General features: G+C 66.1%; 48 protein-coding genes, 1 tRNA gene, 2 pseudogenes and 1 riboswitch. Of the genes and pseudogenes, 28 read left to right on the top strand and 23 right to left on the bottom strand.

Going from position 1 to position 48760, the window contains the following annotated elements; all coding sequences use genetic code 11:
• From AAG816_RS21965 to AAG816_RS21950, 4 genes are all read right to left on the bottom strand, one after another.
• The coding region (locus tag AAG816_RS21965) for an ABC transporter substrate-binding protein (RefSeq protein ID WP_341991819.1) at positions 1-391 on the bottom strand (391 nt) is incomplete at its 3' end.
• 830 nt (positions 392-1221) lie between these two features.
• Complete coding sequence (locus AAG816_RS21960) at positions 1222-2310, bottom strand: YeeE/YedE family protein (protein ID WP_341991818.1); 1089 nt, start codon at positions 2308-2310, stop codon at positions 1222-1224.
• A 67-nt stretch (positions 2311-2377) separates the two neighbouring features.
• Positions 2378-2752 carry a metalloregulator ArsR/SmtB family transcription factor gene (locus AAG816_RS21955; protein ID WP_341991817.1) on the bottom strand — a complete coding sequence of 125 codons (375 nt, stop codon included), beginning with the start codon at positions 2750-2752 and terminating at the stop codon, positions 2378-2380.
• 58 nt (positions 2753-2810) lie between these two features.
• Entirely contained in the window at positions 2811-3164 is a 354-nt protein-coding gene (locus AAG816_RS21950; protein ID WP_341991824.1) for a thioredoxin family protein, read from the bottom strand.
• A 115-nt stretch (positions 3165-3279) separates the two neighbouring features.
• Here AAG816_RS21950 and AAG816_RS21945 point away from each other — a divergent pair, with 115 nt between their 5' ends.
• Entirely contained in the window at positions 3280-4014 is a 735-nt protein-coding gene (locus tag AAG816_RS21945; RefSeq protein ID WP_341991816.1) for a cytochrome c biogenesis protein CcdA, read from the top strand.
• A 45-nt stretch (positions 4015-4059) separates the two neighbouring features.
• Entirely contained in the window at positions 4060-4635 is a 576-nt protein-coding gene (locus tag AAG816_RS21940) for a thioredoxin family protein (protein ID WP_341991823.1), read from the top strand.
• A gap of 82 nt (positions 4636-4717) precedes the next feature.
• Here the strand turns inward: AAG816_RS21940 and soxX are convergent, their stop codons facing one another.
• Both soxX and soxA read right to left on the bottom strand, forming a co-directional pair.
• Positions 4718-5344 carry a sulfur oxidation c-type cytochrome SoxX gene (gene soxX, locus AAG816_RS21935; protein WP_341991815.1) on the bottom strand — a complete coding sequence of 209 codons (627 nt, stop codon included), beginning with the start codon at positions 5342-5344 and terminating at the stop codon, positions 4718-4720.
• A gap of 14 nt (positions 5345-5358) precedes the next feature.
• Entirely contained in the window at positions 5359-6117 is a 759-nt protein-coding gene (soxA, locus tag AAG816_RS21930; RefSeq protein ID WP_341991822.1) for a sulfur oxidation c-type cytochrome SoxA, read from the bottom strand.
• A gap of 324 nt (positions 6118-6441) precedes the next feature.
• On the opposite strand from soxA, the gene soxY reads away from it, so the two are divergent.
• The 8 genes from soxY (at position 6442) to AAG816_RS21890 (ending at position 13762) form a co-directional block, all read left to right on the top strand.
• A complete protein-coding gene (soxY, locus tag AAG816_RS21925) occupies positions 6442-6915 on the top strand; it encodes a thiosulfate oxidation carrier protein SoxY (RefSeq protein WP_341991814.1) in 474 nt (157 codons plus the stop codon).
• 67 nt (positions 6916-6982) lie between these two features.
• The gene (gene soxZ, locus AAG816_RS21920) at positions 6983-7312 is read left to right on the top strand and encodes a thiosulfate oxidation carrier complex protein SoxZ (RefSeq protein WP_341991813.1); all 330 of its coding nucleotides are present in this window, start codon (positions 6983-6985) and stop codon (positions 7310-7312) included.
• A gap of 109 nt (positions 7313-7421) precedes the next feature.
• A complete protein-coding gene (gene soxB / locus AAG816_RS21915; RefSeq protein ID WP_341991812.1) occupies positions 7422-9113 on the top strand; it encodes a thiosulfohydrolase SoxB in 1692 nt (563 codons plus the stop codon).
• A 93-nt stretch (positions 9114-9206) separates the two neighbouring features.
• Positions 9207-10529 (top strand): sulfite dehydrogenase, encoded by a 1323-nt coding sequence (gene soxC / locus AAG816_RS21910; RefSeq protein WP_341991811.1) that lies wholly within the window; start codon positions 9207-9209, stop codon positions 10527-10529.
• On the top strand, positions 10513-11313 hold the full coding sequence (locus AAG816_RS21905) for a cytochrome c (protein ID WP_341991810.1): 801 nt from the start codon (positions 10513-10515) through the stop codon (positions 11311-11313). The genes soxC and AAG816_RS21905 overlap by 17 nt, the downstream gene beginning before the upstream one ends.
• A 116-nt stretch (positions 11314-11429) precedes the next feature.
• The gene (locus AAG816_RS21900; RefSeq protein ID WP_341991821.1) at positions 11430-11771 is read left to right on the top strand and encodes a cytochrome c family protein; all 342 of its coding nucleotides are present in this window, start codon (positions 11430-11432) and stop codon (positions 11769-11771) included.
• A gap of 169 nt (positions 11772-11940) precedes the next feature.
• A complete protein-coding gene (locus AAG816_RS21895) occupies positions 11941-12447 on the top strand; it encodes a DsrE family protein (RefSeq protein WP_341991809.1) in 507 nt (168 codons plus the stop codon).
• Positions 12448-12466: 19 nt separating this feature from the next.
• Positions 12467-13762, top strand: coding sequence for an FCSD flavin-binding domain-containing protein (locus AAG816_RS21890; RefSeq protein ID WP_341991808.1), 1296 nt, complete (start codon positions 12467-12469; stop codon positions 13760-13762).
• A gap of 178 nt (positions 13763-13940) precedes the next feature.
• Here the strand turns inward: AAG816_RS21890 and AAG816_RS21885 are convergent, their stop codons facing one another.
• Complete coding sequence (locus tag AAG816_RS21885) at positions 13941-14312, bottom strand: metalloregulator ArsR/SmtB family transcription factor (RefSeq protein WP_341991807.1); 372 nt, start codon at positions 14310-14312, stop codon at positions 13941-13943.
• A gap of 50 nt (positions 14313-14362) precedes the next feature.
• On the opposite strand from AAG816_RS21885, the gene AAG816_RS21880 reads away from it, so the two are divergent.
• The 7 genes and pseudogenes from AAG816_RS21880 (at position 14363) to AAG816_RS21850 (ending at position 19762) form a co-directional block, all read left to right on the top strand.
• Entirely contained in the window at positions 14363-14581 is a 219-nt protein-coding gene (locus AAG816_RS21880; protein ID WP_341991806.1) for a DUF2892 domain-containing protein, read from the top strand.
• A 15-nt stretch (positions 14582-14596) separates the two neighbouring features.
• Positions 14597-15025 carry a YeeE/YedE family protein gene (locus tag AAG816_RS21875; protein WP_341991805.1) on the top strand — a complete coding sequence of 143 codons (429 nt, stop codon included), beginning with the start codon at positions 14597-14599 and terminating at the stop codon, positions 15023-15025.
• A gap of 1 nt (position 15026) precedes the next feature.
• The gene (locus AAG816_RS21870; RefSeq protein ID WP_341991804.1) at positions 15027-15512 is read left to right on the top strand and encodes a YeeE/YedE family protein; all 486 of its coding nucleotides are present in this window, start codon (positions 15027-15029) and stop codon (positions 15510-15512) included.
• Between the two features lie 12 nt (positions 15513-15524).
• On the top strand, positions 15525-16418 hold the full coding sequence (locus AAG816_RS21865) for an MBL fold metallo-hydrolase (RefSeq protein ID WP_341991803.1): 894 nt from the start codon (positions 15525-15527) through the stop codon (positions 16416-16418).
• A gap of 5 nt (positions 16419-16423) precedes the next feature.
• A pseudogene (locus AAG816_RS21860) lies at positions 16424-16612 on the top strand (NAD(FAD)-dependent dehydrogenase); the annotation flags it as partial.
• Positions 16582-17403 carry a sulfite exporter TauE/SafE family protein gene (locus AAG816_RS21855; protein ID WP_341991802.1) on the top strand — a complete coding sequence of 274 codons (822 nt, stop codon included), beginning with the start codon at positions 16582-16584 and terminating at the stop codon, positions 17401-17403. The pseudogene AAG816_RS21860 and the gene AAG816_RS21855, both read left to right, overlap by 31 nt.
• Before the next feature lie 268 nt (positions 17404-17671).
• On the top strand, positions 17672-19762 hold the full coding sequence (locus AAG816_RS21850) for a c-type cytochrome (protein WP_341991801.1): 2091 nt from the start codon (positions 17672-17674) through the stop codon (positions 19760-19762).
• A gap of 98 nt (positions 19763-19860) precedes the next feature.
• On the opposite strand, the gene AAG816_RS21845 is transcribed toward AAG816_RS21850, so the two are convergent.
• Genes AAG816_RS21845 through dsbD form a run of 3 tightly spaced genes read right to left on the bottom strand, consistent with a single transcriptional unit; the run spans position 19861 to position 23073 of the window.
• Positions 19861-20547, bottom strand: a complete 687-nt coding sequence (locus AAG816_RS21845) for a L,D-transpeptidase (RefSeq protein WP_341991800.1) — start codon at positions 20545-20547, stop codon at positions 19861-19863.
• Positions 20548-20560: 13 nt separating this feature from the next.
• Positions 20561-21199 carry a DsbA family protein gene (locus AAG816_RS21840; protein WP_341991799.1) on the bottom strand — a complete coding sequence of 213 codons (639 nt, stop codon included), beginning with the start codon at positions 21197-21199 and terminating at the stop codon, positions 20561-20563.
• Between the two features lie 29 nt (positions 21200-21228).
• Positions 21229-23073: a protein-disulfide reductase DsbD gene (gene dsbD / locus AAG816_RS21835; protein WP_341991798.1), complete on the bottom strand. Its 1845-nt coding sequence runs from the start codon at positions 23071-23073 to the stop codon at positions 21229-21231.
• 76 nt (positions 23074-23149) lie between these two features.
• Here dsbD and AAG816_RS21830 point away from each other — a divergent pair, with 76 nt between their 5' ends.
• Together AAG816_RS21830 and AAG816_RS21825 are read left to right on the top strand one after the other, a co-directional pair.
• Complete coding sequence (locus tag AAG816_RS21830; RefSeq protein WP_341991797.1) at positions 23150-23812, top strand: response regulator transcription factor; 663 nt, start codon at positions 23150-23152, stop codon at positions 23810-23812.
• The gene (locus AAG816_RS21825) at positions 23809-25134 is read left to right on the top strand and encodes a sensor histidine kinase N-terminal domain-containing protein (RefSeq protein ID WP_341991796.1); all 1326 of its coding nucleotides are present in this window, start codon (positions 23809-23811) and stop codon (positions 25132-25134) included. The genes AAG816_RS21830 and AAG816_RS21825 overlap by 4 nt, the downstream gene beginning before the upstream one ends.
• Positions 25135-25239: 105 nt before the next feature.
• Here AAG816_RS21825 and AAG816_RS21820 read toward each other — a convergent pair.
• A pseudogene (locus AAG816_RS21820) lies at positions 25240-25439 on the bottom strand (DJ-1/PfpI family protein); the annotation flags it as partial.
• A gap of 94 nt (positions 25440-25533) precedes the next feature.
• Between AAG816_RS21820 and AAG816_RS21815 the strand changes: the two are divergent.
• Positions 25534-26472, top strand: coding sequence for a GlxA family transcriptional regulator (locus tag AAG816_RS21815; RefSeq protein ID WP_341991795.1), 939 nt, complete (start codon positions 25534-25536; stop codon positions 26470-26472).
• Positions 26473-26689: 217 nt separating this feature from the next.
• On the opposite strand, the gene AAG816_RS21810 is transcribed toward AAG816_RS21815, so the two are convergent.
• A tRNA-His gene (locus tag AAG816_RS21810) sits at positions 26690-26766 on the bottom strand.
• Positions 26767-27018: 252 nt separating this feature from the next.
• Positions 27019-28857: a phosphomethylpyrimidine synthase ThiC gene (thiC, locus tag AAG816_RS21805; RefSeq protein WP_341991794.1), complete on the bottom strand. Its 1839-nt coding sequence runs from the start codon at positions 28855-28857 to the stop codon at positions 27019-27021.
• A gap of 90 nt (positions 28858-28947) precedes the next feature.
• Positions 28948-29083: riboswitch (TPP riboswitch) on the bottom strand.
• Positions 29084-29256: 173 nt separating this feature from the next.
• On the opposite strand from thiC, the gene AAG816_RS21800 reads away from it, so the two are divergent.
• The 5 genes from AAG816_RS21800 to AAG816_RS21780 are packed head-to-tail and all read left to right on the top strand — an operon-like array spanning position 29257 to position 34841.
• Complete coding sequence (locus AAG816_RS21800; RefSeq protein ID WP_341991793.1) at positions 29257-31569, top strand: bifunctional salicylyl-CoA 5-hydroxylase/oxidoreductase; 2313 nt, start codon at positions 29257-29259, stop codon at positions 31567-31569.
• Between the two features lie 5 nt (positions 31570-31574).
• On the top strand, positions 31575-32381 hold the full coding sequence (locus AAG816_RS21795; RefSeq protein WP_341991792.1) for an SDR family NAD(P)-dependent oxidoreductase: 807 nt from the start codon (positions 31575-31577) through the stop codon (positions 32379-32381).
• The gene (locus AAG816_RS21790) at positions 32378-33229 is read left to right on the top strand and encodes an enoyl-CoA hydratase family protein (protein WP_341991791.1); all 852 of its coding nucleotides are present in this window, start codon (positions 32378-32380) and stop codon (positions 33227-33229) included. Before AAG816_RS21795 ends, AAG816_RS21790 begins: the two co-directional genes overlap by 4 nt.
• A gap of 1 nt (position 33230) precedes the next feature.
• Complete coding sequence (locus tag AAG816_RS21785) at positions 33231-34415, top strand: acyl-CoA dehydrogenase family protein (protein WP_341991790.1); 1185 nt, start codon at positions 33231-33233, stop codon at positions 34413-34415.
• Between the two features lie 9 nt (positions 34416-34424).
• Positions 34425-34841, top strand: coding sequence for a thioesterase family protein (locus AAG816_RS21780; RefSeq protein ID WP_341991789.1), 417 nt, complete (start codon positions 34425-34427; stop codon positions 34839-34841).
• On the opposite strand, the gene AAG816_RS21775 is transcribed toward AAG816_RS21780, so the two are convergent.
• A complete protein-coding gene (locus tag AAG816_RS21775; protein WP_341991788.1) occupies positions 34838-35818 on the bottom strand; it encodes an AraC family transcriptional regulator in 981 nt (326 codons plus the stop codon). The two genes, AAG816_RS21780 and AAG816_RS21775, sit on opposite strands and share 4 nt — an antisense overlap.
• 209 nt (positions 35819-36027) lie before the next feature.
• On the opposite strand from AAG816_RS21775, the gene AAG816_RS21770 reads away from it, so the two are divergent.
• Positions 36028-37269, top strand: a complete 1242-nt coding sequence (locus AAG816_RS21770; RefSeq protein WP_341991787.1) for a flavin-dependent oxidoreductase — start codon at positions 36028-36030, stop codon at positions 37267-37269.
• 48 nt (positions 37270-37317) lie between these two features.
• A complete protein-coding gene (locus AAG816_RS21765; protein WP_341991786.1) occupies positions 37318-37764 on the top strand; it encodes a cupin domain-containing protein in 447 nt (148 codons plus the stop codon).
• Positions 37765-38033: 269 nt separating this feature from the next.
• On the opposite strand, the gene AAG816_RS21760 is transcribed toward AAG816_RS21765, so the two are convergent.
• The 7 genes from AAG816_RS21760 to AAG816_RS21730 all read right to left on the bottom strand — a co-directional run bounded on the left by AAG816_RS21760 (position 38034) and on the right by AAG816_RS21730 (position 45243).
• Positions 38034-39671 carry an AMP-binding protein gene (locus AAG816_RS21760; protein WP_341991785.1) on the bottom strand — a complete coding sequence of 546 codons (1638 nt, stop codon included), beginning with the start codon at positions 39669-39671 and terminating at the stop codon, positions 38034-38036.
• An 89-nt stretch (positions 39672-39760) separates the two neighbouring features.
• Positions 39761-40300 (bottom strand): MarR family transcriptional regulator, encoded by a 540-nt coding sequence (locus AAG816_RS21755; protein WP_341991784.1) that lies wholly within the window; start codon positions 40298-40300, stop codon positions 39761-39763.
• A gap of 114 nt (positions 40301-40414) precedes the next feature.
• A complete protein-coding gene (locus tag AAG816_RS21750; protein WP_341991783.1) occupies positions 40415-41113 on the bottom strand; it encodes an ABC transporter ATP-binding protein in 699 nt (232 codons plus the stop codon).
• A complete protein-coding gene (locus AAG816_RS21745; RefSeq protein WP_341991782.1) occupies positions 41113-41895 on the bottom strand; it encodes an ABC transporter ATP-binding protein in 783 nt (260 codons plus the stop codon). The genes AAG816_RS21750 and AAG816_RS21745 overlap by 1 nt, the downstream gene beginning before the upstream one ends.
• The gene (locus AAG816_RS21740) at positions 41892-42806 is read right to left on the bottom strand and encodes a branched-chain amino acid ABC transporter permease (RefSeq protein ID WP_341991820.1); all 915 of its coding nucleotides are present in this window, start codon (positions 42804-42806) and stop codon (positions 41892-41894) included. Before AAG816_RS21740 ends, AAG816_RS21745 begins: the two co-directional genes overlap by 4 nt.
• A 95-nt stretch (positions 42807-42901) precedes the next feature.
• The gene (locus tag AAG816_RS21735; RefSeq protein ID WP_341991781.1) at positions 42902-43828 is read right to left on the bottom strand and encodes a branched-chain amino acid ABC transporter permease; all 927 of its coding nucleotides are present in this window, start codon (positions 43826-43828) and stop codon (positions 42902-42904) included.
• A gap of 242 nt (positions 43829-44070) precedes the next feature.
• The gene (locus AAG816_RS21730; protein WP_341991780.1) at positions 44071-45243 is read right to left on the bottom strand and encodes an ABC transporter substrate-binding protein; all 1173 of its coding nucleotides are present in this window, start codon (positions 45241-45243) and stop codon (positions 44071-44073) included.
• A gap of 338 nt (positions 45244-45581) precedes the next feature.
• Between AAG816_RS21730 and AAG816_RS21725 the strand changes: the two genes are divergently transcribed.
• On the top strand, positions 45582-46031 hold the full coding sequence (locus tag AAG816_RS21725; protein ID WP_341991779.1) for a RidA family protein: 450 nt from the start codon (positions 45582-45584) through the stop codon (positions 46029-46031).
• Positions 46032-46067: 36 nt separating this feature from the next.
• Here AAG816_RS21725 and AAG816_RS21720 read toward each other — a convergent pair whose 3' ends face one another.
• Complete coding sequence (locus AAG816_RS21720; RefSeq protein WP_341991778.1) at positions 46068-47315, bottom strand: glycosyltransferase; 1248 nt, start codon at positions 47313-47315, stop codon at positions 46068-46070.
• A gap of 370 nt (positions 47316-47685) precedes the next feature.
• On the bottom strand, positions 47686-48760 hold a 1075-nt coding region (locus tag AAG816_RS21715), incomplete at its 5' end, for a hypothetical protein (RefSeq protein WP_341991777.1).

The raw sequence follows: 48760 nt of genomic DNA, 5'->3' as shown, positions 1-48760 counted from the left end.
TCTGGGTCCGCGCCGGATCGAGGATACGTTGGAAATGGTTCACCACATCGTGCGCGGTATAGGGCGCCCCGTTGGAGAATTTGAGGCCGGGCCGCAGCTTCAGCCGCCAGGTCAGTCCGTCGGGCGAGCTGTCGAGCGCGGTCGCGAGGTCCGGAACGCGTTCGCCCTTGTCGTTCCGGGTGAAGAAGTTGGAGAACACCAGCCCGCCGGCCATCGTGGTCTCGCGATTGGCGGAGCGCGTCGTCAACCCATCGAAGCCCTGGACCTGGGCGGCCGTCGCCATGACGATCGTGCCGCCGTCTCTCGGCTCAGGCTCAGCCGCGCCGCACGGCTGCAGCCCGATGAGTGCAAATGCAAATGCTCCAATGATCGGACCCGCCAGACTCTTCATGTGGCGTATCCCCCTCTATCTTATCGTTGATTGCGTCATTAACGGCAGGTTGCGAAGTATTGATGGCTCGCAATGGTGTGCCGGATTCCGTTCCAGCCACGCATGACCCTAAAGGCCTAGGACTACCGACCTGACTTCGCTCTTCATTCCTGGGCACTGGCGATTTGTAAAGTGTTCCTCGCGAGACGGCGCGATGCCACCGCATTCATTCTTATCATTTGCCGTTCACTATAGTGACCGGTCCAATGTTTGACAACTCGTCGCACTCCAAATCGGCCTCCAGAACAGCGCGATGGTCGTCAGCATTTAGTAGGGTGGGCTTTCGGTGTTCGTCGAGGGGAGCGGTTCGGCCCTCCGTCTCAGGGCGACCGCATTGCGGCTTACGAGGACAGGTGTTGATGGAGATGAGGAGGCAGGTCCATTGCCGTCGTCTCCTGCATGCGCGAGTATTCGGTTGCTGGCGCGGCATTCTCATCGTGAGCTGAGGCCACACCAGCCTCGCGACCGACCGCGCGTGCAGTCAGCGCGCCGGCAATGGGCAACGATTGGTGGGTGGCTGGCTGGGAGCGCTGCGTCGGCTTGGTGTGGCGTGATGACTCGCACTCCCCCGCGTCTCGGCGCCGGCTGACGTTGCCCCCCGGAACGATGTCCCCAGCCGCCGTACGCCTCGCTCGACAGGGTGAGGCTGAACCTTGGCTCACCAGCAGACGGCATATGCCGACGACAGACGTCCGACCCCTGCCATTTTCGAACGCATCCGACCTGGAATTGGATCTCAAAAAGGGAGGTGTCTGGTCGACGTTTGAGAGGGGGAGTGGCCGGATGCCCGACTATTTTGCTCGAAGCCGTAGAGTGCCTCGGACCAAATCCGTCAGCGATCCCTCCATGAGCAGAGCGATGCCGATGCGCGCGCCGATCACCATCCCGGCCATCGCAAGCGGCCAAGACAGGGCCAGCAGTGAACCTGCGGTCAGCCCTTGCCCGATGGTGCAGCCGCCACACAGAATGCCGCCGGCGCCCATCAAAATCGCCCCGAGCAGATGGCGCTTCATTTCGCGGGGGTCGTCGAATGCTTCCCATCGAAAACCGTCCGCAAGCCGGGCCGCGACGAACGCGCCAAGGGGCACGCCAAAGACGCTTCCTGCGCCGAATTCGGCAAGGCTCGCCTGATCGAACAGCACACCGAACATCGCCCGCGCCACAGGGGAGACGAAGGTAAGGCTTTGGGGCGCGATCGGATGGGCGAACTCGTCCACCAGCAGCGTCGTGGCAAGCCATCCCGCGACGATGCCAAAGCCGAGAAGTACTCCCGCCGTCATCAGCCGCGGCGCGCGGCGGAGGCGGCGATCCGCGCAGGCCAGTGCGACGAGGCAGAGGCCTGCGACACCGAACATGCCGCGCAGATCGCGCCCCAAGAGCCGCCCGAGAACCGAAGGTAAATCTGCCTGTAGGCCGGCGGGAAGCACCACCGCCACCCGTTCCAGCCCATCAACCCGAACTCCCGCGAAGATGCCGCGCAGGGTCGCATAGGCCACGGCCCCGAACACGATCAGCACCACCAGGCTGCGCAGATCGCCGGAACCACACCGGACCAGGGAACCGAATGCGCAGGTACCCACCAGGGCCATGCCGAGGCCGAACAACAGGCCGCCCAGGAGGATGCCGAACCACGGTACCGCCGCTGCGACATAATTGGTACGCTCGGGTGCGAGAATACCCAGCAGCGAGAGCAACTGCGCCCCCGCTATGGCGATGCCCAGCGCGAGGCCGAATACCTTCATGCGGCGCCAGTCCTGCCCGATCAGAGCATCTTCCAGCGCCCCGAAGGTGCACAGCCGTGCGCGAAACACGGCAAAGCCCACGCAAATTCCCACAAGCAGACCCGCGAGCGCGGTCCACCAGGGACTTGAAACGTCCATGCGCCCCTCCCTGAGACGGCCGACGCGAGACTTATATGTGTCTCGTCACCGACCCGGCGCCAACCGGCTACTTCTCGCCCGCTGCCGAGCCACCACAATAAATACCGTAGATCACCGAGATGACGCTGCGCACGTTGTCGTCGGCCAGACTGTAAAAGATGGCTTTTCCGTCCCGGCGGGTCGTCACCAAGCCATCCAGGCGCAGGCGCGCCAACTGCTGCGAGACGGTCGGCTGGCGGAGCGAGAGAATGTTCTCCAGTTCCGTCACCGAACGTTCGCGTTCGGCCAGAAGGCAAAGGAGCAGCAGGCGGTTCTCATGGGAGAGGGCCTTGAGGAAATCGCTCGCCTTGCGCGCATTGCGCATCAGCTGGTCGAGTTCGGCCGAAATCTCCGGGCCTTCCCGGAGTTCGTCCTCGATCCGCGTGGAGACGATGGGTGGCATAATCTCAAAACCTTTTCACGCTCGCAAACCTTCCCCGCTTGACGCGAGGTGGCCTGGCTCAGGGTCGCTCGCGCGCGAGTTTGTCCGTCAACGCACCCAGCAAGCCCCAGAAAGCTTCGTCGGAAGCATAACCGGTAATGCGTCCGATTTCGCGTCCACGATCCACGAGCACGAAGGTGGGAGTAAAGCGCACGGGCGCCGCGAGGTGAATGTCACCGGACGCCTCGCCTGACAAGGGCACCCGCCTGAGCGGTGCGAGCCGTCCTTCGTCGGTCTTCTCATATATGGGCGCGATATCCCGGTCGAACTTGGCGCAATAAACGCAGCCTGCCCGTTCAAACATCACGAGTTCGGTGGCCTGAGCCCCCGCCGTACCGGCGATGAAAGCGATGGAAAGCAGAAGGCGGCGCATGAATTGACGACCCAGATCCACATTTTCACTTCATATCATCGCATTCGCATATATCTTCAGCAAGATCATAATACGTGCGGAAAACCGCATGGGGCAAGGGGGACGGAATATGGCCATGTCGCTGGATGTCAGCCTTCCCGGCGCGTTCGTCGCCGGTCTCCTGTCGTTCGCCTCGCCATGCGTCCTCCCGATGGTCCCCGCTTATCTGGGCTTTCTCGCCGGCGGGGTTGGCATCCCGAAGATCGGCGCCAAGGCTTCGCTCGGGCGCGGGCGGGTGGTGGGCGCCGCCTTATTGTTCGTGCTTGGCTTTGCGACCGTCTTCATCCTGCTTGGTGCTACGGCCTCGAGCTTGGGGCAGGTTCTGATTCAGTATGTGGAGGCGCTGACCCTCGTTTCAGGGGCGTTCCTCATCCTCTTCGGCCTGCATCTTACCGGGCTGGTACGCATTCCTCTGCTGTACCGGCAAGCCAAGCTGGAGCCGGGCATGCACCCCTCGGGCTTGCTGGGGCCATACCTTGTCGGGCTTGCGTTCGGGTTCGGATGGTCGCCCTGCGTCGGGCCGGTGCTCGCCGGCATTCTCATTGTGGCGGGCGCCGAAGCATCGGTGGGGAAGGGCATGTTGCTGCTGGCGGTCTATGCCGCCGGAATTGGAATCCCGTTCCTCGTCGCCGCCGTCTTCACCGGTCCATTCCTCGCTTGGGTGGGATCGGTTCGGGGGCGGCTTTGGCTCGTGGAACAGATTGCGGGGGTGCTGCTGATCCTCACCGGTGTCGCCTTCGCCACCGGCTTTATGCCGCAACTGGCCCAATGGCTGCTCGAAGCGGTGCCGGCCCTTGGCACCATCGGCTGACCGGACATGGGGAGGACACGGATGACAGGCGCCACAACGAGCGCGATGACAGGCCCATCGTCACCCAGCCGCAGGCGGCTCCTTCGCAGCACAGCGGGACTTGTGATAGGGGCGCTGGCGCCAACCGGATCGAAGGCTGCAGCCCATTTGGGCGAGGACGGCCTTTATACCCAGGACTGGTATGTGGACAGTTTCCTCGATCTGCCCGAGGATCTCGCCGCCACCACGGCGCAAGGCCGGCATTTCGCCGTGCAATGGAGCCAGCGGGGCTGCGTCTATTGCAAGACGCTGCACACCAGCTATTTCGCCGACGCAGCTATTGAAGCCCCGATTAAGGCCGCGTTCGACATCGTGCACCTCGATCTGTTCGGTGCGCGCGAGGTGACTGCCCTCGACGGAACAAAGCAAACAGAAAAGGCCCTCGGCCAGCGCGAACGGGTGCGGGCAACACCCACCTTCCAATTCTTCGCGCTGAGGGAGGGCAAGGCTCGGGAAGTGGCGCGCATGCCGGGGCTGCTGCCGCGGCCGGAGTTTTCGGCCATGTTCAACTATGTGGCGGCAGGGGCCTATGACGGCGAAACCTTCGAGGCCTGGCTTGCCCGCGAAGGCCGAAAGAGCTGATACCGCACGCGCGGAAACGGCCCCGGCGAACCGGGGCCGAAGGGGTCGAAGGCATCGCGGGCGCGAATGCTTCCGGAGGCGGCTACTTGGCCGGCTTGTTCACCGGCGATTCCGGATCGAACAAATAGGCCACCACGTCCTTGATCTGCTGCTCGCTGAGTACGCCATTGTGCCCGAAGCGTGGCATTGCGGAACACGCAAGCACGGCCTGGGCATTGTAGACCTTGGCATAGGCCGTCTTGGCATCCTCGGCCGCGAACTTGCGGTCGGCGCCATAATTGGCGAGGCTCGGGCCAAGCGTGCCGTAGCTGACCTCGCGGGGATCCATCTGGTGGCAGGCATAGCAATTGCCCCCGCTCACGGTTCCGGGAGGGTCGGAGAACTGACCGCCACGCCCATTCTGCGCGACCTTCTCCCCCTCCTTCCAGCGGCCCAATAAGGCCCCGTCGGGATACTTCACCGTTACCGACTCCCGGGCCGTAATGGCTTCGGCCTGCGCGGCAGAGGGCTGATTTCGCGTAACCGAACAGATCTGCATGGTCTCGTCGGGCACGAGGCGGGGCGCCCAGCCCTCTGGAAGCTTGGTGAAGCTCCGCTTCACCACTTGCTCCACCACAGCCGGCGCGGCCGGCGGAATCTGCTGAGCAAAGGCGGAGGCGATCGAGGCTGCGGCGGCGATACCGGCTGCAGCGATAAGGAATTTTCGCATGTCGATTCTCCCCGTCAGCGCTTGATGGAGGGCACGTTGAGCTCGCCCCCCGCGGCCTGCGCGTCCAGGAAGACGGTCAGTGCGGTGACAACCTCGGAGGCGTAGTCCGGCGCCGGCATGCGCATCTGCCGATAGCAGTCCCAGATTCGATGTTGAAAGGTGCGCAGCGCGCTTTGGGAGACCCGGTAGGTGGGCCAGGAAGCCATGGTCGCCTGCGCATCCTTGCCGGGGATGTCGAGTTGCGGCAGGCCCTGCAGGCGGATGCGTCGGCCCGGTTCTCCGTGGCAGGTGGAGCACGAGAAGTCGTTGATGGACGAGCGCCGATAGAACAGGGACTCGCCGATCGCGTAGGCCTCCTGCTCCTTGGGATGGACGAGTGGGACCGCGAGCTTCATGCCGTTGGACTTGTTGGCGATGAAGGCGACGAGATCCTCCATGTCCGAGCCGCGCCCTGGTCCTGAAAAGGGACGGGCCATGATCGGCTTGATATCGACGCCCTGGATCTTCTCCATGCACCACAAGAGCCGCTGCTCGAGGTCCATCACCTTGTCCGCATCGGCGAAATAGCGCGGAAGGGCCGCAAATGCCCCCTCCAGCTTGCCGGGACCTTGGCCCAGATCGCAGGTCTCCAGGGACACGTTCTTCGTGCCTCTCGGATCGGCCCAGATCGCCTCGCCGCGGTCTACGGCGAGATAGCCGGGATTGGCCATGGGATCGTTGATCATGGCACGGTAGCGCTCGACCTCCTTCTCGCTGGCATCCTCCTGCGCCATGAGCGGCAGGAGGGGAACGAGGGTCAGAACGAAGGCGCAAAGGCACCTGCTGAGTGTGGCGTTGGGTTTCATATGTCCTCCCGAACGTGACAGCCCGCGCGATGGGCTTTCTAGATGAAACCTTTGAAGGCGCGCGGGATCCGACCATCATGCCGCCGCTCAATAGGCGGAGCCGATCACCGGATAGGCTACTTTACATTCAAAAAAATCTATATCACAATATGTGAAATTGACTGATGACGGCGCCCCGCGCTTCGTCTCCATCATCAAATAAAAATAATGACTTACGAGCCGACGTTGCGCGTCGGCCGCAGGAGGAAACGGATGACTCTTCACGTTGACGCCACCCTTGCGCCCTCACGCCGTCGTGCGCTGCAGCTGGCCGGATTTGCCGCCTTCGCCGCGGTGCTTGCACCACGCATGAGCCTTGCCACAGAGGCGGATGTGGCGGACGAGATGAAGAAGCTGTTCTCGGGCAAGAAGATCGGCGAAGGAAAGATCAAGCTGGACCTGCCAGAGATCGCCGAGAATGGCCTCGTCGTCCCCATTAACATCGACGTGGATAGCCCCATGACCGAGGCGGACTTCGTGAAGTCAGTCCATGTGTTCGCCGATGGCAATCCTCTTCCGCAGGTCGTCACCTATCATTTCACGCCGCAGAGCGGGAAGGCCGCGGCCTCGACGCGGATGCGGCTGGCGCAGACCCAGAATGTGATTGCGGTGGCGGAGATGTCCTCCGGCGCGCTCTTTTCCGCCAAGGCGCAGGTGAAGGTGACCATCGGCGGCTGCGGCGGCTGAGTGCAGCCAGAAGCAGACCAAAATAATTGTGGGCAAGAATAGCCCCTTGAACGTGTTGGAGGACACCATGGCCATTAAATCCGCGCCCCGCGTGCGCGTTCCCGCACAAGCAAAAGCCGGCGAGCTTATCGAGATCAAGACTCTGATCTCCCACGAAATGGAAAGCGGTCAGCGCAAGGATGCTGCGGGCAAGACGGTGCCGCGCGATATCATCAATACGTTCGAGGCCTCCTTCAATGGCCGCCCCTTCTTCAAGGCGGAATGGTTTCCCTCGATCTCCGCCAATCCTTACCAGTCGTTCTTTTACAAAGCCACTGAGAGTGGTGAATTCACCTTCTCCTGGAAGGACGATGCCGGGGCAGAGCAAAAGTCCACCGCAAAGCTGACCGTGGCCTGACGTCGAGATAAATCGCCGCCACCTATCTGCCTTTCGGGCCTGTTGTGCTGCCGGATCACGCCCTGATCCGGAGAGCGCGCCCCCATGACTTTTGGAAAGTGCGATCACCATGATATCAAGGCGCGATTTTCTCTCGGCCGGAACGGCGCTTGCCGGCCTCCTCGCGACCTCGGGCACGGGGGTGGCGCAGGCGATCGGCGGGCAACTGTCGCAAGACGACCTTCTGAAGTTCGGCAAAAGCGGCACGTTCACGCTTCTGCACGTCACCGATATTCATGCGCAACTGCGTCCCCTCTACTTCCGCGAACCGTCCGTCAACCTGGGGGTTGGAGACGCGCGGGGCGTGCCACCGCATCTCACGGACATGGCGTTCCTCGACTATTTCAAAATGAAGCCCGGCACGCGCGATGCCTATGCAATGACCTCGGAGGACTTTACCGCGCTTGCCCGCAGCTATGGCCGTATGGGCGGCGCGGATCGCCTTGCGACCCTGATCAAGGCCATCCGCGCCGAGCGGGGCGCCGACAAGGTGCTGCTGCTGGACGGAGGCGACGGGCTGCAGGGCTCGTGGTCATCTCTGAAGACCCAGGGCGAAGATATGGTGCGGGTGTTCTCTGCCCTCGGGCTCGACGCCATGGTGGGCCATTGGGAGTTCACCTATGGCGCCGACCGGGTCACCCAGATCAAGGAGACGGCTCCCTTCGCCTTCCTGGCCCAGAATGTCCGCTCGGTCGAATGGCAGGAACCGGTCTTCGACGCGGTGAAGACCTTCGAGAAGGGGGGCGCCAGGATCGCGGTCATCGGCCAGGCCTTTCCCCGCACCCCCATCGCCAACCCCCGCTGGATGATCCCGGACTGGGAGTTCGGCATTCGCGAGGAGGAGATGCAGAAGCAGGTGGACGCCGCCCGTGCGGAGGGGGCGGACGTGGTGGTCCTGCTTTCCCACAACGGCTTCGACGTGGACCGCAAGATGGCCTCGCGGGTGAAGGGCATCGACGTGGTGCTCACCGCCCATACGCACGATGCCATGCCCGCGGCGACCCACGTGGGCAAGACGCTCCTGATCGCCACCGGCTCTCACGGCAAATTTCTCTCGCGCCTCGATCTGGATGTGCAGGACAAGAAAGTCACCGGATACAGGTTCCAGTTGATCCCGGTATTTTCGGATGTGATCGCGCCGGACCCGGACATGGCCAAGCTGGTGGCGGATATCCGCGCCCCTTATGCCAAGGACCTCGCCCGCGAGGTGGGGCGCGCCGACAGTCTGCTTTACCGGCGCGGCAACTTCAACGGCACCTTCGACGACATGATCTGCGATGCGCTCATGCAGGAACGTGACGCGGAGATCGCTCTCTCCCCTGGCTTTCGCTGGGGCGGAACACTGCTTCCGGGCGACCCGATCACCTTCGAGACCATCTCCAATGCCACCGCCATCACCTATCCCGCCTGCTACCGCAACACCATGACGGGAAAGCAACTGAAAGACGTATTGGAAGATGTTGCTGACAACATCTTCCATCCCGATCCCTATTTCCAGGGCGGCGGCGACATGGTGCGGGTGGGTGGGGTCGGCTATGCCATCGACGTCGGCAAGGGCGTGGGCCAACGCATTTCGGATCTCACCTTGCTGAAGACGGGCACGCCGCTCGAGGCTGACAAGGCCTATACGGTCGCCGGCTGGGCCTCGGTCGCCCAGAACGTGGAAGGTCCGCCGGTCTGGGAGATGGTGGAACGCTATGTGGCGGGCGCAAAGACGGTGAAGATCATGCCCAATGCCTCGGTAAAGGTGACCGGGGCCTGAGGCCGATGCCTCGGGGGCTTCCCGTCGCGTCTCGCGCGGGGCTTTAACAAACACATTCAAACAGTCGAATAATAGAATATCAAGGAGGGCGCCATGTCCGACACTGAAGGATCCTCCACTCGCCGTTCTGCCGAAGACGGTCCCGCGACGGCTCTGTCGCGACGCCGGTTCCTCTCCGTGGCGGGGGCGGGCGCGGGCGCTGCGGCGGCGGGCGCCGGCTCCCTTTTCGCCGGCTCAGCCGCTGCTGCCGAGCCTGATCCCAACATCGTGCCGGTGCCCGACTGGTCGAAAACACTGGGCGCCGGGGTCAATGTCAACCCGTACGGCAAGCCGTCCAAGTTTGAGAAGGACGTGGTGCGGCGTGAGGTGGACTGGCTCACCGCCAGCCATGAAAGCTCGGTGAGCTTCACCCCGCTCTATGCCCTTGATGGCGTCATCACGCCCAGCGGCCTGTGCTTTGTGCGCCATCACGGCGGCGAGGCGGAGATCGAGCCGGACAAGTATCGCCTGATGATCCACGGCATGGTGGACAAGCCGCTGGTGTTCACGCTGGAGGATATCAAGCGCATGCCTGGCCGGGTCAACCGCGCCTATTTTTTGGAGTGTGCAGCGAATTCCGGCATGGAATGGCGTGGCGCACAACTGAACGGCTGCCAGTTCACCCACGGCATGATCCACAATGTGTATTACACCGGCATCCCGCTGCGCAGCCTTCTGGACATGGCCGGCGTGAAGCCGAAGGGCAAATGGGTGCTGGCCGAGGGCGCTGATGCCGCGGTGATGACCCGCTCAATACCCATCGAAAAGGCCCTGGACGATTGCCTGGTCGCCTTCGCCATGAATGGCGAGGCGCTGCGGCCGGAGCAGGGCTACCCGGTGCGCCTGGTGGTGCCGGGCTGGGAAGGCAACATGTGGGTCAAGTGGCTGCGCCGGCTCAAGGTGGGCGACCAGCCGTGGCAGCAGCGCGAAGAAACCTCGAAATATACCGATCTCCTTGCCGATGGTCGCTCGCGCCGCTTCACCTTCATCATGGATGCCAAATCCGTCGTCACCACCCCCAGCCCGCAGGCGCCCCTGAGGATGAAGGGGCCGAATGTGCTGTCCGGTATCGCATGGTCCGGGCGTGGCGCCATCCGGCGGGTGGATGTCTCTCTGGACGGCGGGCGGAATTGGACCACCGCACGCATCGAGGGGCCGAACACCCCCATGTCCATGGTGCGCTTCTATCTCGACTTCGACTGGGGTGGGGAGGAACTGATGGTGCAGTCGCGCGCCATGGACGACACCGGCTATGTGCAGCCGACCAAGCAAGAGCTTCGCGCCATTCGCGGCACCAACTCCATCTATCACAACAACGGCATCCAGACATGGCTGGTGCGCTCCAATGGGGAGACGGAAAATGTGGAAGTCGGCTGAGGCCCTGATCATCGCCGTGGTCCTGGCCGGTAGCCTCGCCATCGCTTCCGTTTCTGTCGTCGCCGATCCCGCAACGCCCCAGGCCAAGGGCGAACCGGCAAAGAAGGGGACGCAGGCCAAAGGCGAGACAGTCCAGACCAAGGGCCAGCAGGCGGTTCATATGCCGGCCGGCGCTGGGGCGCCCGCGGCTCGCGCGAAAGACGTTCTTCTTGGCCGGCCCGCCTTGCCTGAGGAAATCGCGGCCTGGAACATCGACGTGCGCCCGGATGGCGAGGGGCTTCCCGAGGGCAAGGGCTCGGTCAAGCAAGGCGAGGAGATCTTCTTGCAGAGCTGCGCCGCCTGCCATGGCGAGTTCGGCGAGGGCGCCGGCCGCTGGCCGGTCCTCGCGGGTGGCAAAGGGACGTTGAAATCCGATCGGCCGGACAAGACGATCGGCTCTTTCTGGCCCTATGCGTCCACCGTATTCGACTATGTCCATCGGGCCATGCCGTTCGGTAATAGCCAGTCGCTCACTGCGGACGAGACCTACGCACTGGTCGCCTATCTCCTCAACCTCAACGAGGTGGTGCCGGACGATTTCGTGCTGTCCAAGGAGAATTTTCCCAAAGTGAACCTCCCCAATGAGGCGGCCTTCTATGATGACGACCGGGAGACGACGGAAAAGTCGTTCTGGAAGCCCGCTCCCTGCATGAAGGACTGCTCCGGCGAGATGCATGTGACCGCCCGCGCCCAGATCCTCAACGTGACGCCGGACAGCGATCCCCCGAAGGGCAATCTGGAGTGAGCGTGCCCCACACGCCGCTCGCCAACCCAGTCTGTCACCATCCCGGAAAGGAAACTCGGGTGCGAAACATCTTCCTGCTTGCGACCCTCATCGTGCTTGCCGCAGGCACCCGGGCCATGGCGGAACCGGATGCCGCTGTAGGCGAGGGGGTCTTCAAGAAGTGCATGGCATGCCACGCCGTCGGGCCGGACGCCAAGCCGAAGGTCGGCCCGCCCTTGAACGGCATCGTCGGGGCGAAATGGGCGCATTTCGAAGGCTATTCCTATTCCCAGGACCTCAAGGAGGGTGCCGCCGCGGGAAAAGTCTGGGACGCTGCAACGCTCAGCGCGTATCTTGAAAATCCGAAGGCGCTCGCCCCCAAGGGCAAGATGGGGTTTGCGGGCCTGAAGAAGGACACCGAGCGCGCGGACCTCATCGCATACCTCGCCCAGTTCGATGCCAATGGTGTGAAGAAATGAGCGCTGGTACTAGCGAGATTTGCACCGCACGAACTGTCGTCCTGCCAGGTGCGTGTCGATGGTTGGCATGCCTGCCCAAGTCCTGAATTTGGCGCGTGTGTCCCTCCGGTAGGCCGGCGCTCGAAACCACACCAAGGCGCGTCAAGCGCCGCATGACGGGAGGGAGACGATGCCCCATTTCGACCGCCGGGCTTTTCTCGGCACCATGGCGCTTGCGGGCACATTTCCGGTCGCGGCGCACGCCGCGCAGGATGTTCAACTGGCGGATATTTCAAAGGAGGCCGATAGCGCCTGCCTCTATCACTGCGACTATGGCGACCCCGAGCGCTTCGCGCAGACGTTGAACAACATCTCGAACCACTATGCAGCCTACGGCGCCGACCCCTTCGCTATCCAACTGGTGCTCGTGGTTCATGCGGGGGGCGTGAAGTTCTTTCTCGACAGCCTGTCCGGTACCATGTGGGCGAAGGAGACGCTCGATCCGCAACTGACGGAAAAGGCCAATTCTCTCGCCAAGAACGGCCTCAAGGTCTATTTGTGCTCCTTGACCTTCGAGCGGAACAACCTTGATAAGGAGAGGGCTCGCAAGGCGCCCTATATCAGCTTCGTGCCGTCCGGAGTCGCCACCGTCGGGGCGCTCCAGAGCAAGGGTTTTGCCTATCTCAAGGTCGGATGACCCGATGGCTACTGGTCCTGTGGCCAACAGCGCCCGGGCCGATCCGGGGGCGATCTCCCGCCGCGCCTTTCTGGGAGGGGCGGCATGGGCTGCCGGCGCCGTGGCGTCACCCAGCGTGCGGGCGCAGGCGAGGCCCCGTCTGGTCATCGTCGGCGGCGGCGCGGGCGGCGCATCTCTCGCCCGTGCCGTGGTCTCCGACAGCGCCGGCGCGATCGCCGTGACGCTCGTAGAACCCAATGCGCGCTACTTCGCCTGCTTCCAGTCCAATTACACGCTCGGCGGCCTGAGCGATTTCGACAGCCTGCTGTTCTCGTATGATGCACTGGCGAGGGTGGGCGTGGAGGTGGTGCCCGCCATGGCATCCGCCATCGACCGCGATCGCCGCGAAGTCCGGCTCGATGATGGTCGGCGCCTGCGCTATGATCGCCTGGCGCTGTCGCCGGGCATCGACTTGAAATACGACAGTGTCCCCGGCTGGAGCCGTGAGGGCGCGGACGCAATGCCCCACGCCTGGGCCGGCGAACGGCAATTCCAGATTCTCAAGGCGCAATTCGATGCGGTGCCGGACGGCGGGCTGATCGTCATAATCGCACCGCCCAATCCTGCTCGCTGTCCACCTGCTCCTTATGAGCGCGCGTCCATGATGGCGCATGCACTGAAGAGCTCCGGCCGGGGGCGGACGAAGATCATCATCCTGGATCCCAAGCCGAAGTTCCCCAAGCAGGGCCTTTTCCAGGAGGGCTGGGAAGTCCGTTACCCTGGCATGATCGAATGGATGGCGCCGGACATTTCGGACGGTATCCAGTCGGTAGATCCCAAGACCGGCACCGTGGTCACCGGGTTCGAGACCTACGCCCGTGCCGACCTCGTGAATGTCATTCCCGCCCAGTGGGCGGGCACGATCGCGCGGGCGGCCGGGCTCGCGGACGCCGTCGGATGGTGCCCGGTCGAGCCTCGCACGTTCGCGTCGCGCATGGACCGGAACCTCTTCGTCATCGGCGATGCCGCCTTCGCCGGCGACATGCCGAAATCCGCCTTCGCCGCCCATAACCAAGCCCAAGCCGTTGCCGCCGCGCTGCGCACCGAGTGGCTGGGTCGCGATGATCGCCCATCCGGCTATGCGAATGTGTGCTGGAGCGCTATCGCGGGTGATGACGTGGTGAAGGAAAGTAGCCGCTATGCCATTTCGGACGGCAAGATCCGCGAAACCGAAATCCAGCTCTCGCAGACCGGCGAGCCCGCGGATCTGCGCCGCCAGCAGCGCGCGGAGCAGGCCGCCTGGTATGCGGCAATGACGGGCGGCGTCTTTCGTTGACGGGGCCAGGCGCGACGGTGGACCGACGTCCGGTGGGGTGAGCAACCGTCATGATCGGCATACGGCGGCAAGGCGCGCGGTCCGGTTCGCAGGATGCCTTCGAACCCTGTTTCGTGGATTGAGAGCGCCAGCTCTTCGGCGCGAGCGCAACCGCAGCGATGGCGCCGCCGTCCTGTGTTCAGTCGGAGGCGGGGGCGCAGTAGAGCCCATAGAGGGTTTCCAGCACCGCGCGCACCTCGCGGCTGGCGAGGCTGTAATAGATGGTCTGGGCCTCGCGCCGCGTGGTGACGAGGCCTTGCAGGCGCATCTTGCCCAGATGCTGCGATAGAGCGGATTGGCTGAGCCCGGCCAAGGCGGCAAGGTCGCCCACCGAGCGCTCTCCCTCCACCAGATGACACAGCACCAGCAGCCGCTTGGCGTTGGCCATGGAGGTCAGAAGCGCCGCCGCTTCTTCCGCGCGGGCCTCCAGCACGGCAAAGGCGGGCTTGGAAGGTCCGGGCCGTGAAGAGGTGGCCTCAGGTTGCGCGATGGCTGATGGGATGCTTGACATATTAGAAACTTCGCATATACGTTATTTATAACCTACATGAGGAGGTCGCCATGGTCAATGTCGGAACCGCGGATCGCGCGGTGCGTGCAGTTTTGGGCCTTATTCTGCTTGCGGTCCCCTTTGTGCCGGCGGCGGCTGCGGCTCTCGCCGGCATGGGGGCCTGGATCTGGCTCTTGCCGGCTGTGGGCGTGGTGTTGCTGCTCACCGCGCTGTTCCGTTTCTGCCCGGCTTATACGCTGCTGGGCATTCGGACCTGCGCGCTGAAGTGAGGGAGCCGGAGCGTTATGACCACCTTCACACCTGTCGCCTCGCTGTTGGGGGGGCTGCTCATCGGCCTCTCCGCGGTGCTGCTGATGGCGGCGCAGGGCCGCATCGCCGGTATCAGCGGCATCGTCTCCCGTCTTCTGCCGCCCGCTGAGCGCGGCGGTTTCGCCGGCGGGCTGGCCTTCGTGGCCGGTCTGGTGGCGGCGCCGTTGATCGTGGTCGCGGTCACCGGCACGCCGGTGGTCCAGGCGGTGTCGGGCAATCTCGCGCTGATGGTCGCGGCGGGGCTGCTGGTGGGCTTCGGTTCGGTGTGGGGCAGCGGCTGCACCAGCGGTCACGGGGTGTGCGGCATCGCCCGGCTCTCGCCCCGCTCCCTGGTGGCCACCCTGGTCTTCATGGCCGTGGCGGGGATCACCGTGTTTGTGATGCGCCACGGAATGGGAGGTTGAGATGGGCATTGCCGTGCAAGCGCTCGCGGGACTGATCTTCGGCCTTGGCCTGGTCGTGTCCGGCATGGCCAATCCCGCGAAAGTGTTGAACTTTCTTGATGTCGCCGGAACTTGGGACCCGAGCCTTGCCTTCGTCATGGGCGGGGCCGTTGCGGTGGTTTGGGTCGGATATCGCTGGGTTCTGGCGTGGCCGAAGCCGCTGTTCGCGGCGCAGTTCCAGGTGCCCAGCCGGCGCGACATCGACCTGCGCCTGCTAGTGGGCCCGGCGATCTTCGGGCTCGGCTGGGGGCTATCCGGCTTGTGCCCCGGCCCGGCCCTGACGTCGATCGGGCTCGCAGCCCCCGGAGTCCTGGTGTTCGTGCCCGCCATGTTGGCGGGAATGGCCGCCGCCCGCTGGCTCGCCCGCTGGCTCGCCCGGCGGCAAGACGCGCGTCCGTCCGGGCGCCCGGCCGAATCCGTGCCGCAGAACCCCTCACCACAGACCTGAAGGGAAGTCTCCATGTCCCCCATTCCCCATGCCGTGGATCTGACCGTGACGCCCGAGGTCACGGCCTTCTTCGACGCCCCCACCAATACGGTCAGCTATGTGGTGAAAGATCCACATTCGGTCGCCTGCGCGGTGGTCGACAGCGTCATGGACATCGACTATGCCGCCGGCCGCATCTCCTATGGGTCCGCGGACGCCATCATCGCCTTCATCCAGGCCCATGGGCTCAAGCTGGAGTGGCTGATCGAAACCCATGTCCATGCCGATCACCTGTCGGCGGCGCCCTACATTCAGGGCAAGCTGGGCGGCAAGCTGGGCATCGGCGACCAGATCACCGTGGTGCAGGAGACGTTCGGCAAAGTCTTCAACGAAGGCACCGAGTTCCAGCGCGACGGCAGCCAGTTCGATCAGTTGTTCGCCGATGGCGACAGCTATCAGATCGGCACCATGACCGCCTTCGCCATGCACACCCCCGGCCACACCCCGGCCTGCATGACCCATGTGATCGGCAATGCCGCCTTCGTGGGCGATACCCTGTTCATGCCCGATGGCGGCACGGCGCGGGCCGACTTTCCCGGCGGCGATCCCGCCGTGCTCTATCGCTCCATCCGGCGCGTGCTGGCCCTGCCGCCGCAAACCCGCCTGTTCATGTGCCACGATTACGGTCCCAATGGCCGCCAGATCCAGTGGGAGACCAGCGTCGCGGAGGAGCGCGCCCACAATATCCATGTGCGCGACGGCGTGAGCGAGGCGGAGTTCGTCGCCCTGCGCACGGCCCGCGACGCGACGCTGGACATGCCCCGCCTCATCATCCCGTCGATCCAGGTGAACATGCGCGCCGGCGATCTTCCGCCGCCCGACGCGGCGGGAAAACGCTTCTTGAAGGTGCCGATCAACGGGCTCTAAGCGCCGGCAGGATTGTGCCCGCCGAATTTGGCGATGGCGGCAAGCCGCTGCCACGTTTCCCCGAGTGGTTCATTGACGGTACCACGCCCAGCCCCATCGCCTGGATGTTAAAGGCGCGCATGCTGCCTCCGGTGTCCTGGAAGGCGATGCTCAAGGGCCGGGAATGGATGGCCGAGCCGGAGTTTACCGCGTGATCACGCTCACCGACACATTGGCCAGCGGCTCGGGCATGCTGGTCGGCTTCGTACTCGGCCTGATCGGCGGCGGCGGCTCGGTGCTCGCGGTGCCGCTGCTGGTCTATCTCGTGGGCGTGCCCTCGCCGCATGTGGCCATCGGCACCAGTGCGGTGGCGGTGGCGATCAGTGCGCTCGCCAACCTTGCCGGGCATGCGCGGGCCGGTAATGTGAAGTGGCCTTGCGCGTTGGTCTTCGCCGCGGCGGGCGTGGTCGGGGCCGCCATCGGCTCGACCATCGGCAAGGCCATGGACGGGCAGAAACTGCTGCTGCTGTTCGGCCTGCTCATGGTGGTCATCGCCATCACCATGCTGCGGCGCAAGTCGGATGCGGACGATGCCGGCGTGCGGCTGACGTCCACCTCCGCGCCCACCTTGCTGCCGCGGCTCCTGGCCTACGGCTCCGGCGTGGGAGCGCTGTCGGGTTTCTTTGGCATTGGCGGCGGGTTCCTCGTGGTGCCGGGCCTGCTCGCCGCCACGCGCATGCCGCTGCTGTTTGCCATCGGCTCGTCCTTGGTGGCGGTGACCGCCTTCGGCGTGACCACGGCGGTCAATTACGCGCTTTCGGGCTTCATCGATTGGCGCCTTGTCGCCTTCTTCATTGGGGGCGGGATCGTCGGTGGCCTGTTCGGCGGCCGCCTCGCCGGGGTTCTGGCGCCCCGAAAGGCCGTGCTGTCCCAGGTGTTCGCGGTGATCGTCGCGGCGGTTGGCATCTATGTCATCGTCCGCGGGGCGATGGCGCTTCTGGCCTAGGACCGAGCCAGAGGCAGCGGCGTGCACCAGTGCGCGGCCTTGGGGCAGCTCTGCAGGTCATGCGGCATATCCACACCCTCCATGTATGACCAAAGGTCAGTTGCGGGACATCAACGCGGCGGGCGCATGGCTTCCTATGGTTCCGCTCACAGGACGAGTCGCGGCGGGGGCGTGGGACCGTCACCCCATGGTGCGTTGCGACCTGGAAGGCGTGTGGCGGTCGCTTTTGCCCGTCCCTCGGCTTCGTCCGTGAAGAGGAGTCCATTCGATGCACGACGGCGCTCCGGCTATTCGCAAATCGAGGTGGAGAGGTCTATTCGCGGCGGCAATGGTTGCTGCGGCGGCGGGCGGCGGCGTGTTCTGGTGGATCGTGACGCCGCCACCGGTGAAGGACCTGACTCCGCCCGCAATGGCGAGCGATGAGGCGGGCCTGATCGACCGGGGCCGGTATGTCGCGGAACTGGGTGATTGCATCGCCTGCCACACCGCCAGCGGGCAGGCCTCCATGGCCGGGGGGCGTCCGCTCGAAACGCCGTTCGGCGTCCTGTATTCGACGAACATCACGCCCGACCCCGCCACCGGCATCGGAGGCTACAGCTTCGGCGCCTTCGATCGGGCCATGCGCCAGGGCGTCAAGGCGGACGGCGCGCACATGTATCCGGCCATGCCGTATCCGTCCTACGCCAAGATCTCGCCGGAGGACATGTATGCGCTCTACACCTACATGATGAAGGGCGTCGCGCCGGTGGCGCATACGAATTTGCCGTCTGGCATGGGCTTCCCCTTCAACCAACGCTGGGCGCTGGCGTTCTGGAATTTCGTCTTCCACGCGGATCGCCCCTTCGTCGCGGATGCGAGCCAGGATGAGGCCTGGAACCGCGGAGCCTATCTTGTGGAAGGACTGGGACATTGCGGCGCGTGCCACACACCGCGCGGCATCGGCTTCCAGGAAGTTGCCCTGTCCGACAAGGGCAGCAATGGCGACCGCTTCCTTTCCGGCTCCAAGGTCGAGGAGTGGACTGCCATCAACCTGCGCAACCTGTGGACGGTCGCCGACACCGTCGAGTTGCTGAAGACCGGCCAGAACCGTCACGCCACGGTGTCCGGCTCGATGACGGAAGTGATCCACAACTCGACCCAGCACTTCACCGATGCCGACCTCGTCGCCATCGCCACCTACCTGAAGTCGCTGCCCTCGGACCATCCCTACGCGGGCAACCCGCCGCCGGAGCCGCAGGAGGTGCCCGCCGCCATGTTCTCCACCCGCGGGGGATTGGCCTATGCGCAGTTCTGCGCCGACTGCCACCGCCTGAACGGGGCGGGCGTGGCCGGCATTTTCCCGCCGCTCGCAGGCAATCCGACGGTGGCCGCCAAAGATCCGTCCACGCTCATGCACATCACCCTGACCGGGTGGGCCACGGCGGAGACCGCGACCCACACGCGTGTCTTCACAATGCCGGGCTTCGCCCGTCTCGGGGACGATGAGATTGCAGAAGTCCTGTCCTTCGTCCGGAGCAATTGGGGGGCCAACGCGCCTGCCGTGACGACCGCACAGGTGAAGACGGCTCGGGCGACCCTCGACCCCAAGGTGGACGTGCGGCCCTTCGAGACGCCGCGCGTCGCCGATATCCTGCGCGAGCCCAACGCGAGCCAGGTGGTCATGGGAATGCGCTTGAACACCGAGACTCACACGTTGCTGCCGAACAATGTCGGCAATGTGCTGAACTGCTCGTCCTGCCATCTCAATGCCGGCACGGTGGCAGATGGATCGCCCTATGTCGGGGTCTCGGCCTTCTTCCCGAGCTATGCCCCGCGGGCGGGTCGCGTCATCACGCTTGAAGACCGCATCAACGGATGCTTCTTCCGCTCGATGAACGGCAAGCCGCTGGGAAAGGATAGCGAAGAGATGAAGGCGATGGTCGCCTATTTCGACTGGATGAAGCGGGAAACGAAGCCCGAGGACAAGGTCGAGGGACGCGGCGTCGGCAAAATCTCCGCGAGCATCAAGCCGGACACCGAGAACGGACGCAAAGTCTATGCGGAGCAATGCGCCGCCTGCCACGGTGCGAAGGGCGAAGGGCTCAAGGATGCGCGCGGGCAGTCGGTCTATCCCCCGCTGTGGGGAGAGGAGTCCTTCAACATCGGTGCTGGCATGGCGCGGACCTATACCGCGGCAGCCTTCGTCAAGCGCAACATGCCCATCGGCTTCCACTCCGGATTCCCGCTCGGCCAAGGTGGGTTGTCGGACCAGGATGCGGTGGATGTGGCGGAATATTTCACCCACATGCCGCGTCCGGACTTCGCGGCCAAGGTGAATGACTGGCCGAAGGACAAGAGGCCGGCGGATGCGCGCTACTGATCTCTGACACATCAGAGGAGATGTGCGCCCGGGCAGGAGCGCCCAGGCGCACATCCATCCCCTCGGTCACGGGATGATCGGACAAGCCGGGATCGGCGTCAGCCGGGCAGGACCACCACCTTCGCCGCGTCCGGGACGCGGCCATACAGGTCGATGATGTCCTGGTTCATCATGCGGATGCAGCCCGAGGAAACCGCCTCGCCGATCGACCACGGCTCATTGGTCCCGTGGATGCGGTAGAGCGTGTCCTTGCCATCCTTGAAGAGGTAGAGGGCGCGTGCGCCCAGCGGATTCTCGGCGCCGCCGGCCATGCCGTTTCGCCAGGGGCGGTACTTGTCCGGCTGGCGCGCGATCATCGCGTCGGTGGGACGCCAACTCGGCCAGGAGCGCTTGTAGCCCACATTGGCCGTGCCAGAGAATTCGAGGCCTTCGCGTCCGACGCCGACACCATATCGCAGTGCCATGCCGTTTTCCCTCACCAGGTAGAGGAAGCGGTGCTTGGGGTCGACCACAAGGGTTCCGGGCGCCTGGCCCGTGGGGTCGCGGACCAGCTGGCGCACGTTTTGCGGCTTCATCTCCGTCGGATCCACGCCGGGGATGCTGAAGCCTCCATCTTCGACCGCGCCGTAGCGCGCGGCGTCCGCTGGTGCAATCGTCGGAGCGGGGACGGCAGGTGCTTGCGGCGCGTTCGTCACGCATGCGGCGAGGGCGAGCGGCGTCGCGAGGACGCAGAGCAAAGCGCGGCGCGACAGCGGCCGCGGATCGCCGGATACAGGGACCGTCATATGGGTGATTGCCTTACTTCGTGCCGGCCTGCTGGCGGCGGGCTTCGGCGATTGCGCGCTTGAAGCTCGCATAGTCGAGGGTGGAGGCGAGCAGCGGTCCCACCAGATAGGTCGGCGTTCCCTTCAGCTCGAGAGAGTTTGCCTGCGCATTGGTGCGCTTCAGCAGCGCCGCGATGTCGTTGATGTGGCGGTTCACATCTGCGGTCAGTTGGTCCATGTCCACGCTGGTCGCCTGGATGGCCTTCAACATTTCGGCCTCCGGAATCTGGCGGCCCGGAATGGCCATGAGCGCGTCGTGAACCTCCCCATATTTGCCCTGATACATGGCTGCCAGGGCGAGCTGCGCGCCATAGACCGAGGCCTTGGTAAGGATCGGCCAGTCCTTGTAGACGAGGCGGATTCGCCCATCTTCCCTCACCACGCGGGCAAGGTCCGGGGCGGACTTCTTGCAGAAGGGGCAATTGTAATCGAGGAAGGCGACGATGGTGACGTCGCCCTTCGGATTGCCGGCGGTTGGAGCCTCCGGATCGTTCAGAATGCCGTCCACGTCCACGGTCTGGACCTGCGCGTGGGCCGCGCCACGCCAGATGACCGCCATTGCAGGCGCCAGCAGGGACAAAGCGGTGAGGCGGACAAAGGTTCTGCGTCTCATGTCATCTCCGTGAGGGGGGCAACGGCGTGTCACGGGCCAGCCTTGGCGATCAGTCGCTCAATGTCCGCGCGCGCGACGGCGCCGGTCAGGCGCGAGCCGCCGCGTTCGCGGCCGTCGGCATTGATGAGGAACAGCGTGGGCGGACCGACCACCCCGAAGCGCTGCATCAGCGCTTGGGTATCGGCGCCATAGGCGGTCACATCAGCCTCGATCCGTGGCAGGCCGGCCAGGAGCGGGCGCAGGGCAGGATCGTCCATCACCTTTTCATTGGACTTGCACACCGTGCACCAGTCCGCCGTGAAGGACACCAGCACGGGCCGTCCTTCGGCGTTTGCCGTCGCCAGCGCCTGCTGGAAGGCGGCGGTCGAGGAGACCCTTGCGTCCTCTCTCGGCGTGGACGGGGGGCGGGCCGCCGGCCCAAGGAAGGCAAGGGGCCGGAGGGGATCTTCCGCGCCCCCTGCGGCCCCCACCACGAGCGTTCCGCCATAGATGACGGCGAGCAGTCCCAGAGCCTTGGCCAGCCGAGCCAGCGGCCAGCGGCCTGGCCGGTCGAAAGCGCCGAGAAAGACGCCGAGGCCAATGGCCAGCGCGCCCCACAGAGCGACCCCTGCGGCACCGCTCAGCAGTCGGCTCGCCAGCAGCACGGCGATGCCGAGAAAGAGCACGCCGCAGGCTTGGCGCACCGCCACCATCCAGGGGCCGGACCGGGGCAGCATCCGCGCGCCGAAGGCGCCGATCAGCACCAAGGGCATCGCCATCCCGAGGCCGAGCATGAACAGAGCGGCCCCCCCGCGCAGCGCATCACCGCTCTGCGCCGCATAGAGGATCGCGGCGGCAAGCGGCGGGGTTACGCAGGGACCGACCACCAGCGCGGAGGAAAATCCCAGCATCGCCGCACCGGCGACGGAGCCGCCGATCCGCCGCTCACCGGTCATGAAGGGCAGCTTCAGCCCGCCGGGCAGCGCCAGTTCAAAAACGCCGAACATGGAGAGGGAGAGGAGCAGGAAGGCGGCCGCCATGGCACCGAGCGCCCATGGCGTCTGCAGGGCCAGCTGGAGGTTGGCGCCGGACCAGCCGGCTGCAAGTCCCAGCGCGCCATAGGCGGCCGCCATGGCGAGCCCGTAGCTGGCGCAGAGCACGAAGCCCCGGACGGGGGACGGCCTCTCGCCGCCGCCCGCCAGGATGCCGGACAAGATCGGCAGCATCGGAAATACGCAGGGCGTGAAGGTCAGCAGAACGCCGAAGCCGAGGAAGGTGGCGAGCAGCATTCCCAATCCGCCGCCGAACAGGGCTGGCGTGTCCGTTTCGAAGGGGCGTTCTGCGGGGGCGGGAACGGCCTGTTCCATCGCGGCCCCCACGGCGGGAGGCGGCGATGCGCTCGACATGGGGGCGCCGGCATCCGCAAAGCGCAAGCCGGCTTTGATGGCGTCCACGCGCAATGTCGCCAGGTCGACGGTCCGCGAGAGCTCCGGATAGCAGATGCCGGCTTCGGCGCAGCCCTGGAACGCCACGCGCAGCAGGCCCTCGGCCGGCAGCCCGGGTACCGTCGCGTCCGCCTGCGCATGATAGATCTCAACGGAACCGAAGTTGGGATCGTCTTTCCTCTCGCCGGGGAGTGTGGCGAGGGCGACGGGCTGTCCGGCTCGTTCCGCCTTCAGGCTCCCGCGATAGAGATAGGTTCCGGGCGCGATCCACCAGGATAGCGTCAGCGTCCCGTCGGCTGTCCGGCTGGCGGACAGGCGGAAGGCATCGTCGGGCGCGAGCGGGTCGCGCGGCGAGGCGGCCATGGCTGTCGCCGCGATCGCTGGCAGCAGCAGGGCGCAGATCGCGACGCGCAGCGTCGATTGAAGGGTCTGGAGCGTTCTCATCACCATGAGGCGCTCCCTCGACCGCTCACCTTAAGCCAGCCTTAAGGTGAGGGGATAAGGTGATCACAGGGAGGAGAGAACCATGCGCATCCTCGTCGTCGAGGACGATCCCATCCTGATGAATGGCCTCAAGGTGGGACTCACTCTCGCGGGGGCGACCGTCGATGGGGTGTCCACCTGTTCTGATGCGCATGCCGCGCTCCTCAGCGGCCGCTTCGACGCGGTCGTATTGGATGTCATGCTGCCGGATGGGTCCGGCTTTGATGTCCTTGGCCAGTTGCGCGCGCGGCGCGACGGGACCCCGGTGCTCATGCTCACCGCCCTTGATGAGACACCGGATCGGGTGCGCGGGCTCGACGGGGGCGCTGACGACTATCTCGGCAAACCCTTCGACCTCGATGAACTGGCGGCGCGCGTGCGTGCCATAGCGCGCCGCGGCCACGGCCGTGCGGGGGCGGTCCTGCACGTCGGTGGGCTGGTGCTCGATCCGGCCAGCCTGACGGCGACCGTCGACGGCGCGCCGGTGTCCCTGTCCCGGCGCGAGTTCGCGGTGCTGACGGCGCTGATGGAACGCCCGGGCGTCATCCGTTCGAAGGGGGAGATCGAGGAGCGACTCTATGGATGGCAGGAGGAAGTGGAGAGCAATGCGGTCGAGGTTCATGTGCATAACCTGCGGGCCAAGATCGGACGCGAGGCCATCGAGACCGTACGCGGACTCGGCTATCGCGTGAGGACGGGAGAATGACATCTCTGCGTAACCGCCTGTTTCTCGTCCTGATGACTGCGACCAGCTTGATCTGGCTGTGCGCGGTGGCGTGGATCTATCTGTCGAGCCGGTCGGAGCTTGAGCATGTGCTCGACGCACGCCTTCAGGAGGCTGCGCGCATGGTCCACTCCCTCGTGGCCGGCGGCAACCTTGCCACGACGCCTTCCGTGGCATTCAACGAAACCGGCTACGAACGCCAGCTGTCATGCCAGATCTGGTCGCTCGACGGACAACTCCTGGCCCGGTCTTCCGGCGCCCCGGAAGAGGCCTTGTCGGGTTCGACGCAGGGCTTTTCCTCACGGGTCGTGAATGGGGAGGACTGGCGCGTCTTCACCATCACCGACGCGCAGAAGAACGTGCGTGTGATGGTGGGGGACCGGACGGGCTTGCGCGCCCGTCTGGTACGGGATCTGATCGCCGGACTGCTCGGACCGGCACTTCTCATGGCCCCGCTGCTGGCAGCGTTGATCTGGGCCAGTCTCGTGCGAGGACTGGAGCCGCTTTCGCGCATCGCTGCGGAAATCGCCACGCGCGATGGCGAGGACATGCGCCCTGTCGCTTCTGGTGGCGTCCCGTCGGAGGTGCTGCCGCTGCTCGGTGCGCTGAACAATCTGTTTGGCAAGGTCGAAGCTGCGCGTCGGCATGAGCGTGACGTCACCGCCTTCGCCGCCCATGAACTGCGCACACCGCTCGCCGGGCTCAAGACGCAGGCGCAGATCGCGCTTGCGGCCACCGACGATGCCATGCGCGAGGAGGCGCTCCGGCAGATCCTCGTCTCGGTGGACCGCTCTGCGCGTCTGGTGCGCCAGCTGCTCGCTCTGGCCAAATTGGAGGCGGCCCCCACCGGCAAGGCGCGAGAGGAGGAGGTGGACGTTGGCGCAATGCTGCGCGACATCGCCCAGCAGGCGCCCACCCCGGACGGCATCCATGTTCATTTCGACCGCTCGCTCGATGGTCTGACCCTCAAGACCGACCGCGAAGCGCTGCATCTGGTGCTGCGGAACCTGCATGAGAACGCGCTCCATCACATGCCGGGCGGCGGGGGGCTCTCCTGGAAGCGCGAGATGGGAGGGCTCTGTGTCGAGGACGAGGGGCCTGGTATTCCGGAGGACGAACTGGTCCGCGTCACGGAGCGCTTCTTCCGGGGGCGAAACCGGACCCTGTCAGGCAGCGGCCTCGGCCTCACGATCGCGAGCATGGCGGCCGACCGTATCGGCGCCCGGCTCGCGTTGGAGAACCGGCGGGATCGAGATGGCTTGCGGGCGCGCATCCTGTGTTCCGGCATGGACGCTCAGGTCTGAGGCATTTTCGATGGAGTTTGGCCCTTTCGATACGGGATGCGTTGCCATGCCATGCCATGCCATGCAACGGCCACGCCCGCGTCGCGGCGCGCACGACCACCGCCTCACGTCGAGTTGCGGGCACGCGGCGAAGGTGGTCGTCGGCAGGATGGTGGGGACGGTGTCGCTGGCACCGGCTCGATGCGGGTCCAGATCAGGTGGACACCGGCATCCGGCAGGCTGGAGACCACCTGAAGCGGTCCCGTCATGTCGATCTGCGTGATGCGTGGGAATACGAGCAAACCGATCTGCAACGACTTGGGCATTGTTCGAGCTTTGCAATCGCGCTTGACGAACGCACCATGCCATGGTGCCCTTTAGTCTGAAACCTTGCAGTTCCCTCATTTGCGGACATTGCCGATGATCGGCATTCTGATTTTCCCTGATTTCCAATTGCTCGATGCGTCGGGACCCGCAGCGGTGTTCGAGCTGGCCAAGCGGTTCGTTCCGACCGCGCCCAACGTCAAGATGGTGGCGATCCAGCCTGGGCCGGTGCGCAGTTCCTGCGGCGTGGAGGTGCTGGCATCCAGCCTGCGGCCGGCGAACGCCATCACCACGCTGGTGATTGCTGGGGGCCTGGGTGTCGAGGCGGCCATTGAATGTCCCAAGACGCTGGCCTTCGTGCGCCGGCTGGCCCGCTCCGGCGTGCGGGTCGCGAGCGTCTGCACGGGCGCCTATATCCTGGCGGCGGCGGGCTTGTTGGATGGCCAGATGGCTACGACACACTGGTCGTCCGCGCAGGATTTCGTCGCGCGCTATCCAAAAGTGAAGCTCGACGCGGACCGCATCTTCCTTCGGAACGGGAATGTCTGGACCTCGGCGGGCGTGACGGCCGGCATCGACCTCGCACTCGCGCTTGCCGCCGAGGACCATGGCGATGCCATCGCGAAGGATATTGCCAGTCAGCTTGTGCTGTATCATCGCCGGAGTGGGGGGCAGTCGCAGTTTTCGTCGCTGTTGGAACTGAAAACGCCCAATGGACGGTTCGGTCCCCTGCTGACCTGGGTACGCGAACATCTCGAGGGGACCCTCACGGTCGATGCCCTTGCCGACCGGGCCGGACTCAGTCCCCGCCACTTCGCCAGAGTCTTCACAGCGGAGACCGGCTCGACCCCCTCCAAGGCCATCGAGCGGATCCGCCTCGAAGTGGCGCGCGAACGGGTGCAATCGTCCAGCGAGTTGATCGAGCGCGTGGCCGAGGCGACCGGTTTCCGTGATCCGGAGCGCATGCGCAGGGCCTTTGTCCGCGCCTTCGGCCACCCGCCGCAATCATTGCGCCGAACGGCTCGGAACCGCTAAAGCCCCTCCCTGTCTGCTCGAATCGGTGAAATTCGCGATTTGTCGGTTTTATCGCGTGCTCTTCACGCTGACCGGTCTTCCCTTCGCGCGAACCCGCCCTGGAGCGATCCGCTGGGTTCTGCCTGAGCGGCGAGCGCCAGACCGCGCGGCGGCCCTGCTCAACAAACGGGGCCGGCGTCTGGCATAGACCCGAAGTGGCTCAATGATGGCTGGGGAATGGTACAGCTGGGTGGGCTCGAACCACCGACCTCCGGTGCCACAGACCGGCGCTCTAACCAACTGAGCTACAGCTGCACGACTTCACGGCGCGGAGCCACGAAGCGAGGAGCGGAACCTACGCGGGACGTTCGCGTATTTCAAGGGGGGCGAGGGGATTTCATCGCTGCCTGGGGAGAAGCCGAAAAGTGATGTGGCTTCAGTGATATAAGCGCCCTCAGACCTTGGCCGGTGCGAAGCCCTTGGCGCCGGTGGGCGGTATCTCAAACGAAAGGGGCGGCGGGAGATCGCCTCCCGCCGCCCCGTCTCCCTCAAGCCTCAGTGCGGCGATCAGGCCGGCGGCGGCGCCACGTCGGGGGCGGGATGGTAGATCTCGCCGCCGGTGTCGCGGAACTTCTGCGCCATCTGCGCCATGCCGGCTTCGGCGATGTCGCCGGCCTCGATCTTCAGCTCCTGGCTGATCTTCATGGAGCAGAATTTCGGCCCGCACATGGAGCAGAAATGCGCCACCTTGGCGCCTTCCGCCGGCAGGGTTTCGTCGTGGTAGGCTTCCGCCGTCTCGGGATCGAGAGAGAGGGCGAACTGGTCGCGCCAGCGGAACGAGAACCGCGCCCGGGACAAAGCATCGTCCCGGATGCGCGCGGCCGGATGGCCCTTGGCGATGTCGGCGGCGTGGGCGGCGATCTTGTAGGAGATGACGCCGGTCTTCACGTCGTCGCGGTTGGGCAGGCCGAGATGCTCCTTCGGCGTCACGTAGCAGAGCATGGCGGTGCCGAACCAGCCGATCATCGCCGCGCCGATGGCCGACGAGATGTGGTCGTAGCCGGGCGAGATGTCGGTGACCAACGGCCCGAGCGTATAGAACGGCGCCTCGTGGCAGATCTTGAGCTGCTTCTCCACATTCTCGCGAATGAGGTGGAGCGGCACATGGCCGGGCCCTTCGATCATCACCTGCACATCATGCTTCCAGGCGATCTCCGTGAGTTCGCCCAGGGTCTCCAGTTCGGCGAACTGGGCGGCGTCATTGGCGTCCGCGATGGAGCCGGGGCGCAGGCCGTCGCCCAGCGAGAAGGCGACGTCATACTGAGCCAGGATCTCGCACAGTTCCTCGAAATTCTCGTAGAGGAAGCTCTCCTTATGGTGGGCGAGGCACCACTTGGCCATGATCGAGCCGCCGCGCGAGACGATGCCGGTGACGCGATTGGCGGTGAGCGGAATGTAGGGCAGGCGCACGCCCGCATGGACGGTGATGTAGTCCACGCCCTGCTCGGCCTGCTCGATCACCGTGTCGCGGAAGATCTCCCAGTTGAGATCCTCCACCACGCCATTGACCTTCTCCAGCGCCTGATAGATCGGCACCGTGCCGATGGGCACCGGCGAGTTGCGGATGATCCATTCGCGGATGGTGTGGATGTTCTTGCCGGTGGACAGGTCCATCACCGTGTCGCCGCCCCAGCGGATCGACCACACCAGCTTGTCCACTTCCTCGGCGACGCCCGAGGTGACGGCGGAATTGCCGATATTGGCGTTGATCTTCACCAGGAAGTTGCGACCGATGGCCATGGGCTCGGTCTCGGGGTGGTTGATGTTGGACGGGATGATCGCCCGGCCGCGCGCCACTTCCTGGCGCACGAATTCCGCGGTGATGTCGGTGGGAATGGCCGCCCCCAGGCCCATGGCCTTGTGGTTGGGGTGGGCGCCGCCATTGGCCCTGGCGAGATTTTCGCGCGCGGCCACATATTCCATCTCGGCGGTGATGATGCCGGCGCGGGCGTAGGCCATCTGGGTCGGCCGCTTGCCGGCCTTGGCGCGCAGGGGCTTGCGGCCGGAGCGGTCGAAGGCGGGCAGATGGCTCACCTGGCCGGGCTTGAGGCCGTCGTCTTCCGGTTTCTGGGCGCGCCCGTCCACCTCTTCCACGTCGCCCCGTTCCATGATCCAGCGGCGGCGGAGATCCGGTAGCCCCTTGGTCAGATCGATGAGGGCGTTGGGGTCGGTATAGGGGCCGGAGGTGTCGTAGAGGCGCACCGGCTTTTCCGCCGGATCGGACAGCGCCACTTCGCGCATGGCCACCTGCACATCGGGGCGGGTGGCGGTGATGAACACCTTGCTGGAATGGGGCAGAGGGCCTGTGGTCACCTTCAAGGATGAGGTGGAGGCTTCGTCGAGCATACGGATCTCCTTCAAGCTCGCGCTTCAAATGAGATCCGGGATGAGCTTCAGGAGACGGTTTGCGCCTGAAAGAATCCCAGTGCGGGATTGCGGGCAGGCTGATTCCGATCCCTTCGCCGGCATGACCCGGATCAGGTTCGAAGGGTCATCGCGGCGCCGGTGGCCATGATGACCGAGCCGGAAGGCGATATCTCAGCCCCCTCGCGGGGCCCCCCTTGGAATAAGTTCACTGTGGGAGCGAAAGGCCGCTCCTGTCAACGCTGCGCTGCAACATGGGTTGCGGCAGTGCTCCCATCACCGACACCCCTTTGCCGCTTGACCCAGCTTCGGGAATATATTTTAAATATAAAATGATTGATGGGCCCGAGGGTGGCGCCAGATCGGGACGGGGAGGACGCGATGCGTATCGTCTGTATCGGCGGCGGGCCTGCGGGCCTTTATTTCGGCCTCCTGATGAAAAAGCTGCATCCGGCGCACCGCATCACCGTGGTGGAGCGCAACCGCGCCTATGACACCTTCGGCTGGGGCGTGGTGTTCTCCGATGCCACCATGGCCGCCATGAAGGTGTGGGACCCGGAGAGCGCCGCCGAGATCGAGGATGCGTTCAACCATTGGGATGACATCGAGGTCTGGTTCAAAGGCACCCGCCAGCGCACCTCCGGCCACGGCTTCGTCGGCATCGGTCGCAAGAAGCTCCTGAACATCCTGCAGACCCGCTGCGAAGCGCTGGGCGTGGAACTGCTGTTCGAGACCGACGTGGACAGCGATCTCGACTTTGCCGATGCCGATCTCATCATCGCCTCGGACGGCTTCAACTCCAAGATCCGCAACCGCTATGAAGAGGTGTTCCAGCCCGATCTGGTGACCCGGCCCAATCGCTACATCTGGCTCGGCACCAAGAAGCTCTACGACGCCTTCACCTTCGATTTCCGCAAGTCCGAGCACGGCTGGTTCCAGGCCCATATCTACAAGTTCGATGCGGAAACCTCGACCTTCATCGTCGAGACCACGGAAGAGGCCTATCAAGCCCACCGCCTGGGCGATCTGGACCAGCAGGGCTCCATCGATTTCTGCGAAAACCTGTTCTCCGAAGTGCTGGACGGCGCTGAGCTGATGACCAATGCGCGCCATCTGCGCGGCTCGGCCTGGCTGAATTTCAACCGCCTGATCTGCGGCCGCTGGAGCCACTTCAACGGCAAATCCCATGTGGTGCTGATGGGCGATGCCGCCCACACCGCCCATTTCGCCATCGGCTCCGGCACCAAGCTGGCCATCGATGACGCCATCGAATTGACCCGCCAGTTCCAGGAGCATGGGCATCAGGCGGACAAGATCCCCGCCGTGCTGGAGGTCTATGAGCAGGTGCGCCGGGTGGATGTGGCCCGTATCCAGAATGCCGCCCGCAATGCCATGGAATGGTTCGAGGTGGTGGGCCGGCGCTATGCGGATACGCTGGAGCCGGAGCAGTTCATGTATTCCATGCTGACGCGCTCCCAGCGCATCAGCCACGAAAACCTGCGCCTGCGCGACAAGGCATGGCTGGAGGGCTATGAGCGCTGGTTCGCGCGCAAGTCCGACCTGACCATCAGCGACAATGGCCGCTGCCTGCCGCCCATGTTCACCCCCTACACCCTGCGCGGCACCACTTTGCCCAACCGCGTGGTGGTTTCGCCCATGGCCATGTACAGCGCCACCGACGGGCTGCTGGGGGATTTCCATCTGGTGCATCTGGGCGCCCGCGCCATGGGCGGGGCGGGGCTGGTGTTTGGGGAGATGACCTGTGTGTCGCCCGATGCCCGCATCACGCCGGGGTGCCTCGGCCTGTGGAACGAGGATCAGGCGGCGGGCTGGCGCCGGCTGGTGCAGTTTGTCCATGGCAACAGCGCCGCCAAGGTGGGCATCCAGATCGGCCATGCGGGCCGCAAGGGCGCCACCAAGCTGGCCTGGGACGGCATCGATCAGCCGCTGCAAGAGGGCGGCTGGCCGCTTCTGTCGGCCTCGGCGCTGCCGTACCTGAAGAACAGCCAGGTGCCGAAGGCCATGGACCGGGCCGACATGGACCGGGTGTTGGCCGACTTCGTCCGCACCACCGAGCTGGCGGCCAGCACCGGCGCCGATTGGCTGGAGCTGCACTGCGCCCACGGTTATCTGCTCTCCAGCTTCCTCTCGCCGCTGACCAACCAGCGCACGGATGAGTATGGCGGCAGCCATGAGGCCCGCGCCCGCTATCCGCTGGAAGTGTTCGCGGCGGTGCGCGCCGCCTGGCCGCAGGACAAGCCGATCTCGGTGCGCCTGTCGTGCAACGACTGGACCGAGGGCGGCAACACGCCTGAGGACGCGGCCATCTTCGCCGGGATGTTCAAGGCGGCGGGGGCCGATCTGATCGATTGCTCATCGGGGCAGGTGTCCAAGGAAGAGAAGCCGGTCTATGGCCGGCTGTTCCAGACCCCGTTCTCCGACAAGATCCGCAATGAGATCGGCATCGCCACCATCGCGGTGGGGGCGATTTCGGAAGCCGACCACGCCAATTCCATCATCGCCGCCGGCCGCGCCGATCTGTGCGCCGTGGCTCGCCCGCATCTGGCGGACCCGGCCTGGGCGCTGCATGAGGCCGGCAAGATCGGGCTGACCTCCATCCCCTGGCCGAAGCCTTATCTCTCCGCCAAGTCGCAGTTCGAGGCCAATCTGGCCCGCGCCGGCGGGGCGGGCTGAGGGGCATGGACACGCCCCTTCCCTCGGGTGGCCTGCCTTTGGCCGGCCGCCATGCCCTGGTGACCGGCGCCGGCAGCGGCATCGGCGCTGCCATCGCCGCGGCGCTTGTGAGCCAAGGCGCCCACGTCACGCTGGCCGGTCGCCGCGCGGCGCCGTTGCAAGAGCTGGCCGCGACCTTGCCGCCGGACGCCACTTTGGTGGCCGATGGCTTCGACGTCACCGATCCCGCCGCCATCGCGGCGGGCTTCGCGCGGGCCAAGGCGCGGTTCGGGCCGGTGGATATCCTGGTCAACAATGCCGGCGAGGCGCCCAGCGCCGCGTTCGAGAAGACCAGCCTGGAAATGTGGGCCGGGGTGCTGAATGTGGATCTCACCGGCGTGTTCCTGGTCACTCAGGCGGCGCTGCCGGACCTGCGGACCTACGGCACTGGTGCGCGGGTGATCAACATCGCCTCCACGGCAGGGCTGACCGGCTATAGCTATGTCTCGGCCTATTGCGCCGCCAAGCATGGGGTGATCGGCCTCACCCGCGCGCTGGCGCTGGAGCTGGCGCGCACCGGCATCACGGTGAATGCGGTGTGCCCCGGCTTTACCGACACGCCGATCATTGCCCGCTCGGTGGCGACCATCATGGAAAAGACCGGGCGCAGCGCCGAAGACGCGCTGGCCAATTTCACCAAATCCAATCCGCAGGGCCGGCTGGTGCAGCCGCAGGAGGTGGCCGACACCGTCCTGTGGCTGGCGGCACCGGGCTCTGCGGCCATCACAGGACAGGCGATTGCCATCGCCGGCGGGGAGGTCATGACGGGATGAGCCAGATCGACACCACCATGCAGGGCCATCTGCGCCCGTTCAAGGATTACGCCGCCCGCACCTTCCTGTGGGAGGTGAGCGAAGATGGCCGGGTGGCGACGCTGCGCCTCAACCGCCCGGAGCGGAAAAACCCGCTCACCTTCGACAGCTATGCCGAGATGCGCGATCTGTTCCGCGCGCTCAGCTACGCCAGCGACGTGCGCGCCGTGGTGCTGGCGGGAGCGGGGGGCAATTTCTCTTCCGGCGGCGACGTGTTCGAGATCATCGAGCCGCTCACCCGCATGTCCATGCCGGACCTGATCGCCTTCACCCGCATGACCGGCGATCTGGTCAAGGCCATGCGCAAGTGCCCGCAGCCGATCATCTCCGCCGTCGACGGCATCTGCGCGGGCGCCGGAGCGATCCTGGCCATGGCTTCGGACCTGCGGCTGGCGACGCCGGAGGCGCGCACCGCCTTCTTGTTCACCCGCGTGGGTTTGGCGGGGGCGGATATGGGCGCCTGCGGGATCCTGCCGCGCATCATCGGCCAGGGCCGGGCCTCGGAACTGCTCTATACCGGCCGCGCCATGAGCGCGGCGGAAGGCGCGGCCTGGGGCTTCTACAATGCCCTCCATGCCGCCGATGCGGTGGAAGCCGAGGCGCAGAAGCTGGCGCGCATGCTGGCGGATGGGCCGTGGTTCGCCCATGGCATGACCAAGACCATGATGAACCAGGAATGGGCCATGGGCCTGGACGAGATGATCGAATCCGAAGCCCAGGCGCAGGCCATCTGCATGGCCACCGGCGATTTCCGCGAGGCGTTCGAAGCCTTCGCCGGCAAGCGCAAGCCCAACTTCAAGGGCGCCTGAGATGAGCGCCCGCGCACCCACTCTCGCCGGCCCCACCCGCGACCATCTGGACTGGCCGTTCTTCGCCCCCGAGCAGCGCGCCTATGTGGAGAAGCTCGATGCCTTCGCCGCCTCCGGCGCGCTGGCGGGCATCGACCATCACGACGTGGATACGTCCTGCCGCGCTTTGGTGCGGCAGCTGGGCGCCGCCGGGCTGCTGGCGGCGGCGGTGCCGGAGGGGGACGCCACGGCGGAGACGCTGCAATCGCGCGCCATCTGCCTCGCCCGCGAGACGCTGGCCTGGCATGACGGGCTGGCGGATTTCGCCTTCGCCATGCAGGGGCTGGGCACCGGCGCCATCGCCTTGTCCGGCGCGCCGGACTTGCGCCGGGCCGTGCTGCCCAAGGTGCGTTCGGGGCAATGGCTGGCCGCCTTCGCGCTCTCCGAGCAGGAGGCGGGGTCCGACGTGGCCGCCATGGCCTGCGCCGCCCGCGCCGAGGGCGAGCATTATGTGCTGGACGGTGAGAAGACCTGGATCTCCAATGGCGGCATCGCCGATGTCTACACCGTGTTCGCCCGCACCGGCGAGGCGCCGGGCACGCGGGGCATTTCCGCCTTCGTGGTGTTTGCGGACGATCCCGGCTTCTCCATCGTCCGTCGCATCGAGGTGATGGCGCCGCATCCTTTGGCCACCATCCGCTTCGAGAATTGCCGCATTCCCGCCAGCCGCCGCCTCGGCGCACCGGGGGAGGGGTTCAAGATTGCCATGCGGACGCTGGACATCTTCCGCGCTTCGGTGGCCGCAGCTGCCCTGGGCTTTGCCCGCCGGGCGCTGGATGAATCCATCGCCCATGCCAAGTCCCGCCGCATGTTCGGCGCCACTTTGGGCGATCTGCAATTGACCCAGGCCGCTCTCGGCGACATGGCCACCGGCATCGACGGCGCAGCTCTCCTGACCTATCGCGCCGCCTGGCGCCGCGACGTGCAGAAGCTGCCCACCACGCGGGAAGCGGCCATGGCCAAGATGACCGCCACCGAGACCGCGCAGCAGGTGATCGACCGCGCGGTGCAGATGTTCGGCGGCCGCGGCGTCACCTGCGGCGAGATCACCGAGCGGCTCTATCGGGAAATCCGCGCCCTGCGGATTTACGAGGGCGCCACCGAGGTGCAGAAGCTGATCGTGGCGCGCGAATTGCTCAAGGGGTGAGATCGGTCCATGGCGTTTGAGGTCTCCCGCCCGCTGCGGTTCGGCGATTGCGATCCCGCCGGCATCGCCTATTTCCCCGCCTATCTGGATATCCTGGTGGGGGTGGTGGAGGAGTTCTTCGCCGCCGTCGGCGCGCCTTGGCCGACCCTGCATCACGAGCGGGGCATGGCGGTGCCGACCGTGCGGCTGGACCTCACCTTCGTGCGCCCGGGCCTCCATGGCGACGTGATGGACTTCTCCCTCCGCGTGGCGGCGGTCGGTGGCAGTTCGCTGGATCTGGTGCATGAGGTGCGGGTGGGCGAGACGCTGATCTGGAGCGCCACCCAGCGTCTGGTCGCCACCTCCACCACCAGCAAGAAGGCCATGCGCTGGCCCGACGACATCCGCGCCGGCCTGATGGCCCATCTGGAGCCCGCGGCGGTTTAGCTCCTGGCGCCGCGCGCGGTGGCGGAGGGCAAGACGCCGAAGCGCGCCCGATAGGCGGCGGCGAACAGCCCCAGATGGTTGAAGCCGAACGCCAACGCGAGGCGGGCAATGTCGCCTTGGCCCGCCCGTCCGGCCGCCAGTTCCCCATGCACCCGCTCCAGCCGCAGCGCCTTGAGCACGCCCAGCGGCGTCTCGCCCCGCGCGCTGCGAAACACCCGGTGCAGGGTGCGGGCGCTGGTGCCGGCAGCGGCGGCGATGTCGTCCAACGTGATCGGCTGGTCGAGATTGTCGGCCATGAAGCGCTCCGCCCGCTGCACATAATGCGGGATGGCGGACGCGGACGGCGCGATCGCCGGCGCCGCTGCGGGCCGGGACGGCGACAGCGCGTCGGCGAGCGCGGTGAGCAGGCAGTCCTCCAGCCGGTCGGCGAAGGCGCTGGACTGAAGGCCGTGCGGATCGGCTTCGATCTCGCCCACCAGAAAGCCCGCCAGCCGGGACAGGGCGCCGCCCGCCGACCCGGCCAAGGACAGGCCGCCCTCTCGCGCCCGCGCGGTCTCGAACGCGCTGCTGAGGCCGGGCACAGCGGCGGCGGCGCCGGCGCGCAGATCCAGGATCAGCATGCGGGTGGCAGGGGCAAATTCCAGATCCAGGGCGCAGCTGGGGGCCACCAGTTCCGCCGCCTTGCCTGCGGCATAGACCCGGCTTTCGCCGCGCGGGGCGTGGGAGGCGAAGCTGCCGGCCAAGGGAATTTGCAGCAGGGCAAGGCTGCCATGCCGCTCCACCTGCACCCGTGCCCGCCCGCCCAGGCGCACCAGGGTCAGGCCCAGGCGGCGCATGCGGACATGGCGGATCTCGGTGCGATAGCTCTCCCGCGGCTGCCCGGCGATGCGGCAGGGGCGCAGCAGGTCGGACATGGTGGCCTCGAACTCGTCCAGCGAAGACGATCGGCGCCACAGGTTGCCGCACACCGCAGTCATCCCCGATCCCCTCCGCTGTTTTATTTGAGAGTTAAAGTATCACCCGGCGCGGAAGCCGCAAGACCGGCGAAAAGCCGAGCGCGGCGCCGATGTTTCTGGCGCTGGGGCGACACGGCGGCGCTGGGGCGATAGCGCCCCCTTGCATCGTCGCTAGAGTCGCAGGATACGGACGGCCCGAAGGGTGACCGCCGAACAACCAGAGGTCGGACATGAAAGTCATCGTCATTGGCGGCGGCATCGGCGGCTTGACCACCGCGCTCATGCTGCATGCCCGCGGCATTCCCTGCGAGGTGTTCGAGGCCGCCGTGCAGGTGCGCGAGCTGGGCGTCGGCATCAACGTGCTGCCCCATGCCATTCGCGAATTGGCCGGTCTCGGCCTGCTGCCGGAACTGGATCGGGTGGCAATCCGCACCCACGAACTGTTCTATATGACCCGCGCCGGCCAGGAGATCTGGCGTGAGCCGCGCGGGGTGGATGCGGGCTATGACGTGCCGCAATTCTCCATCCATCGCGGCTATCTGCAGAAGCTGCTGCTGGAGGCGGTGCTGGAGCGCCTCGGCCCCCAGGCGGTGCACATGGGGCAGCCCTGCACCGGCTTTTCCCAGGATGAAGGCGGCGTCACCGCGCATTTCGCCCCCGGCGCGGCGCTGGCGCAGGCGCGTGGTGACGTGCTGATCGCCGCCGACGGCATCCATTCCGCTGTGCGCCGCCAGATGTTCCCCAATGAGCCGGGCCTGAAATGGAACGGCGTGATGATGTGGCGCGGCGCGGTGGAGACCGATCCGTTCCTGGATGGCCGCTCCATGGTGGTGGCTGGCGGCTTCACCTACAAATTGGTGCTCTATCCCATCGCGCCCGGCCGCACGCCGGGGAAAGTGCTGACCAATTGGGTCGTGACCCATCGGGTGGACCCCGAAACCACCGCGCCCCCGCGCCGCGAGGACTGGAACCGGCGCGGCACCCATGACGAACTCATGCCCCACGTGGAGAAATTCGGCGTCGCGGTGATCGACCTGCCGGCTTTGGTGCGGGCGACGCCGGACTTCTATGAATATCCCATGTGTGACCGCGACCCGCTGCCCTGGTGGACCGAAGGCCGGGTGACATTGCTGGGGGATGCGGCCCATCCCATGTATCCGGTGGGCTCCAATGGTGCCAGCCAGGCCATCATCGATGCCCGCGCGCTGGCGGATGCGCTGGCCAGCAGCGAGCACGGCCGCGCGGCGCTGGCCGCCTATGCGGCGCAGCGGCTACCGGCCACGGCGGAAATCGTGCGGCTCAACCGCCAGGGTGGCCCGGAAGGGGTGATCGACGAAGTGGAGCGCCGCGCCCCGGAGGGTTGCGCGGATCTCGATGCGGTGATCTCGTTCGAGGAACGCCGCGCCATCGTTCGCGGCTATGCCGCCGCCGCCGGCTTCACCCAGGATCAGGTCAACCGGCCGAGCGCCTGATACGCGATCATCGAACACCCGAACATCGAACACAAGGAGAGTGAGCCCATGACCATCATGCATCCCGGCATCACCAAGGCCGGCGAGTCGGTGGAGAACATTGTCTGGAACATTCTCGGCCAGACCTATGTGCCCAAGCACGTGTGCGAAAGCTCCATGTCCTGGCACGCCACCTTCCCGCCCGGCACCTTCGTGCCGCCGCACATCCACACCACCCAGGACGAGTTCATCTACATGCTGGAAGGCCGCTTCGACCTGCTGCTGGACGGCAAGGACGTGGTGGCGACCGCCGGCGACCTGATCCGCCTGCCGCGCAACATTCCCCACGGCATTTTCAACAAGTCCGACCAGCCGGTGAAGTGCGTGTTCTGGGTCTCGCCCACCGCCAAGCTGTGGGAGCTGTTCACCAAGATCGACGGCGTGCCTGACCCCGCCGAAGTGGTGCGCCTGGCAGCTTTGTGCGACGTGGATTTCCTGCCGCCGCCCGGCGCCTGAGACCATCGTCTGAAAACAGAAAACCGGCGGCAGGGCCCCCCTGCCGCCGTTTTTTTTAATCCCCGTGAAGCGGACGCTTGGCGTCTCCCTCTCCGTTCGTCATGCGCGGGCTTGTCCCGCGCATCCGCGCCGAGCCGACGGCGCGGACCTCTCCGGATTGCACCAAGCGGCGCCGCGTGGATCCCCGGATCAAGTCCGGGGATGACGGTGCTCTGTGGGAAGAGCGGTCGCGCGAGAGGCGAGAGAGGCGCGGAAGTCGTGGTCCCCGCTCACGCCTCGGCGGTGGGCGGCGCGCTTTCGGCTTTCTGGCGCAGGGCGAAGCGTTGCAGCTTGCCGGATTCCGTGCGGGGCAGGGCGTCCATCCATTCGATGGCGCGGGGATATTTATAGGGCGCCAGATCCGCCTTCACATGCTCCTGCAAGGCTTTCAGCGTGGCGGGATCGTGGGGCACGCCCTCGTGCAGCACCACATAGGCCTTGACGATGCTGCCGCGCTCGGGATCGGGGGCGGCCACCACGCCGCATTCCGCCACCGCCGGATGGGCCAGCAGGCTCGCCTCCACTTCAGGCCCGGCGATGTTGTAGCCAGCGGAGACGATCATGTCGTCATTGCGGGCCTGGTACCAGAAGTAGCCGTCGGCATCCATCAGGTAGGTGTCGCCGGTGATGTTCCAGCGGTCCTGCACATAGACGGCCTGGCGGGCATCGGCCAGGTAGCGGCAGCCGATGGGGCCGCGCACGGCGAGGCGGCCGGGCGTGCCCGGCGGACAGGGCGCGCCGGTCTCGTCGATCACCTTGGCCTCATAGCCCGGCACCGGCTTGCCGGTGGCGCCGGGGCGGATGTCCTCCTCGCGGGCGGAAATGAAGATGTGCAGCAGTTCGGTGGCGCCGATGCCGTCCAGCAGCTTCAGGCCGGTGGCGGCTTCCCAGGCATGGAAGGTGGGCACGGGCAACTTCTCGCCCGCCGACACGCACTTGCGCAAAGAGGAGAGGTCATAATCGGCGATGCGCGCCAGCATGGCGCGATAGGCGGTGGGGGCGGTGAAGCAGATGGTGGGGCGGAAGGTGCCGATGGCGCGGGCCAGATCGTCCGGCCCGGTCTTGGCCGGCAGCACGGCGGAGGCGCCGATGCGGAACGGGAACAGCACCAGCCCGCCAAGGCCGAAGGTGAAGGCCAAAGGCGGCGAGCCGATGAAGATGTCGTCGGGGCTCGCGCGCAGGATTTCCTTGGCGTAGCAGTCGCAGATGATCAGCAGATCACGCTGATAATGGATGGTGGCCTTGGGCAGGCCGGTGGTGCCCGAGGTGAAGCCCAGCAGGCAGGGATCATCGGACCGTGTGGGGGCGGCCTCGAACACATCCGGCAGGCCCTCCAGCAACGGGGCAAGCTCGCCCTGCGCGGTGCCGCTCCAGGTGACCACCCGGCGCAGATAGGCATTGCCCGCCGCCGCCTTCTCCATTTCCTCGGCCAGAGCGGCATCGCACAAGGCGAGGCTGATCTCAGCCTTGTCGATGATCTGGACCAATTCCTTGGCCCGCAACAACGGCATGGTGGCCACCACGATGCCGCCGGCCTTGATGATCGCCAGATAGAGCGCGACCATGGTGGGGGTGTTGGCGGCGCGCAGCAGCACCCTATTGCCCGGCACCAGGCCAAGGCGCGACACCAGCATGTGGGCCATGCGGTCGATCACGCGGGAGAGGTCGGCATAGGTCCAGGTGAGGTCCGGGGCGCGCAGCGCCACCCGGTCGCCGCGGCCCTCCCGCACATGCCGGTCCACCAGCTCGACGGTGGCGTTCAGCGTTTCGGGATAGCCCAGCGCCTCCAGATTGATGAAGTCCGGCTGCATCTCCACGGGGGGCAAATTGTCGAGGACGAAGGTGTCCAAATGGGCGGTGGGGCGCATGGGAGGTGTCTCGCTCTGGATCTTGGCTTGATGGCCGGCGCCGCTCTGGCGGGGCGCTCGGTCGGCTGTGCGCGGTTTCGTCAGGGTGTTCAGTCGGCGGCGGGCGGCTGGTCCTTGCCGGGCGGCTCCGGCCGGTCGCGGGCGGCGCCCACGGAGCCCTTGAGGCGGCCGAGGCGCATCCACAGTTCCTCCTGCTCGCGGGCATTGAGCCCGCCCAGCAGTTCGCCGATCCATTCGCTGTGCTGCTTGGCCATGACAGTGAAATCCGCCCGCCCGCGCGGGGTCAGGCGCACGAAGGCGGCGCGGCGATCGGTCTCGCTGACCTGCCGCTCAACCAGGCCCTCCTGCACCAGGCGTTCCACCAGCCCGGTGAGATTGCCGTTGGAAACCATCATGCGGCGGGAGAGTTCGCCCAGCAGCATGCCGTCCGGGGCGCGCTCCAATTGGGCCATGAGGTCGAAGCGGGGCAGGGTGGTGTCGAATTCCTCGCGCAGCCGCTTGCGGATTTCGGCCTCGATCATGTTGGAACAGGTGAGCAGCCGCAGCCACAGCCGCAATTCGGTGCGGTGATCCTCGGGATTCTCGCGGACCTTGAATTCGGCATCGATGTAATCGACGGTCTTGTTCATGGCTTGGCTCACATCTGGCGTCCCGCCCGGGGCGGATCGCGTCCCATCGACTTAACTATTTTACGCATAAACTAAATGGACGGAGATCCCCCCGCCACAGCCGCTCCCGCCCGTTCACACGTGCAGGAACCGCTCCTTGATCTCCGGCGTGCTGCGCAGGGCTTCGCTGGTGCCGGACCACACCACGCGCCCCTTCTCGATCACCACATGGCGATCGGCGAAGCGGGCCAGCGCCTCCACATTCTTGTCGATCACCAGGATCGCCTCGCCCTCGGCCTTGATGGCGCGCAGGCAGGCCCAGATCTCCTCGCGGATGAGCGGGGCCAGCCCCTCCGTGGCCTCGTCCAGCACCACCAGGCGCGGATTGGTGAGCAGGGCGCGGCCGATGGCCAGCATCTGCTGTTCGCCGCCGGACAATTGGTTGCCCATATTGCGGCGGCGTTCCTTCAGGCGCGGGAACAGCTTGTAGACGCTCTCCAGGGTCCAGCGCGCGGCGCCGCCGCCGGCGCGGCCGGTGGCGATGAGGTTTTCCTCCACGCTCAAGGTGGGGAAGATCTGGCGGCCTTCCGGCACCAGCCCCAGGCCGCTGCGGGCGATGAGATGGGGGGATTTGCCCGCCATGTCCTGGCCGTCGATCAGTACCCGCCCGGCGCGCGGGCGCAGCAGGCCGAAGATGGACTTGATGGTGGTGGTCTTGCCCATGCCGTTGCGGCCCAGCAGCGTCACCACCTCGCCGGCACCCACCGAAAAATCGATGCCGAACAGGATGCGGGAATCCCCATAGGCGCTTTCCAGGCCTTCGACCTTCAGCATCACGCCGCCTCCTCTTCGCCCAGATAGGCCGCGCGCACGGCAGGATCGGCGCGCACCTCCGCCGGGGTGCCGGTGGCGATCAGCCGGCCATAGACCAGCACGCTGACGCGGTCCGCCAGCGCGAACACCGCTTCCATGTCGTGCTCGATCAGCACCAAGGTATGGGTGGTGCGCAATTCCTGCATCAGGGCCACCAGCCGTTCGGATTCCTCGTGGCCGGTGCCGGCCAGCGGCTCGTCCAGCAGCAGCATGCGGGCGCCGGTGGCCAGCGCGATGGCCAGTTCCAATTGGCGTTTCTCGCCATGGGACAGGCTGCCGGCCCGGCGCTGGGCGCGATCTTCCAGGCCGAAGCGGGTGAGCACCGCCATGGCCTCGTCAATGAGGCGCTTCTCATGGGCGGCGGGGGCAAAGAAGCGGAAGCTGGAGCCGGAGCGGGCCTGCACCGCCATGGCGGCATTTTCCAGCACCGAGAAGCCGTCCAGCAGCGAGGTGATCTGGAACGAGCGCGCCAGCCCGCGCTTGACCCGCTGCACCATGTCGAGGCGCGAGATGTCCTCGCCGGCAAAGGTGACGCTGCCGCTGTCGCTGCGCAGGCTGCCGGCCAATTGGTGGATCAGCGTGGTCTTGCCGGCGCCGTTGGGGCCGATGATGGCGTGCAGTTCGCCCGCGCCCACCTCCAGGCTGACGCCATCGGTGACGGTGAGGGCGCCATAGGCCTTGTGCAGGCCCTCCACCTTCAGCAGCGGCCCGGTGTGGGGGCGATGGGCTGAGGACAGGATCATGAGCGCTCTCCCCCGCTGAGCCGCTTGGCGAGGCCGCTGATGCCGCCCTTGCTGAACAGCACCACCAGCACCAGCAAGAGGCCGAGGCCCAGCTTCCAATGCTCGGAGAAGCCGGCGAGGATTTCCTCCAGCAGCAGCAGAGCGGCGGCACCGGCGATGGGGCCGGCCAGCGTGCCCATGCCCCCCAGCACCACCATGACGATGAGTTCGCCCGAGCGCTGCCAGCTCATATAGGCCGGGGCGACGAATTCCACCTGATTGGCCAGGAACACCCCGGCGAGCGAGGCCACGGCGCCTGCGATGACATAAGTGGTGAGCTGATAGGGGAAGGGGGCAAAGCCGATGGCGCGCATGCGCACCGCATTGTCCCGCGTGCCCCGCAGCACCCGCCCGAAGCGCGAGCCCACCAATTGGCGCAGCAGCACGAACACCGCCACCAGCGTGCCGAGGATGAGATAGAACAGCACCTGGTTGTTCACCAGCAGCGGGGCGCCGAACAGAGTGGAGCGGCTCTTCAGGGTGATGCCGTCATCCCCGCCTAAGGCCGAGAGCGACACCATGAAGAAGAACGCCATCTGCCCGAAGGCCAGCGTGATCATGATGAAATAGATGCCCCGCGTGCGCAGGCAGATGGCGCCGGTCACGAACGCGAACGCCGCCGCCGCCAGGATCGCCACGACGACATGGGCCATGAGATCGTGGATGCCGTAGAGCGAAAGGATCGCCACCGCATAGGCGCCGATGCCGATATAGGCCGCATGGCCGAACGAGACCATGGCGCCATAGCCCAGCACCAGATCCAGCGATAGCGCGGCGATGGCGAAGATCATGATGCGCATGGCGATCACGAGCAGGAAGCTGTCCCCGGTCGCCCCGGCCACCACCGGCACCAGCGCGAGAATGAGGAACATGGCGAGCGCCGCCGCACCGGCGCCGAAGCGCCGCGCCGGGGCAGCGGGGGTGCCGGGCAGGATGTCAGCCTCGGCGGGGGGCGGGAGCTGCGCGTTCAATGCGTGCCTCCCGGTGCGGGGAACAGGCCGCCGGGGCGCACGGCCAGGATCAGCGCCATGAGGATGTAGATGAGCATGGGAGCAAGGGTGCGTCCGGTCTGCGAGGCGGCGGAGGCATCCATCAGCGATCGCAGCAGGATGGGGCCGAAGGTGCGGCCCAGCGTATCCACCAGCCCCACCAGGATGGCGGCCACGAAGGCGCCGCGCACCGAGCCGACGCCGCCGATGACGATGACCACGAAGGTCAGGATGAGCACCTGATCGCCCATGCCCGGATCCACCGACAGCAGGGGCGCGACCATGGCACCGGCAAAGCCGGCCAGCATGGCGCCGAGGCCGAACACCAGCAGGAACAGCCGGCGGATGTCCACGCCCAGCGCCGAGACCATGGCGCGGTTGGTGGCCCCCGCCCGCAGCAGCATGCCGATGCGGGTGCGGTTGACCAGGAGATAGAGCCCGGCGGCGGTGGCAAGGCCGGCGGCGATGATCAGCACGCGGATCATGGGATATTGCATGTTGCCGATCAGCGGCACCGAGCCGGAGAGGATGTCCGGGATCGGCACGCTCAAGGGGGCGGCGCCCCAGATCATCTTCACGCTCTCATTGACGATCATGATGATGCCGAAGGTGGCCAGCACCTGATCAAGATGGTCCCGGTCATAGAGGCGGCGGAACACCAGCATCTCCAGCGCCAGCCCCAGCAGCAAGGTGGCGGGCAGGGCCAAGGCGAGGCCGAAGAAGAAGTCGCCGGTCAGCGCGGTGAAGGTGGCGCAGAGATAGGCGCCGATCATGTATTGCGCGCCGTGGGCGAGGTTGATGAGGTTCATCACCCCGAACACCAGCGTCAGGCCGGCCGCCACCAGGAACAGCAGAATGCCGAACTGGATGCCGTTGAGGGCTTGGAGGAGGAAGAGATTAAACATCGCGGGGCATCAACCGTCCGTCTTCGCCGTGGGTCTTCGCTGGTTACGCAGGTCCGACGCAATGCTGCTGCGGCCTATGACGTCGCAGCGTGCTGTCGGCGGGCATGGCTCCGCCGTGTCCGCGGGGGCGGACCCTGGTGGCCGCCCGGTCGGGGGGCCACAGGCTGTCGTCGAGATGCGGGCGTTCTCCTCCCGCACCGCCGAGGACGGCCCGCACCGAAACCGGCGCGGGCCGCAGCGCCTCACATCTTGCAGGCGGAGACGTAGTTGTCGCGATAGTCGGAGAAGATCTTCTTCACGACGCTGGTGGCATACTTGCCATCGGGCCGCTTCACCGCCTTCACCAGGTAGAAGTCCTGGACCGGATAGTGATTGGGGCCGAAGCTGAAGGTGCCGCGCAGGGACTGGAAGTCCGCCTTTTCCAGCGCTTTGCGCAGGGCATTCTTGTCGGTGATGTTGCCCTTGGTGGCGGTCACCGCGCTGTTGATCAGCAGCGCCGCGTCATAAGCCTGGGCGCCGTAGCTGCCGGGGACGCGGTTGAACTTGGCCACGAACGCATCGGTGAAGGTCTTGGACTGGGCGTTGTCGAAGTCGGGCGCCCAGGTGGCGCCGCCGAGGAAGCCGATGGCGGCGTCCTGTTGCGCGGGCAAGGTGGTCTCGTCCACGGTGAAGGCGGACAGGAACGGGATCTTGCTCAGGCCCGCCTGGCGATACTGCTTCACCAGATTGACGCCCATGCCGCCGGGCATGAAGGCATAGACCGCATCCGGCTGGGCGGCGGCGATCTGCGCCAGCTCGGCGGAAAAATCCAGCTGGCCGAGCGGGGTGAAGATCTCGTTGACCACTTCACCCTTGTAGGAATGCTTGAAGCCGGCCAGCGCATCCTTGCCCGCCTGGTAATTGGGGGCGATCAGGAACACCTTCTTGTAGCCCTGGTCCTGGGCATATTTGCCGGAGACCTCGTGCACCTGGTCGTTCTGGTAGGAAGTGACGAACAGGTTCGGGTTGCAGTCGGCGCCGGCGAGATTCGAGGTGCCGGCATTGGTGCTGATGAGGAAGGCACCGGACGCCGTCACCGGCTTGACGATGGCCGCGAGCACGTTGGAGAAGATCGGCCCGACCACGAAGGTCACGCCGTCGCGCTCCACCATTTCCTTGGCCTTGTTCACCGCCACGTCGGGCTTCTGCTCGTCATCGGCGATGATGATCTCGGCGTCGAGGCCGCCGATCTTGTTGCCGAGCTTCTGCATCGCCAGCAGGAAGCCGTCGCGGGACTGTTCGCCAAGCACCGCGGCCGGGCCGCTGAGCGTGTAGAGCAGCCCGATCTTGATCTTGCCGTCCGCCGCCTGCGCGCCGAAGGCGGTGCAGGCCAGTGCCGCGGCGGTCACCGCCGCCAGAATCCGTTTCACCCGCATTTTGACTCCCCTCAAACAAGCTGCTGGAATGGCTTTGAGCGTTCTTCAGCCGCCCTTCTGAAAATTATTTTACACATAAAATATACGGTCGCAACCGGGATTTGCCCGGAAATCTCCCGGGCCCCTTTTTTGTGCAATGCGGGAGAAATGCGGCGCCGCAGCGCTCGCGATGCGGGCAATCGGATGGTGGCGCCTGCGTCGGAATCAGCCCAAACGGGTCCGGCTTGCCGGCTATAAGTTTAAGCTTGAAATATATTCGGCGGGAGTCCACTGTCGGCCCATGCGCTTGCAGAGGGGCGGGCGGATCGGCGCGCCCCCTCGAATCACATGGGATCCTCATGCCCCTCGCCCCACTGTCCGACGAAATTCCGGCCGGAACCCCGCCTGCGGCCTCCAACCGCGTGCTGCAGCCCGCGGGCTGGGCCAAGCCGCGGGGCTATGCCAATGGGGTGGAGGCGCGCGGGCGCATGGTGTTCGTGGGCGGGCAGATTGGCTGGAACGCGCAATGCGTGTTCGAGGCCAAGGATCTGGCCGGCCAGGTGCGCCAGACTTTGGCGAACATCGTCGCCGTGCTGGCGGAAGGCGGCGCCGGGCCGGAGCACATCACCACCATGACCTGGTACGTGCTGGACCGCAAAGCCTACAGCGCTGCGCTCAAAGACATCGGCGCCGCCTACAAGGCCACCATCGGCCGGCATTTCCCGGCCATGGCCGTGGTTGAGGTGTCCGGGCTGGTGGAAGACGAAGCGCTGGTGGAAATCCAGGCCACCGCGGTGGTGCCGGACTGAGGCGTGCCCGACTGAGGCAAGCCGCGGCCTGAACGGTCAGGCCAGCGCCAAAGCCGCAAGGCCCGCATCTTCCGGAAAACAGGTGCGGAAATGCCCGAGGCTGCCCTTGGCGGCCATGCCCGACAGCAGCCGCGACGCCGGCGTCGGGTCATTGTCCTCGGTGCGCAGGGTGGACAGGAACCAGCTGCGCGAATCCGCCCCCAAAGCAGCGGCGAAATCCCGGCGCCGGCGCGGGGCAGCCAGCAGTTCGTCATAGGTTCTCGCGAAGCCGCGCAAGGTGCCGGCGGCGGTGCGGCCATGCTCCATGTCATAGATCGCCTTCGCCCCCATGCGGGCCACCCGGCGCGGGTTGCGGCGGCTCCAGTCGATCAAAGCGGCGCATTGGTCGGTGGAGCGCACCACGAAGCCGTTGCGGCCATCGCGCACGATGCTGGTCTCGGCCCGATTGTCCCACACGATGGGGGTGGCGCCCACCGACATGGCTTCCACCAGCACATTCTCCGCCGTGCCGTAATGGCCGGGGGTGAGCAGATAGATGAACACGTCCAGTTCGCTGAGCACCGCGCGCGGATCGCTGGCAAAGCCCTCGAAGCGGATGCGCTCGGGATGGCGCATGGCGGCGGCGCGCACCGCCACTTCGCCGAGCGAATCGTGCTGGCCCCAGAGCGAGACCCGCACGTCCTCCTCCACCGCATCGATGGCATCGAAGAAGCCGGGATGCAGCTTGATGAAATCCAGCGTGCCCATATAGCCGAAGCGCAGCGGCTGCACCGGGCAGGCCGGGCGCTGGGGCGGGGCGAAGCCGAAGCCGGAATTGGCCACTCCGAAGGCTTCGGGGCGCGCCCGCACCAGCGGCGCCAGATTGGGCGCCTCCAGGGAGCAGGGCGAGGTGAACAGGGTCTTGTCCGCCAGCTCCACCAGCCGCGCCGGCACCAATGGCGGCGCCAGTCCGGAAATGTGCACCCACAGCGCCAGGCGCATGGCGGGCAGGGAGGTGGTGGCGAGCAAGCCATAGAGGCGGGGATGGTTCCACCACTCCACCTGCACGATATCGGCCGCCTCCACCAAAGCCGACAGCTGGTCCGCATCCGGGCAGATCACCGCGCGATTTCCGGCGGCCACGATCCGGTCCAGATAGGACACGTCCCGGGGCGCCTCCAGCAGGGCATAGGTGCGGGCGATCTTGGCCGCCCGGCCGCGCGCGAACGGCGCAGCCTCGGCCACCGCCGAATGGGCCTTGCCCACGCCGCCGCCGAGATGGGTGGTGATATGCAGGATATTCATGCTGCGGCCATCCGGATGCGGCGGACATCGCCGGGGGCGGGACGTTGGGAGCGAGGGGCGGAAGGGCGAAGCGGCCAGTGAAAGTCCACGGCCATGCGGCCTTCGCGGTCTTTGCCCGGCTTGGTCCGTGCCTTCATGTGACGAGGCCCCACCTTCGACTTCAGCGCGGCGCGCCCGCACCGTGTTCACGCCACCTGAGCAAATCTTGATTGCGCCAAGCTGTGCTGCGCGAGCGCAGCGTCCAGATCCCGCGACGCCAAGTGAATCCGGCCCGCGCCATCAGGTGGGAGTGTCGTTAGGGAAGATGATCTGCGCACTGTCCGCCCCGCCCCGCCCCGCGCCGGCCCGACCCGCCGGACCGGCGGTGCGTTCAGCCGCGATAGCGCGCGAACAGGAGCAGCCCCTCGCCGAACAGCGAGTAGGAGCGCAGGAACAGATCATGCCGGCCCAGGGCGCCCAGCATGGCGGGCACCTCCAGGAACGAGGCCTCGTCGTGGGACAGGCTGATCAACAGATCGCACTGATAGGCCTCCAGCAACGGCATGGCGCCGCGCAGGGCCGGCACTTCCTCGCCCTCCACATGCAGCTTGATGAGCATGCGTGTGGTGGGGGAACAGGCATCGCCGAAGGCGCTTTCGTGGTCATCGCTCAAGGCGCAGGTCTGGCAGGCGATGACCGCGGCACGATCCAGCGCGTCCACGCCCACCAGCCGGGCCGACATCAGGCCATTGGCCACGAACGGCTTGAGGCCGGCACTGTCGCTCAGGGCGCGCGGGTCGATGCGCACGGTGGCATTCATCGTCTCGCCCCAGGCGTCCGCCTTCGCGTGGCAGAGGGCAATGCTCTGCGGGTCCGGCTCGAAGGCGACGATATGAGCGGCGCTGATGCCGGCCTTCTTCAGGCTGTCCAGCAGGCTCAGATTGTAGGCGCCGCAGTCATAAATATAGTCGTATCGCATGCCGGCACGGCCGTACTGGCTGAGGTCATACTTGGTCGGGTCCGGCCGCAGCGGATAATCGTCGCGCAGCTCGCGCCCATAGCGCCAGGCCGCGGCGGCTTCGTAGGTCTGCACCGATTCCGCGTCCGCAAACACCTTCCGCATGCCGCGGATGTGGTCCTGGGTGATTTCGGACGGAGTGAGGCGCCGCCAGCCGTTGGAGAAGACGTCGGGGATCTGCTGGTCGAAGAAGTCATAGACGGTGATGACGTCCGCATGGCCGAGGGTGGCAAGCACCTCCTTGGCAAACGGCGCCGTCACCCGAAAGGCGCTCAGCAGATAGGTCACGCCCGGAACCGGCGCGTGGGTCTTCAGATCGCGGATCTCCACCCCGGACAGGGTGCCGGTGCGGTTGGAGTCCAGCAGAAATTCCGGCGTGGCGACCGTTTCGGGCCACAGGCGGAGGGCCATCTCGCCCAATTGCCCGGCGCCGATCAGCGCAAAGCGC

This window comes from Azorhizobium sp. AG788 (assembly GCF_943371865.1).
GTDB lineage: Bacteria > Pseudomonadota > Alphaproteobacteria > Rhizobiales > Xanthobacteraceae > Azorhizobium.
The sequence above is the reverse complement of the archived record's forward strand: the minus strand, read 5'-3'. Positions and strand labels throughout refer to the sequence as shown.

Bases quoted from the DNA above. Each gene is read 5' to 3' on its own strand.
- AAG816_RS21955 (WP_341991817.1), bottom strand. From the start codon at position 2,752: ATGCCACCCATCGTCTCCACGCGGATCGAGGACGAACTCCGGGAAGGC.
- AAG816_RS21825 (WP_341991796.1), top strand. From the start codon at position 23,809: ATGACATCTCTGCGTAACCGCCTGTTTCTCGTCCTGATGACTGCGACC.
- AAG816_RS21775 (WP_341991788.1), bottom strand. From the start codon at position 35,818: ATGACTGCGGTGTGCGGCAACCTGTGGCGCCGATCGTCTTCGCTGGAC.
- AAG816_RS21830 (WP_341991797.1), top strand. From the start codon at position 23,150: ATGCGCATCCTCGTCGTCGAGGACGATCCCATCCTGATGAATGGCCTC.
- AAG816_RS21905 (WP_341991810.1), top strand. From the start codon at position 10,513: ATGTGGAAGTCGGCTGAGGCCCTGATCATCGCCGTGGTCCTGGCCGGT.
- AAG816_RS21875 (WP_341991805.1), top strand. From the start codon at position 14,597: ATGACCACCTTCACACCTGTCGCCTCGCTGTTGGGGGGGCTGCTCATC.
- AAG816_RS21855 (WP_341991802.1), top strand. From the start codon at position 16,582: ATGGATGGCCGAGCCGGAGTTTACCGCGTGATCACGCTCACCGACACA.
- AAG816_RS21720 (WP_341991778.1), bottom strand. From the start codon at position 47,315: ATGAATATCCTGCATATCACCACCCATCTCGGCGGCGGCGTGGGCAAG.
- AAG816_RS21770 (WP_341991787.1), top strand. From the start codon at position 36,028: ATGAAAGTCATCGTCATTGGCGGCGGCATCGGCGGCTTGACCACCGCG.
- soxZ (WP_341991813.1), top strand. From the start codon at position 6,983: ATGGCCATTAAATCCGCGCCCCGCGTGCGCGTTCCCGCACAAGCAAAA.
- soxY (WP_341991814.1), top strand. From the start codon at position 6,442: ATGACTCTTCACGTTGACGCCACCCTTGCGCCCTCACGCCGTCGTGCG.
- AAG816_RS21785 (WP_341991790.1), top strand. From the start codon at position 33,231: ATGAGCGCCCGCGCACCCACTCTCGCCGGCCCCACCCGCGACCATCTG.
- AAG816_RS21745 (WP_341991782.1), bottom strand. From the start codon at position 41,895: ATGATCCTGTCCTCAGCCCATCGCCCCCACACCGGGCCGCTGCTGAAG.
- AAG816_RS21880 (WP_341991806.1), top strand. From the start codon at position 14,363: ATGGTCAATGTCGGAACCGCGGATCGCGCGGTGCGTGCAGTTTTGGGC.
- AAG816_RS21765 (WP_341991786.1), top strand. From the start codon at position 37,318: ATGACCATCATGCATCCCGGCATCACCAAGGCCGGCGAGTCGGTGGAG.
- dsbD (WP_341991798.1), bottom strand. From the start codon at position 23,073: ATGGTGATGAGAACGCTCCAGACCCTTCAATCGACGCTGCGCGTCGCG.
- AAG816_RS21755 (WP_341991784.1), bottom strand. From the start codon at position 40,300: ATGAACAAGACCGTCGATTACATCGATGCCGAATTCAAGGTCCGCGAG.
- AAG816_RS21865 (WP_341991803.1), top strand. From the start codon at position 15,525: ATGTCCCCCATTCCCCATGCCGTGGATCTGACCGTGACGCCCGAGGTC.
- AAG816_RS21735 (WP_341991781.1), bottom strand. From the start codon at position 43,828: ATGTTTAATCTCTTCCTCCTCCAAGCCCTCAACGGCATCCAGTTCGGC.
- soxB (WP_341991812.1), top strand. From the start codon at position 7,422: ATGATATCAAGGCGCGATTTTCTCTCGGCCGGAACGGCGCTTGCCGGC.
- AAG816_RS21790 (WP_341991791.1), top strand. From the start codon at position 32,378: ATGAGCCAGATCGACACCACCATGCAGGGCCATCTGCGCCCGTTCAAG.
- AAG816_RS21850 (WP_341991801.1), top strand. From the start codon at position 17,672: ATGCACGACGGCGCTCCGGCTATTCGCAAATCGAGGTGGAGAGGTCTA.
- AAG816_RS21950 (WP_341991824.1), bottom strand. From the start codon at position 3,164: ATGCGCCGCCTTCTGCTTTCCATCGCTTTCATCGCCGGTACGGCGGGG.
- AAG816_RS21895 (WP_341991809.1), top strand. From the start codon at position 11,941: ATGCCCCATTTCGACCGCCGGGCTTTTCTCGGCACCATGGCGCTTGCG.
- AAG816_RS21780 (WP_341991789.1), top strand. From the start codon at position 34,425: ATGGCGTTTGAGGTCTCCCGCCCGCTGCGGTTCGGCGATTGCGATCCC.
- AAG816_RS21840 (WP_341991799.1), bottom strand. From the start codon at position 21,199: ATGAGACGCAGAACCTTTGTCCGCCTCACCGCTTTGTCCCTGCTGGCG.
- AAG816_RS21740 (WP_341991820.1), bottom strand. From the start codon at position 42,806: ATGTTCCTCATTCTCGCGCTGGTGCCGGTGGTGGCCGGGGCGACCGGG.
- AAG816_RS21800 (WP_341991793.1), top strand. From the start codon at position 29,257: ATGCGTATCGTCTGTATCGGCGGCGGGCCTGCGGGCCTTTATTTCGGC.
- soxA (WP_341991822.1), bottom strand. From the start codon at position 6,117: ATGGCGCAGGAGGATGCCAGCGAGAAGGAGGTCGAGCGCTACCGTGCC.
- AAG816_RS21725 (WP_341991779.1), top strand. From the start codon at position 45,582: ATGCCCCTCGCCCCACTGTCCGACGAAATTCCGGCCGGAACCCCGCCT.
- AAG816_RS21870 (WP_341991804.1), top strand. From the start codon at position 15,027: ATGGGCATTGCCGTGCAAGCGCTCGCGGGACTGATCTTCGGCCTTGGC.
- AAG816_RS21750 (WP_341991783.1), bottom strand. From the start codon at position 41,113: ATGCTGAAGGTCGAAGGCCTGGAAAGCGCCTATGGGGATTCCCGCATC.
- AAG816_RS21795 (WP_341991792.1), top strand. From the start codon at position 31,575: ATGGACACGCCCCTTCCCTCGGGTGGCCTGCCTTTGGCCGGCCGCCAT.
- AAG816_RS21960 (WP_341991818.1), bottom strand. From the start codon at position 2,310: ATGGACGTTTCAAGTCCCTGGTGGACCGCGCTCGCGGGTCTGCTTGTG.
- soxC (WP_341991811.1), top strand. From the start codon at position 9,207: ATGTCCGACACTGAAGGATCCTCCACTCGCCGTTCTGCCGAAGACGGT.
- AAG816_RS21885 (WP_341991807.1), bottom strand. From the start codon at position 14,312: ATGTCAAGCATCCCATCAGCCATCGCGCAACCTGAGGCCACCTCTTCA.
- AAG816_RS21940 (WP_341991823.1), top strand. From the start codon at position 4,060: ATGACAGGCCCATCGTCACCCAGCCGCAGGCGGCTCCTTCGCAGCACA.
- AAG816_RS21845 (WP_341991800.1), bottom strand. From the start codon at position 20,547: ATGACGGTCCCTGTATCCGGCGATCCGCGGCCGCTGTCGCGCCGCGCT.
- AAG816_RS21900 (WP_341991821.1), top strand. From the start codon at position 11,430: ATGGCGGAACCGGATGCCGCTGTAGGCGAGGGGGTCTTCAAGAAGTGC.
- thiC (WP_341991794.1), bottom strand. From the start codon at position 28,857: ATGCTCGACGAAGCCTCCACCTCATCCTTGAAGGTGACCACAGGCCCT.
- AAG816_RS21730 (WP_341991780.1), bottom strand. From the start codon at position 45,243: ATGCGGGTGAAACGGATTCTGGCGGCGGTGACCGCCGCGGCACTGGCC.
- AAG816_RS21945 (WP_341991816.1), top strand. From the start codon at position 3,280: ATGTCGCTGGATGTCAGCCTTCCCGGCGCGTTCGTCGCCGGTCTCCTG.
- soxX (WP_341991815.1), bottom strand. From the start codon at position 5,344: ATGCGAAAATTCCTTATCGCTGCAGCCGGTATCGCCGCCGCAGCCTCG.
- AAG816_RS21815 (WP_341991795.1), top strand. From the start codon at position 25,534: ATGATCGGCATTCTGATTTTCCCTGATTTCCAATTGCTCGATGCGTCG.
- AAG816_RS21760 (WP_341991785.1), bottom strand. From the start codon at position 39,671: ATGCGCCCCACCGCCCATTTGGACACCTTCGTCCTCGACAATTTGCCC.